Genomic DNA, 57,671 nt, shown 5'->3' with positions numbered 1-57,671 from the left:
TTTTAAAAGCCCTTTTCAGATTATTTTTCCGCTCCTGGTCATTTAATTCCTTCTGTGCTTTTGTGTCCCTGGTGCGAATCAGCAGTCTGCCATATACAGGCAGATTCATTCTCTTTGCAACTTTCCTGGCCACCAGTTCAGCCTGATTAAATCCCCGCTGTCTCCGACGCTTTCCGGAAAGAGGTATGGGAACCACTGCCTGAATTCCCCGCTCTTTTATCCAGCCGCCATACACTCTCACCAGTTCAGCACTGTAATATTCCGCATACTCCCGGCGGTTCTGATATTTAAACCGATACAGGGAATCTCTGACCACTCCTCTGTATACCCACAATGCTCTGCCCTGGACAAAAGCCCTTTTGTTCCGGCTGCAGTCATAACAGTATTCCTCCCGTTCATTTTCCAGCGGCTTTCCGCACTGGCTGCACACCGGTTCTTTCACATACTCCGGTTGCTTTCGGCAGCTTTTGCAGATTAATTCCTCCGGTACGGCGAAAGACGAAAACAAAATCCCGTCACAGATGGGGCATCTTGGCGGAAACAGCAGATGCAAAAATTTTTCTTTCTTCAATTTCAATATGGTTATTTTACGAAAAATGTCTCCCGGCAGATTTTATGGTATCACACTTTCCACAGGGATTCCACCGATATTTTCTTAAAAATTTCTAAAAGAACCGGAGAAATTCTTAGGATTTTCCTGTTGGTCCCCAGGAGAACAAAGAATCCTGCAAAGCAGGATTCTCCGCCTGCGGCGGGTCGCTTTAGCGACATATTTCTTTTCCGCCGCAGTGTGATAATTGTCTTTTATTCTACAGGAAAGACACTTTCGCCCTTTAGCGTGACAGAATATTTCCTGTAGAACAGAAAAAATCCGGCTTTGCCGGATTTTTTCTCAAAATAATTATCCTCTGAAAATGGTTCTCTTTCTTCAACAGAACCATTTCCAGACATTTTTTCCTCAGGACAGCATCATCCGGTCATTGGAAAATTCTCCGCCGCTGGCTTCTTCAAATTTAGCCAGCAAATCTGACACTTTCAGTCCTCTCTTTTCCTCTCCTGACACATCGTAAATAATTCTGCCTTCGTGCATCATAATCAGGCGGTTCCCCAGCCGGATGGCATCTTTCATATTATGGGTGATCATCAGTGTGGTCAGATGATCCCTGTCCACAATATCCTCCGTGAGATCCAGAACCTTTTTTGCGGTCTTGGGATCCAGCGCCGCTGTATGCTCGTCCAGCAGCAGCACTTTCGGTTTTTCCAGAGAAGCCATCAAAAGGGTCAGAGCCTGCCGCTGTCCTCCCGACAGTAATCCTACTTTGGAAGTCGTTCTGGTCTCAAGGCCCAGCTCCAGCGCTTTCAGTTTTTCCTGATAAACGTCTCTTTCCTTTCCGGTGATTCCCCATCCCAGAAACCGTTTCTTCCCTCTTCTTGCGGCAATGGCCAGATTTTCCTCTATATTCATATCTGCTGCCGTACCGGTCATGGGGTCCTGAAATACCCTTCCCAGATACTGAGCCCGTTTATGTTCCGGAAGTTTTGTTACGTTCACTTCATCAATGAGAATCTGTCCCTGGTCCACCGGATAGACTCCGGCAATCATATTCAGCATAGTGGATTTTCCTGCACCGTTTCCGCCGATTACCGTAACAAAGTCTCCCTCATTCAACACCAGTTCTATCCCGTTTAACGCCCGTTTTTCGTTGATGGTTCCGGGATTAAAGGTTTTATATACTTTTTCAATTTTAAGCATCTGCCCTGCCTCCTTTTCTGCCTGCGGAGGCAAAATATTTACTTTTCAGATAAGGAATTGCAAGGAACAGCGCCACAATCAGTGCGGAAAACAGTTTCAGGTCATTGGTGGACAGTCCAAGCTGCAGCACAACGGCAATTACAATAAAATAGATAATCGCTCCCATTACTGCTGCCAGCATACGCAGTGCAAAGTTATGGAAAATCCTGCCAAATACCACTTCACCGATAATCACCGCCGCAAGGCCGATTACAATGGCTCCTCTGCCCATGTTGACATCCGCGCTGCCCTGATACTGGGCATACAGTGCACCGGAAACCCCTACCAGCCCGTTGGAAATCACCAGTCCCAGCACTTTCTGATTGCTGGTATTAATTCCCTGTGCCCGCGCCATATTCTGGTTGCAGCCTGTGGCCCGGACAGCAGCTCCCAGTTCCGTACCGAAAAACCAGTACAGTACAAATGTGATGATCAGACAGCAGATTCCCGCTGTAATACATGCCTCCTGAATGTAGCGGAGGCTCACAATCAGCTCATACTGGTCTACGCTGACTGCCTGATTGGATTTCCCCAGTATCCGCATATTAACGGAATAAAGCCCCAGCTGGGTCAGAATGCCTGACAGAATAGGCGGAATACCACATACCGTGTGAAACAGACCTGTTACAAGGCCTGCCAGCATCCCGGCTCCAAAGGCCATCACCATGGCCAGATACGGATTCGTTCCGTTGATTATGCACATAACCGCCACTGCCCCGCCGGTGGCAAGGCTTCCATCTACTGTCAGATCCGCATAATCCAGCACTTTATAAGTAATATACACACCAATTGCCAAAATTCCCCAGATTAACCCCTGTGCCACAGAGCCGGGAAGTGCATTGATCAGTGATCCCATTTTTTATTCCTCTTTTCCGATTTCTTCCATATCAGACGGCATTTCCATCTGAAGGGCCTCCGCCACTTCTGCATTGTATTTTTTGGTTACTTCATCTGCATACTGAATCGGCATTTCTCCGGGATTTTTTCCTTCGGTGAGAATTTCATATGCCATCATCCCCGCATTATAACCAATGTTATAGTAGGAAATACTCAAAGTTGCCAGTCCGCCGCCTGCGCACATATTTTCCTCGCCGCAGATAATGGGAATTCCTGCCGGTCCGGTTACATTTTTCACGCCTTCCATATTATTTGCGATGGTGTTATCTGTGGGAATATAAAGCACATCGCAGCTTTCCACCGCACTGGTAACCACCTGCTGAATATCATTGGAATCCGCCACAGTAAATCTCTCATAAGCAATTCCCTTCTGATCCAAGGCTTTCTCTGCCTGTTCTGCCTGGAACACGGAATTAGCCTCTGAAGAACAGAATACAATTCCTGCTTTTTTTGCATCCGGAACCAGTGTTGCCAGCAGTTCAATCTGCTGATCTATGGGAGCCAGATCTGAGGTTCCCGTCACATTTCTTCCCGGCGCCTCATTGCTTTCCACTACGCCGGCTTCCACAAAGTCCGTAACAGAAGTGCCCACAATGGGAATATCTGCGGTGGCAGCTGCACATGCCTGGAGGGAAGTGGTGGCATTTGCCATAATCAGATCCACTTTGTCATTTACAAATTTCGTGGCAATGGTTGCACAGTTTGCCTGTTCTCCCTGGGCATTCTGATAATCAAATTCCACATTGCCTTCTCCGAATTTTTCTGTCAGGGCCGCTTTAAATCCTTCTGTTGCCGCATCCAGCGCCTGATGCTCTAACTGCTGGCAGATACCGATTCTGTAAACTTTATCGCCCTGGCTTTCAGACTCCTGCCCATCGTCCTCATTCTCTGTTGTATCTTCTGTCTCTTTCGTCTCTCCGGAATTCTGGCTTTCTTCTGATTTCTTTGCAGAATCTCCGCCTACCGTACCGCAGCCTGCCAGTATGGAAGCCGCCATGGTCATGGACAATACAAGTGTCATTATTTTTTTCTTCATGAATATTTCCTCCCTGTACTTTAGCGCTTAAACGCGTTGATACTCTATAATATAACATTGAATGACAAAAAAGGCAAGAGCCTTTCTGCTCTTACCTTTTCCCGGTTACGTTCTGACTGCCCGTTTCTTTCTTTTTGTCCTGTTGGATATCCAGTCTGTCTTTCAGACCGGTATACCGCTTCTGTTCACTGACATTTTCAATCATTTCCTGAAATGTCGCGTCATTTCCCACCAGAGTCACACATTTCCGCGCCCTGGTCACAGCTGTATACAGCAGGTTCCGGTTCATCAGCATTCTGGGGCCTGTCAGCAGCGGAATCACCACTGCCGGGTATTCGCTTCCCTGAGACTTGTGTATGGTGATGGCATAGGCAAGCTCCAGCTCGTCCAGCTGTTTAAAGGTATAATCCACCATTCTGCCCTCATCAAATTCCACCGTTACCAGTTCCTGATATGTATTGATATTCCGAATACGCCCGGTATCCCCGTTGAAAATCCCAGTCCCTTTGTCAATAGCCAGTCCGTATTTGCTGCGTATCTCCCATTCAAGCTGATAGTTATTTTTAATCTGCATGACTTTATCTCCTTCCCGGAAGATAATATCGCCATGCTCCTTTTCCTGTTTTCCCTGTTCCGGCGGATTCAGATACTGCTGCAGGATTCCGTTCAGCCGCTCTACGCCCAGCAGTCCTTTCCGCATGGGCGTCAGTACCTGAATATCAAAAGGCTCCGCATCCACAAATTTGGGCAGTTTCTGCTGTATCAGCTGTATCACCACACTGATAATTACATTGGCGTCATATCGTTTCAGAAAAAAGAAATCCATGCTCTGATTGTCCAGAATTACTTTCTCTCCACGATTGATTTTATGGGCATTGACAATAATGTCGCTTTGGGCTGCCTGACGGAAAATTTTATTCAGCCGCACCACATGAAACCGGCCGGAATCGATCATATCTTTCAGCACGCTGCCCGGCCCCACACTGGGAAGCTGATTCACGTCTCCTGCCAGAATCAGTCTGGTGCCTTCAGCCACAGCTTTCAGCAATGCATACATCAGAGAAATATCCACCATGGACATTTCATCAATGATAATCACATCTGTTTCCAGTGGATTCTGTTCGTTGCGTTCAAATCCTTCTTTTCCTTCCGCCCCGCCGTTTAACTCCAGCAGCCGGTGGATGGTGCGTGCCTCAAAGCCCGTGGTCTCACTCATCCGTTTTGCCGCCCGGCCTGTGGGCGCTGCCAGAAAAATATCCATGCCTTCCAGTTCAAAATAGCGGATTATTGTATTGATGGTAGTGGTCTTTCCTGTTCCGGGCCCTCCTGTCAGAATCATCAGCCCGTTGGTGACCGCCTCCTTTACAGCTTCTGCCTGAAGCTCATCCAATGTCATCCCTGTGTCCTGCTCAATGCTTTGAATCCGTTTCCAGATTTCCCCTTCCGGCACTTCAAAGGAAAAATCCAGCCGCTCCAGCATGGCCGCTGTATTGGCTTCCATATAATAATAGCTGGCTCCGTAAATATACCGGCTGTCCTCCTGTTCCCGGATCACCAGTTTTTTCTCTATGGCCAGATCCATATAATGCTTCTCAATATATTCCGGAGCAATTTCCAGAATTTCACCGGCCTTCTCAGTCAGCAGATTTTCCGGCAGACAGGTATGTCCCTCCAGGGAAGCCTGTACCAGTGCATAGAGAATGCCGCTGCGGATGCGGAAATCAGAATCGGTGTGGATTCCGACTCTGGATGCAATTTCATCCGCAATTCGAAAACCCACACCTTGAATATCATCTGCCAGGCGATATGGATTTTCTTTTAAAATCCCATAAAGTTCCTGGCCATATGTCTGAAAAATTTTTGCCCCAAGGGTCTGGGATATCCCATATTGCTGCAGGAAAATCATGGCCTGCCGCAATTCCCGCTTTCCCTCGGCCTGCTCTGCAATCTCCATTGCCTTACGCTGGCTGATTCCTTTCACTTCTGCCAGCCGTTCCGGTTCCTCCTCAATAATCCGTATGGTATCTTCCCGGAACTTTTTAACAATTCTGGCTGCAAGAGCCGCACCGATTCCTTTAATGGCCCCGGAAGCAAGATAACGCTCCACAGACACCATATCTTCCGGCGGTTTAACCTGAAAAGAGGAGGTTTTAAACTGTCTGCCGTAGGAAGGATGGGTGGTGTATTCTCCTGTCAGCTCCAGGCATTCGCCTTCACTGACTCCGTGAAAAATTCCCACACAGGTAATTTCTTCTTCCTCACAGACTAAATTTAATACGGTATATCCATTTTCTGTATTCTGAAAAACGATATGCTCCACATATCCCGACAAAATTTCCACAATTTTACTCCAGACCGTAATTGCGCTTCATCTGTTCATACAGCACCTGTGCAATTCCCAGCCCTTCTCCTTCGGTAGCCTGTTCTGCAAAACTCTGGGTCATCTGCTCTTTGTAATAGTCTTTCAGCTGCCTGGTAGAAGCGGAAACATCTTCCTCAGATTCTGGCACCATCCGCTGCATTGCCTTGAACATCTGCTCCACGAAATATGCTTCAAAATCTTTGCATACATCCATCAGTTCCTCTTCTGTGGCTGTAGATAAATCGGATTTCAGCGTTTCCTCCAGCTTGCTGGCTGAATCAGTGGATGTGTCCGTATTATAATTATTGTAATAAGAATTAATTGCGTTCAAATTAAGGCTCATATGTACCCTTCTTTCCTGAATCCCGATTACTGTTCAGAAACAGCCGCCTGCTGCCGGCACATTACAAACAGTAACATTAACGTTTCAACTGATTTGCCTGCCCCAGCATATCATCGGATGCCTGAATTGCTTTGGAATTCATTTCATAAGCTCTCTGGGCCACAATCAGATTTACCATTTCATCCGCCACCTGTACATTGGAGCCTTCCACATATTTCTGACGTATCTCACTTCTTATCAGATTCGCTGTATTTGCTTCATTCAGAGGCTGTCCGGAAGCATCTGACACTGCCAGAAGGCTGTTGGACAGTTTCTCCAGGCCGGCCGGATTGCTGAACTGGAATAATCCGATATTTCCTGCATTTACAAAATTCCCGTTACCGTCCATATAGCCGAAAGCGCCTTCTGTGGTTACCTGTATTTTACTGTTGCTCACATCTCCAGGCATGGTAATGGGGTTCCCGTCTGTTCCAAGTACCGGATAACCATCTGCTGTTACCAGTGTAAGATTTCCGTCATTTCCCACACTCAGCTTGAAATCTCCGTTCCTGGTATAATAGGTATTTCCATCTGCTCCGCGCACTGCAAAAAATCCGTCTCCTGCGATTGCCATAGCGGTAAAGCTCTCACTGGCCAGCATGGAACCCTGGGTAAAATTAGAAGTGATGGACGCAACCCGCGTTCCGAGACCTACCTGTGCAGGAATCGGTTTATTTTCTCCATTTGCAGTTGTTGTTCTGGTCTGCAGAGTTTGATATAACAATGATTTAAATTCTGTTTTCTCGGTCTTGTATCCGGTGGTATTTACATTTGACAGATTATGCGCAATGGTATCCACTGCTGTCTGCTGGGAAATCATGCCGGATGCTGCCGACCATAATGATCTCATCATAACTTATGCCGCTCCTTCCTATGCTTTGCCGATATTATTTACAGCTTTTTCCAGTGTATCGTCAATAGACTGAATAATTTTCTGATTGGTCTCATAGGCTCTGGAAATGGTAATCATTTCCACCATTTCAGATACCACATTTACATTGGACATTTCAAGAGTCCCCTGAATCACTCTGGCATCCGTGGCCTGAACCTGGCCGCCTTCCACCAGATCATACATATTCTCACCATATTTGGACAGATAATTGTAATCGGCAAAATCCACTACGCCTACCTGGCCCACCATGGCATTGTTCTGGTAAAGATTTCCGTTTTCATCTACTTTCAGTTCCACATTGGGATCTACCCGTATGTATCCGGCCTGCCCCGGATTGCCCGCCTGAGCTGCCGCCTGATTCAGTACAAAATCCCCGTCCTTTGTCATCAGGTATCCTTCCCTGTTGACGGTAAAAGCACCATCCCTGGTATATTTCACAGAAGTTTCTCCCGCTTTGTTGGTGAAGGAAATGGCAAAAAATCCGTCACCGTCAATGGCCAGATCATAAACGTTATCTGTCACCCGGAAAGAACCCTGACCGTAATCTGTATAGCATTCCCCAATCTTAACTCCCAGACTCACATCACCCAGTCGTTTTGACAGTCCCATAGCCGAACTGTCTTTAATCTTAATTGCCAGCATATCATCGAAGGACTGCGAAGTTGACCCTTCTTTTTTGAATCCGTTCGTTGCAGAATTTGCCAGATTGTTGGTAAGTACGTCCAGTCTGTTCTGCTGATTTATCATCCCTGTATACGCAGTATATAATCCTTTTACCATAGCTCCTGCTCCTTTGTATGATAACTACATTGTTGCCGTTACATTTTATTCTTCCGAATCATTCTGAAGAACAGAGCTGCAACTGTCACTCGTCTGTCTTACCGGATAAAAATTCCACATATTTGCCGGTTCCAATGGCCACGCAGGTCATGGGTTCTTCTGCTGTCATGGTATTGATTCCGGTTCTGTCCTCTATCAGTTCTTCCAGCCCGCGGAGCAGCGCGCCGCCGCCTGTTAAAATAATGCCACGGTCTGCCACGTCTGCCGCCAGCTCAGGAGGAGTTTTTTCCAGTACACTGTGTACTGCTTCCACAATCTGAAGAGTAGCTTCACGCAGCGCTTCTTCTGTCTCCTCTGAAGATACGGACACGGTTTTCGGAAGTCCCGTTACCAGATTACGTCCCCTGACATCCATGGTATCATTCTGAGCCAGCGGAAAACAGGTTCCAATCTTTATCTTAATATCTTCAGCAGTTCTCTCTCCTATCAGTAAGTTATGCTTCTTGCGCATATAACGTACGATTGCTTCGTCAAAATCATCCCCTGCAATTTTAATGGAGGTACTTACTACCGTTCCTCCCAGAGAAATCACTGCAATATCCGCAGTACCGCCGCCGATGTCCACAATCATGTTGCCGCAGGGTTTGGAAATATCCACTCCGGCGCCGATGGCTGCTGCGATGGGTTCCTCAATAATAGACACTTCTCTTGCACCTGCCTGGTAAGTGGCGTCTTCCACGGCCTTTTTTTCCACTTCGGTAACACCGCTCGGTACACATACGCTGATTCTGGGTTTACGGAAACTTTTCTTGCCCATGGCTTTCTGAATAAAGTACTTTAACATTTTTTCGGTCACTGTGTAGTCAGAAATAACCCCCTGGCGCAAAGGTCTTACTGCAACAATGTTTCCCGGCGTTCTTCCCAGCATCAGACGGGCCTCTTCCCCAATCGCTTTTATTTTGTTGGTATCTCTGTCAAATGCCACCACAGAGGGCTCTTTCAGCACAACGCCTTTTCCTTTTATATATACAAGGATACTTGCTGTTCCCAGGTCAATTCCAATATCAGTTGACATCATGTAGTTCCCCTTTCGTTTCTCTTATCTATCTGCTTCGGAAATGCCGCCGGCAATTCCGCTTCCTGCAGTCACGATGTTTTTCCGTTTAAACGCAATAAAACATAATAACTCTATTTTTCCATATATACATACATTATATACAATCATGGGAAATTTTCAAAGTGTTTTTTTCTAAATTATAAAAAAACGTCTATTATTAACCTTTTCCCTGGGATTCCTTATCAAAGTTTATGAATTTTTTATAATTTTTCTAAAGTTTTCCCGTTTTTTTCACATATCCTTCACATTCTCCGGTTATACTTGTACATGTACTAGCTAACAAGCTAATATAATTTTTCATAACTCATGCTTCCTGGATTCCTGCTTTATCCGGAATCCAGGAGGTACTCCCCGAAAGTTAAGGCTGTCCATCCGGACAGCCTTTTTTATCTTAACAGGAAAGACCTTGTCACGCTAATGCGTGAAAGCATCTTTCCTGTAAGATAAAAATAATATGCGCACTTTGTTCCATTATCAGCATTTTCTTCTTCATTCCGGAACACCTTCCTTACACTCCGACGCTGTGTTACTTATTCAGTTATGATTATGATAACAGTGTTCAGGCAAACGGAAATTTTACTACCTCTTAATTAATTGTTTCATTTTGGGAAGTATGAAACTCCCTGACAAATAGAAACTACACAGATATACAAACAGATTTCCAATATACGAGTAAAGAGTAAATCGCCCTTTCGTGATAACCTGTGCTGATAATGTCTTTGTATCAGACTGAAAGTAATCGGTCTGTGCCAGCACACAGCCTTTAACATTTGAAACAATCGACATTCCGTTATTTGTATGTCTGATTATATTACTTCCATTTTCAACCCCACGCACAATCGCTGTCTTTGCAGCTAATAATGTCATTTCTTTCCAGTCCGAAGCTGGAACAATCAGTATATCTACATTATTTCTACCTGCCTGCTGTATTTTAGACAAAAATGCCATATCAGAACATATAAACGGCGCAATTCTACCATATTCTGTATCAAAACTTTTTAGCATTCCATCTCCTTTTTGGCACAGTTCTCCGATTGAACGTCCATGCTTAAAATATTCTGATATTAGTTCTCCCTGTGGATTAAATGCTACCGTTTTATTTTCCTTTAAGTCCTCGTAAGGGGTTTTCACCAATAATGAAACAATCAAATAAATTTCTTCCTGTTTTGCCATATCCGACGCCCGTTGCAGAAGCATATCTTCATCTTGTTTTAAAACCGCTCCATTCAGTTCAGACCAAAAAACAATCTTTGCACCTGCCTGTGCTTCCAACTCTGTTTTCAGGAAAAGTTCATCATCTGCTGATGATAGTTTATTCCTTGTATTGGTAATGTTTTCATCCGTAAATGTATTGGTATAAAATGCAGAATATACATCTTTATCATTATTTAACAGCTCTGAAATCGGAACGGTTACTCCAGCGATCCTGACACTTTTATCTGAATTTCCTGCAAAATGAAACATAACAACTCCATAGACAAATACCAGGCCAATTACAGAACCATATACAATGATGTATTTTCTGATGTGTTCTTTTTTGCTTTTATTGTTCCAAATCCATATAACCATTGCCGCCGTCCAATACATTAAAAAGGTGATTCCGTAAATCCCTGTTACCGTTACTATTTGCAGCAGGTATAGATTTTGGTATTGTGTATAAGCATCAGACAACCCGCCCAAAACAGGATATATCAAATAGATGATATATTCTATTGATACCATTATACTTGCAAAAATAACAGTATCCTGAAATCTCATTTTTGATTTTGACCAATAGATATATGGTAAAATTTTCAGAATAGCTACCAAAAAAGCTACCACTATACATATTTTTATATCCATTCCGATGGCTTTTTCAAACTGGAAAACAAACCCGATGGCATATATTGAGCCAATTATAAGATATACTTTTCGGGTATGATTGAGAGAAAGCATATGTAAAAACAAAATTGGATAAATCCATGCAAAAATCGGGATACACCATTCTCCATTGGACATTACATAAATTAAAAAAGTTAAGATTATGAAAACTGCAAATCGGTTACTTTTCAAAAGATTTTTCATTGCCAGACTCCTTACTTACATTCTCTATAAACAGGAAGTTATAGTAAACCTCCATCATGCACAGCCTGCCGTCCGGCGGGCCGCATGGCCATCCATACTTTGAAAACTTTAGCTTTCAAGGAAATCTTATCCCTTTTGCTTCCCCTTTCTGGAAAATGATAATGCTTCCTTGAAAAAAGCAGGAGAACACCAATAAAAAGCGCCCACATAAAAACCATTATGATACAATAAATACTTCTTTTCTGCATTGTATAATTCTGTATGTCTACATGCAGAATTATAACTTCAATTGCAAATATTGACAGATATTCAAGCATAAATGCTCCAAATGAAAGCAAGCTCAGCCATAAATATTTTGTCCGTTTTAAAACAATTCCAATACAAGTACCTCTCGCATGGAACATATAATCTTTATATCCTTTTTCCATAGCTTCTGTGCCAGATATTCTCAACTTCTTACTATGACACCCCCATCTAAAACAATCAAATCATAGATATTCACAACAAAAAATAAAATCTTTTCCTCATTTTACCAACATTGTAATTCATAATTTTTCTTCCGAAATGAACATACATAAAGTCTTTCATTTTACACCAATGCTGTGTATAATGCTCAAAAAACTTATCGGGATTTGGGAAAACGCCCAAATCGGACACAATAGCAGCACTCTGAATATAAGTGTTGTTTTCATTCCAATCAACGGAAATCTTTTGAAAGTCTTTTGTCGCAATGGCAAATTTCATAAATTCGCCTTGAACATGAGAGTATTTTGCTTTAACGGCTTCAAGATATTGATTGTCTGTAATAACTCCTTCTAAAGCAAGCCATTGACCTTTATAATAAACTTCTGCCCAGGTATGTACAATTTTATCTGGTGCAAGTGCCGCAATGATACCTGTGGTTGCTCCATGCTGAAAATCTTTTGATACTTCAAAGCCATGAATACGGCACGGAATATTTACACCTCTTAACAATGCCATTAAAAGCGTTGCTTTTGTATTGCACTGTCCGTATCCGTCCATTAAAACCTGTTCGGCAGTTAATGTATCGTTACGGTTATAGCCCAAAGGTATTTCATTTTGCACAAATCCATAAATAGCTTTAATTTTTTCATATTCACTCAACTCTCCCCATCGCTTTTCGTTGATGAGTTTCTGTATGCCAACAGACTGATAATTCAGCATTTTGGTTTCTTCAAGAAATTGCATATCCATAATTAAACCTCCTGTCTGTCTGGTTTCATTATATCAGTTCACTTCTTCTGCAACTTTCAAAAAAACGCTATTCTTCACAGAAATACTCGCAGGCATTCCCATCATCTTTTTTGTAACCGCTGCAAAATGTGATGGTGTATCAAAACCAGACAGCATTGCCGCTTCCGTAATATTTTTACCATTCAATAATGCTAAAAAGGCTGTTTGCATTTGATGAAACTGAATATAGCTTTTTAAGGGCATTCCGACCTGTTCCTTAAATAAGTGCGACAGTCGACCTGGTGACAACGCCACTTTATCAGCAAAAAAAGCAATCGAATGTGTATCGCAATTGCACCGTCCTATTTCGTATAACAAATCCTTAACCCTGTCGTCATATATTTTAGCCTGCTCTTTTACCCCTAAGAACTTATATAGTTGTATCATAAACTCTCTGTATTCTCTCAGTCCATCGCTGTCAATAAGGCAAAATAATAAATTTTTGATGTATTCAATATCCTGATTATTAAAAATATGATACTTCATTCCTCCCATTCGTTCCTCCAATTGAATGGCTAAACCTGAAGCCGGCTCAATTATCATAGTAAAATACATGTTGTTGCCTGTTGAAAAACTATGTAATATGCCGCGGTTTATAACAATACATTTACATGAAATTTTATTATCTTCCACACCTATCTCCAAATCTTTTTCTATGCTTAAAAATAACTGCATTGTCCAATGCTTATGTGGGACAGATTCAATTTGGTCTGTTATGATTGAGATTTTATCTCTGTCCCAATATATTTTATTCATAGATGTTACCTCCCTCTATGCCTGGCTTTTTCTTTTCTTGTCGCATAACGTATTGCCGTTCTTTTTCGGCTTCTTTTTGTTCTCTGCTTTGAACTTTCCTTTCCATGTTTGCCTTATTCATGCTGAAACTTTAATACTCAATCAGGATTTCTTCTATCAACAGGCTTCCTGTGCTGTCATATATTCAAACATTTTTGACCTCCTATTGCGTACTGTATATAGTATAGCCGCCTGAACGAACTGTATCAAGCAGATAAATAGGAACATACATTATAACTATCCGAAAAGAAAAACGACAGAGCTTTTACCCTCTGCCGCCATGCTGCCTTGCCTGTGCGTATATAATTTCTTCGTTCACAATCTCCCTCGCACACGCCCTTATGTTATTCATTCTCCCTGTCCATTCTAAGGCGTTTTGCCTTTAGCTGTTCCGTTGCCCTGCGCCCGTTTCATGCCCTCAGTGAGCCTTTGAATCTGTGGAAACAAAACTGCTGATGCTCATTACAATAACAACTTTTTTCGCAAAACCATTCTGCTTTTACATATTTTTGTCACTTTGATGCGCCGAGTACGGTCGCTTTAGCGACATAATACAATTTGCGCGAGTACCCTCGCTTCGCCGGGGCCGGCCTTTCGTGTTACTTCAGATATTTTTTAATATATCTGCCGGTATAGGATGCTTCCACTTCCGCCACTTCTTCCGGCGTGCCCTTTGCAATAACCATGCCTCCGCCGTCTCCGCCTTCAGGCCCCATATCAATGATATAATCTGCTGTTTTGATTACATCCAGATTATGCTCTATTACCACCACTGTATTGCCACCTTCTGCCAGCCGCTGCAAAATTTCTGTCAGCTTATGCACATCTGCAAAATGAAGCCCTGTGGTAGGCTCATCCAGAATATAGATGGTTTTTCCGGTACTCCGCCGGCTCAGTTCCGTAGCCAGCTTAATCCGCTGCGCTTCTCCGCCGGACAGGGTCGTTGACGGCTGCCCCAGCTTAATGTAAGAAAGCCCCACATCATATAATGTCTCTATTTTCCGTTTAATAGAAGGTACATTTTCAAAGAAAACCAGTGCTTCCTCCACCGTCATGTTCAGTACATCGTAAATGCTTTTTCCTTTATACTTAACTTCCAGGGTTTCTCTGTTGTATCGTTTGCCGCCGCACACTTCACAGGGCACATAGACATCCGGCAGAAAATGCATTTCTATTTTCAGAATACCGTCGCCGGAACATGCCTCACAACGTCCGCCCTTCACATTAAAACTGAACCGGCCTTTGGCATATCCTTTGGCTTTTGCATCCGGCGTGGCTGCAAACAAATCACGAATCTGGTCAAAAACCCCTGTATAAGTTGCAGGATTGGAACGGGGCGTTCTGCCGATGGGAGACTGGTCAATATCTATCACCTTGTCCAGATGCTCCATCCCCTCGATGGATTTGTGTTTCCCCGGAATCACTCTGGCACGGTTCAAATCCCTTGCCAGGCGTTTGTAGAGAATTTCATTGGTCAGAGAGGATTTTCCGGAACCGGATACTCCCGTAACGCAGGTCATTACCCCCAGAGGAATCTCCACATTAATATTCTGCAGGTTATTTTCCCCGGCACCTTTGATTTTCAGAAAACCTGTGGGTTTTCTTCTGGTTTCCGGAACCGGTATTTTAATTCTGCCGCTCAGATAAGCTCCTGTGACAGATTCCTTATTCTTCATAATTTCCTGAGCTGTTCCCTGGGCCACCAGACGTCCGCCATGCTCTCCTGCTCCCGGCCCGATATCCACAATATGATCTGCTGCAAACATGGTGTCTTCATCATGCTCCACTACAATCAGTGTATTTCCCAGATTTTTCAGATTCCGAAGGGTATTCAGCAGCTTGTCATTATCCCGCTGGTGCAGGCCGATACTGGGCTCATCCAGAATATAGGCCACTCCTACCAGTCCTGAACCGATCTGAGTGGCCAGCCGGATACGCTGAGCCTCCCCGCCGGATAACGTTCCGGTAGCTCTGGATAACGTCAGATAATCCAGACCCACATCCACCAGAAATCCCACTCTGGCACGGATTTCTTTTAATACCTGTGCCCCAATCAGTTTCTGCTGCTCCGTCAGCTCCATATCTTTCAGAAATGCCTGCAGCTTTCTTATGGACATGGAAGTGATCTCGTAAATATTTTTTCCGGAAACAGTCACTGCAAGGGCTTCCTTCTTTAATCGCTGGCCGCCGCAGGTTTTACAGGGAGTCACCCGCATAAACTGCTCATATTCCTGCTTCATGGTGTCGGATCCCGTTTCCCGGTACCGGCGCTGCACATTCCGTACCAGTCCTTCAAAGGCCACGTCATAAACTCCCTCCCCACGCTGGCCTTTATAATGGACTTTCAGTTCTTTTCCTCCGGTCCCATTAATCAGAATGTTCTGAATCTTTTTTGGAAGCTCCTCATAAGGCGTATCCAGATCAAACTTATACTCTTCCGACAGTGCGGTGAGAACCGCATTGGTAAAGCTGCCTTTGTCGGTGCTGGACTGCCATCCCATAACCTGAATGGCTCCTGCTGCAAGGCTTAAGGATTTATCCGGAATCATTAAATCCACATCAAATTCCATTTTGTAACCCAGGCCGAAGCAGTCCGGACAGGCACCGAAGGGGTTATTAAATGAAAAACTCCTGGGCTCAATCTCTTCAATACTGACGCCGCAGTCCGGACAGGAAAAGCTCTGAGAAAAATTCACCGGTTCTCCGCCAATCACATCCACCGTCATCAGACCCTCTGCCAGTTCCAGTACGCTTTCCACCGAATCTGTCAGACGCTTCTCTATTCCCTGCTTCACCACCAGACGGTCCACCACAATCTCAATATTATGTTTGATGTTCTTATCCAGCGGAATTTCTTCTGTCAGGTCATAAATATTGCCGTCCACCTGTACTCTCACATAACCGCTTCGTTTTGCCTGTTCAAATAATTTCTGATGGGTTCCCTTCCGTCCCCGGACCACCGGAGCCAGAAGCTGTATTCTGCTTCCCTCTTCCATGGACAAAATCTGGTCTACCATCTGGTCTACCGACTGCTTTTTAATCTCTTTTCCGCAGACAGGACAATGGGGTATTCCAATTCTTGCATACAGCAGACGAAAATAATCATATATTTCCGTCACAGTTCCCACCGTAGATCTGGGATTCCGATTGGTGGATTTCTGATCAATGGAAATAGCCGGGGAAAGTCCCTCAATCCGTTCCACATCGGGTTTTTCCATCTGCCCCAGAAACTGTCTGGCATAGGAAGACAGAGACTCCATATATCGGCGCTGACCTTCAGCATAAATAGTGTCAAAGGCCAGAGAGGATTTCCCGGAACCGCTCAGCCCTGTCAGAACAATAAACTCATTTCTCGGAATGTCCACATCCAGATTTTTCAGGTTATGCTCATTTGCACCTCTGATTTTAATGTACTGCTTTTCTGCTTTTGCCATTTTGATAAACTCCTTTTTCTCCTGATTCCCGCATATAATGAGCCGAAAATGTATGACTACATATCCCTCAGATTCTTTTTCAGTTCTATCATCTTGTCACGCAGCTCTGCCGCCGCCTCGAAATTCAGCTCTGCCGCCGCTGCCTGCATCTTTTTCTGAATCTCTCCAACCAGCTTCTCCAGTTCCTTTTTGCTCATGGATTCCGGATCTTTCTGGAACTGGTACTCCTCTTTTGCCACTTTTTTGGATATGCTGATTAAATCCCGGACAGATTTGCGTATGGTTGCCGGGGTAATTCCATGCTCCTTATTGTATGCCTGCTGAATGTTTCTTCTCCGGTTTGTTTCATTTATGGCAACCCGCATGGAGTCGGTAATACTGTCTGCATACATGATCACATGGCCTTCTGAATTCCGGGCAGCGCGGCCAATGGTCTGTATCAGAGAAGTTTCTGATCTTAAAAATCCTTCCTTGTCTGCATCCAGAATCGCTACCAGCGTAATTTCCGGAATGTCCAGTCCTTCCCGCAGCAGGTTGATGCCCACCAGCACATCAAATACATCCAGGCGCAGGTCCCGGATAATCTCCGCCCGCTCCAGCGTGTCAATATCAGAGTGAAGATATTTTACCCGGATTCCCACTTCCCGCATATAGTCTGTTAAATCTTCCGCCATTTTCTTGGTAAGGGTGGTAATCAGGACTTTATTCTTTTTCCCGATTTCTCTGTTGACTTCTCCAATCAGATCATCAATCTGTCCTTCCACCGGGCGCACATCAATCTCAGGGTCCAGAAGCCCGGTAGGGCGGATAATCTGCTCTGCCCGGAGCAGCTCGTGTTCTTTTTCATACACATTTGGAGTGGCAGACACAAACAGCATCTGGTCAATTTTACTTTCAAATTCTTCAAAGTTCAATGGCCGGTTGTCCTTTGCAGAAGGCAGGCGGAACCCGTAATCCACCAGCGTGCTTTTTCTGGACTGGTCTCCGGCATACATGCCTCGCACCTGCGGAATGGTAATATGAGACTCATCCACAATAATCAGAAATTCTTCCGGAAAATAGTCCATCAGGGTCTGAGGGGGCACTCCCTCCGGCATTCCCGCCAGGTGTCTGGAATAATTTTCAATGCCGCTGCAAAAACCTGTTTCCCGCAGCATTTCAATATCAAAATTGGTACGTTCCGCGATCCGCTGAGCTTCCAGCAGCCTGTCCTCTCCTCTGAAATATTTTACCCTTTCTTCCAGTTCTTTTTCTACAGCAACAATGGCCCGGTTAATCTGTTCCTGGGGCACCACATAATGGGATGCCGGAAATATACTGATATGTTCCAGAATATTTTTAATTTCTCCTGTCAGCACATCAATTTCCGTAATCCGGTCAATTTCATCTCCAAAAAATTCCACACGAATGGCCGTTTCTCCACAGTTGGCAGGAAAAATTTCCACCACGTCGCCCCGTACCCGGAATGTTCCCCGGTGAAAATCCATATCATTTCGGGTGTACTGGGTATCAATCAGTTTCCGGATTACCTCGTCCCTGTCCTTATTCATGCCTGGACGCAGAGATACCATCATTTTCTCGAAATTCTCCGGTTCACCCAGACCGTAAATACAGGATACACTGGATATGATAATTACATCCCTTCGCTCAATCAGCGATGCTGTGGCTGAAAGTCTGAGCTTGTCTATTTCCTCATTGACAGAGGAATCCTTGGCAATATAGGTATCGGAAGACGGAACGTAGGCTTCCGGCTGGTAGTAGTCGTAGTAGGAGACAAAATACTCTACTGCGTTATTTGGGAAAAATTCTTTAAATTCTCCGTATAACTGTGCCGCCAATGTCTTGTTATGTGCTATGACAAGCGTTGGTTTATTTAATTGCTGGATGACGTTCGCCATCGTAAAAGTTTTGCCGGAACCCGTAACCCCTAGTAAAGTCTGGAATTGGTTGCCTTCCTTGAAGCCTTTGACCAGCTCTGCGATTGCCTGCGGCTGGTCGCCTGTAGGGGCGTATTGCGATACTAATTCAAAATGATCCATAATAATCTCCATATAGACTATTTCCATTTTGGAAATAATTCACTCCGTATAAGTTCTCCTACTTAATTGTGCAAGTGCCTTGCACAATTAAATATCAATATACTTTAAAATACCTCATTCGAACAAAAATTGCTACATGTAGCAACTTTTACTTCTCCCGCTGCTCTAATTGTATTTTTGCCCTCTCGATTGCCAAATGCAATTTCTCTTCCAATTCTTCTTTGGGTGGCATAGCTGTCAAATATTGAGATACTCTAATATCTCCCTTATCCAATTCGAGCAGTTCAATCACTTCATCTGACTTTTCAGCACATAATATCAAAGCAACAGGAGATTCTTCATTTTCCATCCTCTCATATTTATTAAGCCAACGTAAATAAAGCTCCACCTGTGCTTTATATTCTGGCTCAAACTCTCCAATTTTCAGTTCTACTACAACCAATCTCCTCAATTTCCTATGAAAAAACAGCAAATCTATTTTATAATCTTTTCCATCTATCGTAACCTTTTTCTGCCTCGCCATAAAAGCAAAATCAGTACCCATTTCCAATATAAATTTTTCTAATTCTGCTAAAATTGCATTTTCCAAATCTTTTTCACTATAAGTATCCTGCAATCCCAAAAAATCTAATATACACGGATCTCTATAAAACATATCCACCGTCATAACATCCTTCTCTTCCAAAAGTTGAATGTCGTTCCTAATCGTTTTTTCAGGACGTTTGGAGATAGCTGTTCTTTCATATAACATGGATTTCTTTCGTTCCCTTAATGTCCTTACACTCCACCCCTCATTTTTACACAGAACCGCATAAAAATCTCTTTTTAATTCGTCATTTACAGGCAGTAGCTCTTTAAAATGCGACCAGGTTAATTGTTGCGACAATGTAGCAACTTTTTCAAAATCAGGAAATTCCTCATAAAATTGTATCATCCGAAAAACAGAACTTTTCTCATAGGAACGTCCATATCGAAATTCTAATTCTTTACTCAGATTTTTTACAATGAATTTCCCATACTCCGCTTTCTGTCCATTTAAAATATTATCTTTAAGTTCCTGCCCTATATGCCAAAATAAATATACTGTTTCAAAATTAGCTGTTTCAAATACTTTACGTTTAGCCGTCTCAATCAGCTTAACAATATTGTCATATGTTTGTTTATAATTTTCTGGGAAAATCAATTCATCTTTCACATTAGCCTCCTCTTTGTCATAGCTATTTGGGAACATTACTTCTTCCTAAACCCTCCAATAAATTCGCTACATGCGTGTAGCCAATTCATTTTTTAGCTACTTTCCATATTCTTTGTTTACAATGGCTCATGCAATCTGCTCAACAATGTTTACACCGCTTACAATTATTGCTTTTACTCCTGTTCAATTTTTTGGGTTAAGAATATCTTTTTCTTGAAATACTCTTGAAGCTTTTGTATTTACCTCAAATCCTTAACAACTATATTTCCCAGTTTTCTATTATATGCTCTTCTGGAAGGAAATGCTGTAAATCCAGGACGGGAAATATTATTACGGCTCTCATCATAATAAACACTCAATATTCCTGTCAACATGAATTGAAATCCCAAATGAATTTCTTCCTCATTATGATTAAAATACAAATATTCGGCATTATGTCCTTTTTGATGTCTCTTTTTAAAAATACTCCACGTGTCTAACGAACCGATATATCCAATTAAATCATCAAGTTTAAATCATAAAAAGCTAAAGATTTTTCTATAAACGATGGTATCCCCTGATATCTACTATAATATAAAAATGAGTAGATGTTTAATCAAATTCTTCATGAATCACTTTTTACAGAACACTTTAAAAGCTTTTTTGATAGCTCATTGAAATTACTTTTCTCTCGTTTTTCAGTTACTCTTCTCAAATAATCTTGAACTTTATTATACGCTTCTGCGCAACAAGCACAGTATTCTTTCCCACAACCGTTAGTGAACATTTGATTTTTTACTGTACTTTTAGTATATGACCAAAAATTCACAATCTGCTTAGCTGGATTATCTTTAAAAGATATCACCGGTTTCATTAAAAGAGCATGAGCATTAAGAAATTTTTCTTTTATATCTGTTGTTTTTCCATTTTCAATTAAAAGTAAATATAATTTAGCTTGTTGCGTATCTAACTGGAACGGAACCACTCTCTCAGATTCTCTAAACCAACTATAAGCACTATTCAAATAAGTTTGTGCTAAATCATATCTTCCAACATATGTACATGCAATTGAATACTGAAGCCAATAAAACGAGTTTTCTTTATAGTAGTCCAATTCCTTCAAATCATTGTAATAGTTAAGTAAAAATTTTTCTCGTTGACTAGATTTCAATAAAAATGTTTTTACATGAGAATAAGAAATTATATTCTTAAGTATATTTTCATACTTTTCTGTTTCTGCATAATAATTTGCATAATGTGCAGTCTTAGAAAGCACTTTAATAATCGTTTCATTGCAGTCTAATTCTTGCAAAATCGCATTTGCTGTTATTGCTGATCTAAGTTTAAACTCTGCCGTACCAGAAGAAAATTCCAAAATCTCTTGAACATTAGGATTTTCAACAAAATGTGTATCCAATGCTACTTTAATATCTAATATTTTACCCATATCATTTGCACTAATATTCAAACTCATTGTTTTTATTAATAGTGCTAAAATCAAAATATCATAATAATTCCCTGGAAGTTGTTTTATTTCTTCAACAACTTGTTCTATTCTTTTTTTCATACTAGTAGAGTTTACCAAAAGTAACATAATTCCTTGTAATTCACGGTTCCCCTTTTTAGGTCCAACCAATAATTTACTTTTTTCTGAAGGTGATAAATTACTCTTTTCTCCCCATAATCCATTATTATTTATAATTGTTTGTATTTGATATACTTCTCTGTTTTCTAATTTATTTAAATTAAAGATGGCGCTCTGACCTTCTCCAATTTTAAGAATATCATTCACTTCACAAAGACGCGTATCATAAAGCACAGTCCTTGCAGACAATACAAACTGTATACCTGACATATTATATAATCCGAATTGTTTTATTACTGATAGGAAATTATAATAATTTTCTATAATAACTATTTTGGAGCCAGGTTCATTCACAATATTTCTAATGTCTTTAGCAGTAATCCCCTGGTAATCTTCCTTAAGTGTAAAAAATTTAAATCCTTTATTCTGCAACTGATGCTTTAATGATTCAATAAACAATGATTTACCATTCCCCAGATTCGCATGTAGATAAATCACCCTAACGCCTTCATTAATACACTTAATAACATCTAACAAATTTTGACGAAATATTAAATTACTGTATTTTCCATTTTTTCTGTACCATAAAGAATCTTTTATTTGACCACTCATAAATAAATCATACACTTCAAAAGATGTTGCATTTTTTCTCGGTCTTTTAGGCTCATAAATTTCAAAGGACTTATAACAATAATATGATTTATCATCAATTGTTACTCTATATTTCTTTTGATACTCACTCAATTCCTGAACAAACGCTTTCATACCAATTGCTTCAACACTTCCCATTCGTTCCAGTTTACGTTTCTTGTCAGACGAAATATTGAGGGATTCAATGAAAATCGTTTTTTCTATCACATTTTTATTAAAAATAAAACGTTTTATATCTAGGTCATAAGCCAACGAAAGACCTATAATAACAATGCAATCAGCCGTCTCTAAATCTTCTCCAAAAACAGATCCCCACTCACTTTCTTTTAATCCATCTGCTGCTAAATAACTTCGACCTGTCAGTCTAAATTCATCGTTAAGACTTTGTACTGTTAATCTCCCAATATAACCATTAATATAAACGCACAAATTATTTTCCAAATCATTATCTCTACGTGGAGTTTTCAGTGTAACTGGTTCTAACGCTAAAGAATGTCCATTTTTACTTGTAGCAATTAATGGAACTTCATCATAATTTGTTGTATAAACTCTTTGCCATTTAAATGAGTAGAGTTCTCGATGCTCTTTTTGAATAGATCCTACTCTTAACTGATTTCTTATTTCCTTTACCAAATCCTCTGCTGAAAAACGTTCCTGAAATGTTTCAGCAGCATCTTGCAAATCCCATGGATTCTCTGGATTATCAATATTCGATAATTTGTATAATTGTTTCGCCAAATTAACTCCAGAGGGGAAATCATCATTATTGGGAGTCTTTACATCTAAATGTGCTCCTGATCCTGTAATTAAAACAGCTGTTCCTTTAAGAATACTTTTAAAAACATCCTCTTTTTGCATATAATCTAATCCTCATTCATCTACTTGTAATTACACACACCACTACATATTATCTACTTCTTCAAGCCATTCCCTTAACTTGTCCTGAAGTAATTTTTTATCCGGCAAATACAACTTATATTCTGATGCATAAATATTGGCCTCAGGTGGTAAAGTTAATTTTACCATTGCCTCTTTATTTTCTTTGCAAAGCAATATTCCTATTGTTGGGTTTTCAAATTCAGTACGCACCTCTTGGTCATAATAATTGACATACATCTGCATCTGTCCCAAATCCTGATGTGTTAATGTATCTACTTTCAAATCTATTAACACATAGCACCGAAGCAAACGGTTATAGAGCACAAGATCTACATAGTAATTATCTTCATCAAAAGTAAATCTTTTCTGTCTCTTTTCAAACAAGAAACCTTTCCCCATTTCCATAAGAAATACTTGCAATTTATCAATAATTGCTGCTTCCAAATCACTTTCCATGTACTCTGATTTTTCTTCTAGCCCTAAAAATCCCAACACTGTCGGCTGTTTTAATAAATCTTCGGGGTTCTTTATCATATTGCCCTGACGCGACAACTGCAATACCGAATCCTTGTTCCTACTCAAAGCCAATCTTTCATAAAGGCTAGAACTATATTGCCTTTGCAAAGTTCTATAATCCTACCCCTCATTATAAGCTTCTACCTCATAAAAATCCCTTTCTGCTATATTCTCGATCCTCATCAAAATTAAATAATGCGTCCACGTCAGTTTGTATGGAATTTCTTCCTGTCCTAAAATCCGAAGCATTGATTCGGATTTTGAATTTTCTAATCTCCGAAGCACTGATTCGGAAATCCTGTCACCAAATTTCAAGTAAAACTTCCTCATATTTTCCAAGTTATCAACCGAAAAACCTCATCCATATTTTTCCGTCAATTTCGCAGATAACTTTTTCAAAATTGATTTTCCATACTTTGCACGTACATTTCCCTGTTGTTCATTTTCGACAATCTGCTTTCCAATCAACAGGTTAGTAAGTATCTGCAAAAAATTCACTTGTTTAAACGCGTTCAAACGTGCGCTATCAACAATCTTGCTTACTTGACCATACAAAGGTTCAATATCATATTCTTTCAATTCGAGCCCATCTTTTTTCTCATTTTCATCACTCCCTTTTTATGTCCATTAAACGGTAATACTTTTCATCTCTTTACGAATGAAAGTCACTAAACTCATTCACTCCATGTAGCTTTATCCCGTCCATTCAGTCCATATAGTCCACAAAATATGGGATAAATAGCACCAAATACCCCTAAATATCACTCGTGAAGCACCTCGCTCTTAATAGGACACAAAATATTCTACCGCATTCTCCGGGAATATCTCCTTGAATTCGCCGTATAACTGAGCAGCTAATGTCTTATTATGGGCAATTACGAGTGTCGGTTTCTGCAAGGCTTGTATCACATTTGCCATTGTAAATGTCTTGCCGGAACCCGTAACCCCTAGTAAAGTCTGGAATTGATTGCCCTCCCTGAAGCCTTTGACCAGCTCGGCGATGGCCTGCGGCTGGTCGCCTGTGGGCTTGTAGGGGGCTTGAAGTTTAAATTTTGACATATAAAAACCTCTCTTTCACAGAATTACTTCAACTACTATGAGCCATAAAATTCGTATAAATTATTGTTTTTCGGTTGGTTTATACGCGAACTTTTGCAATTACACGAATGAAAGTCACAAATTCATTTTTTACAATTCCGCAACACTAAATAACACAAGATTATCACGGTATGCAATAAAGGTCACAAATTTTATAAAAATTTTGTCTTTATAGTATATCACCATATATAAAAAAAGTACAGACAAAATTGAACATTTGTTCTGTACTTTTTGGTTTCTTTTATTTATTATGCCAAAACTGCCTCCAGACAATCCATATAATCATCTTCTGAAAAATCTGTGCCTTCTTCTGTTTCTTGCTCCGTATTGAAAGTCTTTGTGTATCAATGTTCCGGATGTGATAGGCTTTCTACTCTACCTGCTTTGACAGTGCCACATCAAACATTGGATTTATGGAAATGTTTTCTTATTCACGGCATATTGTATGAACGTATTCGTCACCATTTTCACCACCCTTGCAAATTGGATATCCTTTTCAACAATTCTATATCTCGTAAAATAAGCGTTGATTTTGTTGAAATCGTAAGTTGGCAGTCTGCATTAACAAGCTGTTCTAATATCTTTCTTGCGATGCCATATTTCTCTTCATAAGAATTATAACAGTCTGTCACAGACGACATAAAAACAGATTTTCCTTTTATCTTCTTTAAATTAATAGGTTTTTCACAGTGTTTTATGTCTATAAATTCCCCCCATCCTTCCTTATGTCCTGTAAATCTTTTCATAAATCTTACATAGCAGTATTTCCAATCATAAGTACAGCCGACATAGGGATTTATCACATAATCACTTGCTGGCAAATTTGATTTCGATAAATAATCCTTCGTATTTATTTTTTGTTCTATAATATCCATCTACTGAATCACGCCTCCATGAAAATAACATTCATAAATTTTCTCATCCAAATAAAAAATATCCTCATATCCTTGAAACCAAACAAATTCACCATCTACTCTACAATGATAATCACCATTTGTATACATTTGGGGTCCCCGATAAAGAAATTTTTCCGTAACCTGTAACAAAACTTCTTTCAAAAACCCATTGTTAAAATTATCCCCTATCACCCGACCAGTATAATTCATGCACCAAATAAGATTATCATAGTATAGAATATATTAATGAGAGTGCTTCTCTTACAATATATTGAGTGCGTGGCATATTTATTTTTTCATATACCTCATAATCATAAGTTCCATACTCATCAAAATCATGATCATAAGCCATCGTAATTGGTAAAATGTCCGCTCCACCATACCTCTCTAGCTCATACCAAAAATTTTGATCCGCATCATCTTGAAAAACATTTGTATCACCTATTCTATTACATGATTTATACATATATTCTCTAACACTATCCTTGCATGAAATATCAAGTTTAACAGATTTACTCACTTCTTCCGAAAATATAAACAGGCGTAAATTCAAAAACTGGTAACAAATCTTAATATATTCCTCTAACACATCTTCATCAATCACCGCATCTTTAGAAAGATTAAATGGCATTGCATAAGAATAGTATTCTCGATATTCACGAAGTTTTTCCAACTGAACAACAATATCCCCATCTAAAGGACATTTTTTTGTTTTGCAAAATTGTTCATCAAAAAATTTTTTTACATTTTCATGTGATAACTGTAAAACTTTTTCATCATCATATGCAGTACATATAATCAAATTAGCTTGCATAGCCTGAAATAATGCATAATATATTAAGTAATAGTATGCAACAACGCACTCATTCCTTTTAGCAACTTTTGCTTCCACTAACATCTGTGCAGATGAATACATTAATTTTTTCGATTTATAATATCTAATAATAAATCTACCTTTCTGTTCTTCATTTGCTGTTGCATAATATTGCTTGTATGTATCCCTAACCCATGCATAATAATCACTTGCTTCACATTTATTATTTACCAGTTTTTCTAAAAGATTAAAATTGCAACTATATCCTCTAAATCTATCTTCAAAATATGTACTCATAGTAAACATCTCCTCAACTTTACGCCTTTCCAATCAGACAATCATGAATTTTTATATATAACAAATTCCTCTATACAATTCGTATTCCATTCTATCCCTGCCAGTCCAATCCCTTTCACATCATCTCCATTGGTAAAGACAATCCTTTCCTTCGGAAAAACATGCCACATATGTTAGCATTGAATCACCTGGTTCTTCACTTATTTTGAATAATACTTAGAACCCCTTCAAGAGAACAATAATATACAATCTCTGCAATTTCATTTTTCATTGCTTTCCTCCTCCATTTCTAACAACATACGGTTAAAATCACTCTGGTACAATTGATCCTGCCTCACACGGTACTTTTCAAATTCACTCAACGCATGCTGCTCTGCTATTTTTGCTGAAATAATTCCACAAGATCTAAATAAGCATTAACAATCCTCACCATTGCAGATAATTCATCCTCTGCCAGATAGTTTTTCGCTACAACCACATCAAATCTCTGAATTTTCCCATTCGGTGAATCTTCCCATGCTTGAAGCCCCATATGCTCCTTCACACTGTCTGCTCTATGGTAAATTACTTCTGACGCAGTTTCCCCATGAATCGCCCAGTGAAGTTGGTTTTGGACTTTTGCAAAAAAACGTCTGGTTGTCTGTGCTTTCGGATCATAATCTATACTTGTGGCATATATACCCGTAACCTTCTGGTAAAATCTCCGTTCCGATAACCGAATTTCACGGATTCTCTGTAATTGCTCTTCAAAATAATCCTTTGTTAAAATTGTCCCAAAATTTTTAAGTCGTTCATCATCCATTGCAAATCCTTTAATGGTAAATTCCTCTATAATCCCATTTGCCCACTTACGAAATTGCACTGCCCGTTCTGAATCAACTTTATTTCCTACCGCAATTATAGCTTTTAAACTGTAGTGATTTGCATTATAGACTTTGCCATCTGATGCAGTTATTCGAAATTTTCGAATAACTGATGCCTCATCCAATTCACCATCTGCAAATACCTCTTTCAAATGGTAATTTATGGTATTTGTTTCCACATTATAAAGTAACTCCATTGTTTTCTGGGAAAGCCAGACATTTTCGTCAAAATATATTGCATTTACATCACTTTTACCAGTAGCTGTAATAAACGTCAAATACTCTGCTGCCAAAGAACACAAAATGGATATTTCTTTTTCATCACTTTACTCTCTCAAAATTTCTCTTCACTAAATGTCCATATAATATTATCCAGTCCAATCTACATATAGCTTATATGTCTCAGCCATCGCCATTATAATTTTTGTTATAGTATTATCCATATCTGATGCTGTGACTTCTATTCTCAGCTTAGGCATTTTAGGTATTATGGCAGAATAATCTAACGTACAGCAATTGTATAATTTTTCAACTATATCTTTTTCTATTCCGATTTTATTAATTAAGATCTTTTTCATTTTCCAAGAGTAAGCAACTGGCACGGCACATCTTTCTCCTTCTGCCATTTTATAAACATATCTCATTATGAATTTTCACTGCAAAAAGTCACAAATTTTATCCGCCTAATACTGCCTGGTCCGCAATCACCCATTTTGTCCACAAAATCCTTACTTTCCGGTACAAAACAACACCAAATATCATAAAAAACCAAATCTATATAGAAATCTGTAGTTTCTGTACACATCCTCATCTGCCTTCCCACAAACGAGACCCTTTTCACATTTCCAGTAGAAATTTTTGAAGATAATTTATAATAGCTGTTTCTAAATCGCTTTCTAATTGGTTGGTAATTTGAAGTAACACTCATAAATTCAAATACAAATGGATCTTTCACAAATTCCAGTACTTTATTCTCTTTATCAGGCAATTGTGCAGAGAACATTCTTTTGTAATATCCACTCTTGATATTACGCTCCAAAACTCTTACCGACCAGTTCTCAGTCAAAACTTCATTTAAGTAAAAGTTCCTTTCTTCTTCATCAGAAATACGCATTATACTTCTTAGATGAGACCATGGAATTTTTCCAGCTTTTGCAAATCCATATGACTCCTCCGAAAATGCCAGATAAAATTGGCTGCAATTTTTTAAATTTGCCACTGAAAATCCTGTCCCAAATTCGTCTGATAATTATTTCGATAGATTTTTTATCAGATAAGAACCATATTTCGCTTTCTTTCACCATATTGTTCCTGCCAACAATTCTCCGTCCCACATTCCAATATACCTGTATCATGATTCCATTAGCCCTATCGTAAGCCTGCTCCCTCGCGCGTTTCAATATAAGACGTACATCATCATATCATTGCTGCTCCAAACCTGCTATTAATTTATATTTTTCCTGTTTTATCATTTCATCTCTGTTTCTCATACTCTCTCCGTCAAATTGGCTACACATGTGTAGCCAATTCATTTTAATACACTTTCCTGCATTTTCAGTTTTCTATATTTCTAATCAAAATAAAATCATCTCTCACCTTACATCCCTTATTTGTTAAGCCCCAATATAATTTTCCAGTATCATTATTCCAACGAGAATATACTAATTTAAGCGCTCGGTATTGATTCAACAGTTTTTTCACAAATTGTTTGTCATCAAATCATCTTCCGCCCCCTGTCATATCTGTTTTTACCCGAAAACAGCACGGAATAACGCCAGCCGGTACCGATAGTATTATCCCCTTATCTGGTTTATCATTATAGTATATAAATCAAAAAAGTACAGACAAGATCAAACTTTTGTTCTGTACTTTTATGAAATCCGAGTTTCCTGTGTTTTCCCTTCATGCAGGAAAATTCACTGCCTTCCTTTATCACAAATTGGCAAAAGTTATCGTTTCTTCTTCCAGTTCCACCGCAACTTTATGATTTATGTCCATGCGGTTTGTGATTTCCGTCATATCTGTTACCAGATGCTGAGCGCTGCCTGCAACACCGGAAATACCGGAAACCCCATCGTCAATGGCTTTTGTAATGGTATCAATAGATACTACGATTTCTGCCATGGAAGACTTCAAATGGTCGGTATTGGTGTTAAATGCAGCCATAGTCTGGCGGATATATGCGGCGTCCTCCTGGTACTGCTGCCCGCAGGCAACAAAAGAAAGAAATTCTTTTAAAACAGATTCCTCGATGTAATTCACAAGACTCTGGGAATTTTCGGAGAGGTTGTATACCGCATTGGTCACAGTAGCATTCACTTTTTGGATTCGGTTTGCAGTCTCACTGCTGGAGGATGCAAGCTGACGGATTTCTTCTGCTACTACAGCAAAGCCCTTTCCCGCTTTTCCGGCTCTTGCCGCTTCCACGGAGGCATTCAGAGCAATCAGGTTCGTCTGAGCGGAAATTTCCAGGATAGCATGGGTAAGGCTGTTTACCTGATCCACGCTGCGGCTCCCTTCAATAGCTCTGTTCAGAACATCTAAAATTTCCTTCATTTTGGCACTTGTATTATTCAGGCTTTCCTGTGCAGATTGTCCCATATCTTCAGCCCGTACGTTCATTTCATTGCAGTAGGCGGTGATTTTTTCGCACTCCTCCGCCATGCTTTCCGCATCCTGCTGCACATTTCTGGCATTTTGATTGATGTGAGAAGTATTGTTAGCCACTTCCTGAATGGTTGCTGACAGCTCCTCAGCAAGGGCAGATAAATCTACCGCGCTTTCACTGGAAGTATGTGTCCGCGACAAAACCTCGTCCACCACGCCGCTGATACGCCCGGAGCAGCCTCGAAGTGTTTCCAGAATATTTTTAATGGGCCTGACCACAGATCTCAGGATAAGGGAAATTGTAAAAAATACAAGTATAACACAGGCAAGAGTGGAGGCGCTGTTCGTAATCATGGAACTGAGATAAACAGAAGAAAGCTGCTTTCTTGCCTGAGTTGTACGGCTGCTGATAGAACTGTCCAGAACAGCGATATTGTTTTCCACCGCCGCGCTGAAAGATGCCACATCACCGTTGGCGCAGGCATAAGCATCCTGTGTTTTGCCGGATGCGCTGGCACATACAAGAAAAACAAGAGCGTGCTTTAACGAATCATAATCAGAAAGCAGAGCATTATAAGTCTCTCTGTCGTCCTCAGTGATATAGCTTTCGTATTTCGTCAGCAAATCGTCCAGATTTTTTTCTTCTTCTTTTATATCATTTACCAGGGTAATCATCGTGCTGTAATCTGTGGCCACAATATGAGATAACGCCATTTTATGTATGTTCATCACAGACTGGCGGAGTTTCGCCAGCTGGTTTTTTCCTTCCATATAATTATCCGCAATATTGGCGGCATTATCATTGACCTTTTTAATATTGGAAACTGCAAGGAGATTTGATATCAGCACTACAATCCCAAGCAGAGCAATGGGTAATATTAAGCGATATTTAATGTTCCATTTTTTCTTCATAATCCCTGTATCCTCCAGACAAAACAGATATATTCTTTATGGTGCGGTGATCCCCTCCACCATTATATCAAGCTGTTCCTGCAATTCTTTTCCTTCCGGATTTCCGGCAGCCATGTTCGTGGCAAATACTGATACCGGATCCCAGAAGTTGCTGCCGATACGCTGCAGACAGGAAAATTCCGACTGTTCCAGCAAAGCCGTAATAGCGGGAGAATTCTGCACACTGGCAGAAGCCGCAGCCTTTGTGTTTGCGGGGCCCTGCCCACGCATTTCAAAGCGAAGCTGCTGGTTTTCTTCATTAGAAATCCATTCTGCCAGTCTGGATGCCCATGCATACTGCCTGGAATAGGCATTAACGCCAATTAATTTATAGCCGGAAAAAGAAGCCATTTGTATTTGCCGTCCTGCGCAGGTATAGGAAGGAAGTCTGGCGGCGCCGTAATCTGGCCCCAGGGCATCTTTCATGGCAACCTCATTCCATATGCCGCTGACTCCGGCAATGACAGAGCCATCCAAAATCCCTGCAAGAAAACCAGACTCTTCCGTACTCAGAAAAGCAGGGCTGTCGGCAATGGAAAGCATGGCGCTGGCAACATCTTCTCCCTTAATGTCTCCGTCTGTCCCGTTCCAGGTACAGTAATTCGTAATTCCGTCATCGTTTAATCCCACTTCCAGACCGGTGTTGCCAAAGAAAGCGTATACATACCAGGCAGAAGACCAGTCCATGGTAATTCTTTTTTGATTTTCTTCCGCAATCTGCAGTATACGGTCAAAGGTTTTTACATCTTCTTCCTTCAAATATTGCTTATTATAATAAAGGAAATAGCCGTTATCCGCCGTTAAAGGATAAGCATACAGCACGTCTTCCACAGAAGCGGCTTCTATGGCTCCGGACAGATTTTCTGAGTTAATCCGGTCCGCATTTTCTACCGGTTCCAGAGCCCCTGCCGCTACCAGGGCATTCAGCTGATCATCGGCAAAGGCGAAGACATCCGCCCCGGCTTCCAGATCTGCCAGTAAAGCGTCTTTGCAGCCGGCTTCGCTTTGGGCGGCAAATGTAATATTGAAATTTGCCTGTCCTTTGTATTCTTCCTGAAAACTTTCCGTAATTTGCTGCAGAAGCACCTGGTCTTCTTCGGCGCCCCAAACCACCAGTTCCACATCCTCGTTGCTTTGCAATGTTTTTGCCTCATCCATGTTTTCATCCCTGTTCTGCAGTCCAGTATCAGAATCGGCAACCCTGTCTTCTTTTGCTCCGGCACATCCGAACAACAGAGCAGCCAGTACAGCAGTTACAAAAAACATGCCTGTTCTTTTGCTCATAATGTATCATCCTCTCATTCTGTTATTTTTTATCAGCAATATTATAAGCGAAATGCTCATGAGACAGTCCTGGAATTTATTTCTCCCGTTATGCAGCATTTTTCTGCTGCATGTCTGAATTATGGTGCCGGATTATGTTCCGGCCCTGACGTTATTATATCAATTTACCAATTTTCATTCAATCTTTTTCCTGTTTTTCCGGTTCTGTTTTTTGTTTCTTTTACATTCGCCCTTTCGCCCGCCACAAAATAATCTGCCACACGTTCCATGGCAAATTCTTCAAAAATAAAAACATATCTGGATAAAAACAGAAATTACTCAAAAAAGAACCGGATACCCGGAATAGAAAAGAATCCAATCAAAAAAACAGAAAGCCGCAGCTTAATTCATATACAGCTTTTAAATATATTTAGTCATCCAGAGGTATATTCTCCGGACGAATATGGAGATAGGCACATATCCGCAGGAATTCATCTGCCTCCAGAATTTCACCCGTTCCCACATAAAATTTCTCTGCCGGAATTCCCAGCACATTTGCAACAATCTCTTCTGAAATGTGTTTTTCCCTCATCTGCTCTGCCAACCATCTCTTCGCCTGTTCCCCCATACTGCCCCTCCCTTTTTTTATCTATTATATTCTCTTTTAAAAAGAATTTCAATCATTCATTTACTTGGATTAAGAGAATTTTTTCTAATTTATTGACGCGGATTTTTGGGTAGTCTATGATTAGAAAAGAGGTGAGCGCATGAAAAATCCGAATATTTCCAAAGTTTTAAAGGCATATCGCAAACTAAACAATTTTTCCGTTAATGACCTGGTAATAAGGCTGGAAGATCATAATCTGCCTGTTGCCCCGAAAACGATTTATGGATGGGAAAGCGGCCAGACGCAGCCAGATGCGGATACGCTGCTGATCCTCTGTAAAATATATAATATTGATAACATTCTGGGTACTTTTGGCTATAATGATTCTATGGATAATATGTTCCTTTCCGAAGAAGAACGCACACTGATTCTGCGGTATCGAGACTGTCCGGAAATGCAAAATGCTGTAAAAAAGCTGTTGGAAATGCCTTAAAACAAAAATCAGCCTTTTCGTTATGAAGGCTGATTTTTGTTTTAAGGACAGATGTGTCCCTGCAGGTTCATGGCAGCTCTTCCTGTTTCTCAGGAATGAGCGCCGGAACGTGTTTTGGAGGTTTTCTGTCGTTTCAGTTCAAGATTCTGATAAAACTTTGCCTGCTCTACAATTAACTCCTGCCGCTCCTGCGGCAGAGAACGGTACAGATGTATCAAAGCTCCTTCTGCAGGACTTAAGGAAGAAGGAGAAGGCTTCTTTTCACTGCTGAGACCCAGAAGATAATCTGTGGATACATTAAAATACTGCGCAAAACGAACCAGTGTTGCAAAATCAGGTTCCCGATTATTATTGACATATCCATTTACAGTGGACGATGCGATATGAAGATCCAGAGACAGCTGCTTCTGTGTCAGATTTCTTTCTTCAAGCAGATTTTCCAGGCGGATATAGAAATCCATAAGGGCACCTCCATTTCAGATAATTGAAATACCTTTATCTTAATAGAATATGCCTCAGTAAAAAAAGAAATACGCAGATTGAAATTTCATCCATGCAGTTTGAGTATTTTTTATTTCTTCTGAGGGAAGCTCAAATCATGATTACAGTATATATGCGCCTGTTTAATCAGATAAATCTGTTCCTGTGGTCCAAGGGCCCGGTATGTATACAGTAAATCTTCCTCATTATCATCATAAAATTTTTCAGGATTATATGGCCGGCGAATGTCTGTAACACCCAGAAGGTAATCGGTGGACACCTGAAAATATTTGGCCAGTTTAATCAGAGTTGCAAAATCCGGCTCTCTGTTTCTTCTCAGGTATCCATTCAGGGTAGACGGTGCGATATGAAGTTCCGTAGATAATTTTTTCTGAGTAAGATTGTGCTCCTCTAACAAATTTTCCAGTCTGCTGGATAATTTCATAATTATACTCATTCCTCTTTTGTAAAATAACTCTATCACATAAAATCATAATACGATAGAAATATTTTACGAAAAAATATTTGGAAAATTACGGAATTATTCAAATCGCGAATTGTATTCACAAACGTGAATCCACTGCTACTGCCAGCCGCCATCCAGCGTAATCACCTGTCCCGTCAGATAGTCGGGGGCATTGACCAGAGACAGCGCCAGACTGGCAGCTTCCTGCGGAAGCCCGAACCGTCCCACAGGAATCTCCTCTGAAATCTGCCGTCTCTCATCCTCTGAAAAGCACCGATTCATCCTGGTGTCTATCACGCCGCATGCAATGGCATTCACTGTAATGCCGCTGGGCCCCAGTTCTTTTGCCAGCGCCCTGGTAAAACCATTGACGCCGCCCTTGGAAGCAGAATAGGCCACTTCACAGGAAGCTCCCACATTGCCCCATACAGAAGAAATATTCAGAATCCTGCCTGATTTTTCATGTACCATGGGGGGAATGGCATGTTTGCAGCAGCAAAACATGGAAGTAAGATTGACCTGGAGAACCCGGTTCCATTCCTCCAGACTCATATCCGTAAGAAGTCCCACATGGGAAATACCCGCATTATTAATTAAAATATCCGCCATACCGAACTTTTGCTGAATCTCTCCAAAAGCCTGTTCCACAAATTCCTCATCACTCACATCCCCCACCAGCGGCAGACAGGGCACCTGGAAAGCATCCGAAAGGCGCTCTGCAAATAAATGCAGTTCCTCACCGGAAGATTTACAGTTTATGGCAAGAGAATACCCTCTGCGGGCAAATTCTTCCGCGATGGCCCGGCCGATGCCGTGTGAGGCGCCGGTAATAAAAACAGTTTTCGATTTCATATCAAATTCCTTTCTTCAGTAACTGGTTCTGTATTTCCGACTGCCGGAAAAGGTATCTGTTCCAGATTAAGTATAACATCTTCTGAAATTTCCGACTATACACACAAAATAAATTTTCATACTATCCGACGGAAAATGTCAGGAATTCCCATAGATTTGTTGTATTCATATTTCAGGTATGGTATAATTATACCACCTAAAAATAAACGGAAAAGGGGTTGGACACCATGCGTATTACAATCAGCGGAAAAAATATCGACATAACAGACGGACTGCGGAAAGCGATAGAGGAAAAACTGGCAAAACTGGAGCGGTATTTTACACCGGAGACAGATATCATCGTAACTCTGAGTGTGGAAAAAGAGCGTCAGAAAATCGAAGTTACCATCCCGGTAAAAGGAAATATCATCCGCTCCGAACAGGTGAGCAATGATATGTATGTTTCCATAGATCTGGTAGAAGAAGTAATTGAGAGACAGCTGAAGAAATACAAGAACAAGATTATCGACCAGCAGCAGGCAGCCGGAAACTTCCAGCAGGAATTTATTGAAAAAGAAACCGATGACGACGAGGAGGTAAAGATTATCCGCACCAAACGTTTCGGCATGAAGCCCATGTATCCCGAAGACGCCTGCGTCCAGATGGAACTTCTGGGACACAACTTCTTTGTATTCCAGAATGCGGAGACAGAAGAGGTAAACGTAGTGTACAAGCGTAAGGGAAATACCTACGGCCTGATTGAGCCGGAATTTTAAGGAATCACATACACGGAATTTAAAAGAACAGTCGGAAAACAGTACGCCACAGATGCTTTTCCCCTGTTCTTTTTTTCTGCAGGAAATTCCTCCGGATCTGCCTCTTTTGCTTTCAGACAGACTCAGATGTCAAAAAGTGCGTAATATTCGAAAAAAGTGCCGAAATGGTCAGAAGTCCTTGCCACAGGGAATAAAATAGTATAAGATAGCCACAGAATATTGAATTCAGGGAGGTTTCAAATGAATATTGTAGTATTGGCAGGAGGACTGAGCACTGAGCGGGACGTATCCTTTGTGACGGGAAAAAATGTTTCGGATGCCCTGAGGCGGAAGAACCATAACGTTATTTTACTGGACGTCTTTATGGGGTATGGAGACGAACCGGAAGATTTAACGGGAATCTTTGACCGCTGCGAAGAAGCCAGTGCATCCGTAACGGGCATATCCGCAGAGACACCGGACCTGGAGGCGGTAAAGAAAAGCAGAAAAGATCAGAGCAGCTGTTTCTTCGGCCCGAATGTAATTGAACTGTGCCGCATGGCGGACATGGTATTTATGGCTCTCCACGGGGAAAACGGAGAAGACGGCAGAATTCAGGCAGCCTTTGATTTATATGGAATCAAATATACCGGAACCGGATACTTAAGCAGTGCTCTGGCCATGGATAAGGAACTGTCCAAGCGCATGTTCCTCACGAATCACATCCCCACGCCTGCAGGTATTTCCATGAGCAAAGACAACTGCCTGTCAGATTTCAGTAAGACCGGGCTGAAACTGCCCTGTGTGGTGAAACCCTGCTGCGGGGGATCCAGTATCGGGGTATCCATTGTACGCACGGAAGAAGATTATCAAAAAGCACTGGATGATGCATTCCGCTGGGAAGAAAAAATCATTATCGAAGATTATATAAAAGGACGGGAATTCTCCGTAGGAGTCATAGATTTTCAGGCATTACCGGTAATTGAAATCGCTCCGCTGGAGGGATTTTACGATTATAAAAACAAATACGCAGCCGGCAGCGCAGTAGAAACCTGCCCCGCAGAGCTGCCCTCCCATATTACAAAAGCCATGCAGGGTTACGCAGAACAGGTGGCCAGAGTTCTGAATCTGGAAACTTACGCCCGTATGGATTTCCTGCTGGATGAGCAGGAAAATATTTACTGTCTGGAAGCAAATACCCTTCCCGGCATGACATCTGTAAGCCTGCTTCCTCAGGAAGCCCTGGCAGTCGGCATGGATTTTGAATCCCTCTGCGAACGGATTATTCAGATTTCCATGAAAAAATATGAATAAACGGAGGAAGTTATGAAACATTTGACTTTGGAGCACATTGCAGAAGCATGCAACGGCATATATGTTGGTGAAGAATCAGAAAAAAATACCGTAATCCGGGGCGCGGTCACAGACAGCCGGCTGGTGGAAGAAGGATTCCTCTTTATCCCCATCAAAGGAGCGCGGGCAGACGGCCATGACTTTATCCCGGATGTACTGAAAAAAGGCGCCGCCGCAGTCCTCTCTGAAAAAAGACTCGAAAATTGTCAGAAACCCTACATATTAATAAAGTCCGGAGAACAGGCGCTGAAAGATATTGCAAAATTTCACCGCAGCCACCTTACCATTCCCATTATCGGTATCACCGGAAGCGTTGGAAAAACCAGCACCAAAGAAATGATTGCCTCTGTGCTTTCTGAAAAATACAGAGTGCTGAAAACAGCCGGAAATTACAACAATGAAATCGGTCTCCCTCTCACTCTGCTGCGTATTCAGGAAAACCATGAAGCTGCTGTTGTGGAAATGGGCATTTCCGATTTCGGAGAAATGCACCGGCTGGCGGAAATGGCCCGTCCGGATATCTGCGTCATCACCAATATCGGCATCTGCCACCTGGAAAACCTCAAAACCAGAGACGGCATTCTGAAAGCCAAAAGTGAAATATTCGATTTTCTGGAACCGGAAGGAAAAATCGTATTAAACGGAGAGGATGACAAACTGGCCACCCTGAAAGAAATCAAAGGCATCCGCCCTGTTTTCTATAGCTTTGGAGAAAATCAGACCATACAGCAGGATATTTATGCAGACAACATCAAAAACCTGGGCTTAAAGGGAGTGGAAACGGTAATTCACACTCCCTTTGGCAGCATAAACGTGCACATTCCCATTCCAGGACAACACAACATTTTCAACGCCCTGGCAGCCACAGCCGCAGGACTGGCTCTGCACATGCCCCTGGAAAAAATCAGGGCAGGAATTGAATCCGTGGAAACAATCGGCGGCCGCTCAAATCTCATTGAAACAGGGGGCCTGATTCTCATAGATGACTGTTATAACGCAAATCCCGTATCCATGCGGGCTTCTCTGGACGTACTCAGCAACGGGCTTGCCAGAACCGTAGCTGTACTGGGCGATATGGGAGAACTGGGGGAAAATGAAAAACAGCTTCATTACGAAATCGGCGCTTACGCCGCAGAAAAACAGATTGACACCATCTTCTGCTCAGGTCCTCTTTCCAGAGAAACTGCCAGAGGCGCCTGCGACACCAACGACTGGTGCGAAGTATTTCACTTTGATTCCCTGGAAGAAATGCAGTCTCAGCTTCTGGAATACCTGCAGGAAGGCGATACCGTTCTGGTAAAAGCCTCCCATTTTATGGATTATCCCAAAGTCGTGGAAGCCATCCGGGAACATTTTAAATAATGATTAATGCTGTAGGAAGCCCATAAAAACTTCCTACAGCATATCCTGATGTTTTTTCAGCATTTCTTCAATTTTAGAGCGTGTATAGGCTCCGGAAAACTTTCGCTGCTCTTTATCCAGTTCTTTTATCAGAACAGGTTCCCCGTATTCCACAATCACATGACATTTTCTGATAAAAGGCATATGGCTTTCAAAAATGTTATGGGTATTGGAAATGGCCACAGGAATCACAGGACATCCCGTTTTTTCAGCCATTTTCAGACTTCCCTCTTTAAAAGGCATCATGCCTTCTTCCGGATGGGGATTTCTTGTACCTTCCGGGAAAATACATATGGAAATTCCATGTTTAATATGGTCAATTCCGGTCAAAACCATTTTCAGCCCTTCCCGCATATCCTTCCGGTCCAGAAACAGACAGTACAGCATCTTCATCCAGGTGGAAAGCAGAGGATATCGCTGCATTTTATCCTTGGCAATATATCCCGTAAGCCCCGGACATCTGGAATAAGTAATCACAATGTCAAAGTAACTGAGATGATTCGGTACATAGAGCACCGGCTGGTCCTTCGGCACATGTTCTTCCCCGATCACAGTAATCTCCGTTCCCGCAATGAACAGCACCACTTTAAAAGCCCACTGGACAATCCTGAGACTGCTGATATCCGCAGCATAAGGATTGAATTTCCTCAGAATCTTTTCCCCAATCATAACCGGTATGGAAAGAATCAGGAAAGTGATCAAAAAAACAGCCACCAAAATTATTCGTATCATAGTATTCTACCTTTTCCTTATTGATGATTCACTTTTTATATTATACAGAGTGGAAACCGGAAATACAATCATAAATAACAGAATTTTTTCATAAAATTCAGGAAGAATGTAAAAAAACAGGGAACATCTTATGAAAAAAATGTATCGGAACATTTTCATCCGCAAATTTTTCCTCCTGCTGCTGTTACTGTGCCTGCCCCTCCTGCCGGGATGCGGAGTGGAAGAAACAGACACGGAAAAACTGAAAGATCTTTCCTACGAAATTCTGGAAGAAAAAGACATTCCGGCAGAATTTCTGGCGGTGATTGAAGAGAAAAAAGAAACGATTTTCAAACTGACCTACACAGATAAAGAATATCTGTACATTGCAGTGGGATATGGCGTACAGGAAACAGGCGGTTACAGCATTTCCATCAACGACTGTTACCTGACCAGAAATGCCATTTATTTTGACACCACATTAATCGGCCCCTCCAAAGGCGAAAAAATCAATCATGTAAAATCCTGGCCCTATATTGTAATACAGACAAAATATCTGGAAAAAAACGTGGTATTCGAATGATACCACGTTTTTTGTTTTACAGGTGAAATCCGCTGCTTTCCTGTCCTTTGGTACGCAGAAATGGGCAGGCAACACTCTGTTATATTGCAGGAAATTCCTGTAATATAAAAAAACAGTAGGAATTCAGACAGAAATGTGGTAAGATAACAACCGGAGCCTGTATTACAGCCTCAGCACTGTATAATTTTAAATTGGACAAACACAGGCAAATTTTCTGCGGAATAAAAATCTTTCTGCCGGAAAAGGGCGCATGAATTTCCAGGAAACGCCCATACTAAAAACAGTTATTTTCAGAAAGGTCATGCACAGTTCAGGTAATTCAGCATAAAATAAGATAAGCTGATACCCACAGCCCGCGGCTGAAAAAGCGGTGCTGACACGTGAACCCGGAAAAGGAAAGATTTACAAATCGACAAAGTGTGTTATAATAGTACATAAAGATTTTTTTGTCAAAAACAGACAAAGGCAAAAAGATGTTACTATGATAACTTCCTGTACGAAAAATATAGCATAGAGGTGCAATATGGAACAGTATGTGATTAAAGGAGGTAATCCGTTAGTCGGCGAAGTGGAAATCAGCGGAGCCAAAAACGCGGCCCTTGCAATTCTGGCAGCTGCCATCATGACGGATGAAACCGTAACGATAGATAATTTACCCGATGTAAGGGATATTAATGCTCTGCTTCAGGCAATGGGAGACATTGGAGCAAAAATAGACAGAACAGACGCACACACCGTTAAAATAAATGGTTCTTTTGTAAAAGATATTCCGGTAGACTATGATTCTATGAAAAAAATCAGAGCTTCCTACTATTTGCTGGGCGCCATGCTGGGCAAATACAAACGGGCGGAGGTTACTCTGCCGGGAGGATGCAATATCGGAAGCCGCCCCATGGATTTGCATATTAAGGGATTCCGCGCTCTGGGTGCCCATGTGGAAATCCGTAACGGCGCAGTTGCGGCAGAAGCAGATCATCTAATCGGAAGCCACATTTATTTAGACAAGGTATCCGTGGGCGCCACCATTAATATTATGATGGCAGCAGCCATGGCAGAAGGAAAAACCACCATTGAAAATGCGGCGAAAGAGCCTCATGTGGTGGATGTGGCCAATTTCCTGAACAGTATGGGGGCAAATATCCGCGGTGCGGGAACCGACGTTATCCGTATTGTGGGAGTGGAAAAACTCCATAAAACAGAATATTCTGTAATTCCGGACCAGATAGAAGCAGGCACCTTTATGTTTGCGGCAGCAGCTACCAAGGGGGATGTTACCGTCAAGAACGTAATTCCCAAGCATCTGGAAGCCACAACAGCAAAATTGCTGGAAGCAGGCTGTGAAGTGGAAGAATTTGACGACGCTGTCCGCGTGGTGGCCTCAAAACCGTTGCGTCATACTCAGGTTACCACATTGCCCTATCCGGGATTTCCCACAGATATGCAGCCTCAGATGTCTGTGGTACTGGGAATTGCCCAGGGAACCAGCACCGTAACCGAAAGTATCTTTGAAAACCGTTTCAAATACGTGGATGAACTGACCCGTATGGGGGCTGATATCAAGGTGGAAAGCAATATTGCTATTATTAATGGTGTAAAAGGTTACACCGGAGCCAGAGTCAGCGCACCGGATTTAAGAGCCGGAGCAGCCCTTGTTATCGCAGGCCTTTCCGCCGAAGGCGTTACTATCATAGACGATATCCACTATATCCAGCGAGGTTACGAATCTTTTGAGACCAAACTGGAAGGCCTTGGAGCCCAGATTGAAAAAGTAAGCACAGAAAAAGAGATTCAGAAGTTTCAGTTTAAGGTAAGCTGAGGCTCATGCTGTATACGATTCTCCGGGGACTTCCACAGTACCTGTGAAGGGACTTTAATCACGGTCAGAAACGGAACCGTCACCCAGGAACGTCTGGAAGCATCTTTAAACAGAATTTTAAAAATAAAGCTGAGCGGCCTGTAAACCAGAAGCTGCTCAGCTTTTTATGCTGTCATTTCTTTCCTCTCAGAATTCAGATATCACAATCAACTCCATTTCCGCCCCCCCTGGTACCCGAACTCCATACAGAGAATGAATTTATACAAATTTTATAAATTTTTATAAATTTTCCATATGATTTTCTACAAAAACTGGTATAATATAAGCTGTCGGAGGTTACAGCGATTATTATGAAATTAAGAACCAGATTAATCATTTCATTCTGTATTATTATATTTGTGCCGGTACTTCTGGCAATAGCCACCATATGGGGCTTCGGACAGTACCAGATGAAAGCGGTACGTCAGATTTATAACATAGACGGAAACGCCTATGACTATTTTGTAAATTCTTTTAAAGTGCTCAGCCGCTTTACCAAATCAGCCTATGAAGACCTGCAGGACGTATCGGAAAGCCTGCCGGAAAAACTTGAAGACCTCTCCTACCTGGAAGAAGTCAACCGTCAGCTTTCAGAAAAATATTCCTATCTGCTTGTGCGAAAAGGGCAGGAACTGATATACAACGGAAATACCGGTTCTGAACCTGTTCCGGAAAAGGACCTGCCGGAATATGACAGTGACGCCATCCAGAGTGCGGCCTCCGGTTTCTATATAGAAGGGGAGGAACAGGCCCTGATCAAGCAGATTGATTTTAACTTTCAGGATGGAGAAAACGGAAGCATTTTTATCATCACATCCATGGAACGGATTTTGCCGGACATCAAAGGCGTCCTGCTGGATCTGATGATCTCGGTATTCCTGATTCTGATTTTTACTGCAGGAATGCTTACGGTCTGGATTTATCAGGGAATTATCAACCCCATCCGGAAACTGGAAATAGCCGCCCAGAATATCAAGGCAGGCAACCTGGATTTCACCATCGAAGCAGAAGGAAAAGATGAAATTGGAGAACTCTGCCGGAATTTTGAAGAAATGCGGTTCCGTCTGAAGGAATCTGCAGAGGAGAAGGTGGCGGGAGAAAAAGAAAACAAAGTCTTAATCAGCAACATTTCCCACGATTTAAAAACCCCCATTACCGCCATTAAGGGATATGTGGAGGGCATTATGGACGGAGTGGCAGACACACCGGAAAAACATGACAGATACATCCGTACCATTTACAACAAGGCAAATGAAATGGATATGCTGATTAACGAGCTGACCCTGTATTCCAGAATTGATACCAACCGAATACCCTACAATTTCAACCGAATCAACGTGGCAGATTATTTTGAAGACTGTGTGGAGGAAGTAGGCCTGGATTTGGAGGCCAAAAATATCAAACTCACCTATATCAATTATGCAGACAGGGACGTACTGATTATTGCAGACCCGGAACAGCTCCGGCGTGTGATTAACAATATTATTGGAAATTCTGTCAAATATCTGGACAAGTCTCAGGGCTTTATCAATATGCGCATTCGTGATGTGGGAGATTTCATTCAGGTGGAAATTGAAGATAACGGAAAGGGAATCGCCGCCAGAGACCTGCCCTATATTTTCGACCGTTTTTACCGTACAGATGCATCCAGGAATTCAGCCACCGGAGGCAGCGGCATCGGCCTGTCTATTGTGAAGAAAATTATCGAAGACCATGGCGGAAAAATCTGGGCCAACAGCAAAGAAGAGACCGGAACCATTATGTATTTTGTAATCCGGAAATACCAGGAGGTAATAAGTTGAGCAAAGTATTGATTATTGAGGATGAAGTGGCAATCGCCGATTTGGAAAAAGATTATCTGGAGCTGAGCGGCTTCCATGTGGAAATTGAAAACAATGGAAATCAGGGGCTTGCACGGGCATTAAGCGAGGAATTTGACATGTTTATTCTGGACCTGATGCTGCCTGGCGTCGACGGATTCGAAATCTGCAAAAGAATCCGTGAAAATAAAAACACCCCTATTTTGATGGTATCTGCCAAAAAAGATGATATAGATAAAATCCGGGGACTGGGACTGGGGGCAGACGACTATATTACCAAGCCCTTTTCTCCCAGCGAGCTGGTAGCCAGGGTAAAGGCCCATCTCTCCCGTTATGAACGTCTGATCAACAGCAGCGTCCAGGAAAATGACGTTATCGAAATCAGAGGCCTGAAAATTGACAGGACAGCGCGCCGCGTATGGGTCAATGACGAAGAAAAACAGTTTACCACCAAAGAATTTGACCTGCTGACATTCCTTGCCCAGAATCCCAACCATGTATTTTCCAAGGAAGAACTGTTCAGCCAGATCTGGGATCTGGAGTCGGTGGGAGATATTGCAACCGTCACCGTACACATTAAGAAAATCCGGGAAAAAATTGAGTTCAGCACCACCAAACCCCAGTACATCGAGACGATCTGGGGCGTAGGCTACCGGTTTAAGGTATAATCCATGTTGAAAATAATTTACGAAGATCAGGCAATCATTGTCTGTCATAAAATGCCGGGCATTCCTGTGCAGACTGCAAAAACAGGGCAGCCGGACATGGTAAGCATGCTGCGGAACTACTTTGCAGATAAAAAAGAATCCTCAGACGTTTTCATTATCCGGCGTCTGGACCAGCCTGTGGAAGGAATTATGGTATTTGCAAAAGACCAGCAGACAGCAGCCATATTAAGCCGGCAGGTACAGGAAAAAACCGTGGAAAAAGAATACCTCGCCTTGGCAGAAGGCATTTTTCCGGAACCCTCCGGTATCCTGGAAGACTTTCTTCTGAGGGACGGCAAAACCAACACTTCTCAGGTTGTCCCCAAAGGGACAAAAGGAGCCAAATCAGCAAAGCTCTTTTATGAGGTTAAAAAAACAATTTCCGAGACAGACTTATCAGACGGACCTGTCAGCCTGGTAAGTATTCGTCTGGACACAGGGCGCCATCATCAGATTCGGGTACAGATGGCTCATGCCGGCCATCCCCTTCTGGGCGATAAAAAATACAATAAGAACTGTCCGCCTGGATATCTTCCGATAGGGCTGTGTTCTGTCCGAACCTCTTTTCATCATCCCACCACAGGAGAGTCTGTGGAATTCACCGTTCAGCCCACGGGAAAACTGTTTGCCTCTCTGATCTGACAAATGCCTGTTATGGAACATTCAACCAGACCTGTTTTTCCCGCATAAAAGACAGAAAACACCGCATACTGATTTCATGAAAACAGAAGCAAAAGAAAGTATGCGGAGCATAGGAAAAGTTCTGGGAATTACTCTGGCAGTTTACGCCGGCCTCCGCTGGCTGTTTCCGCTGGTAATTCCCTTTTTTGCTGCATTTTTGCTGGCAAAGCTCCTGAATCCGCTGGTAGAAAAACTGGAGAATAAACTAAAACTGAAAAGAAGTATCTGGGCCTCCCTGCTGGTGGGAATCCTGCTGTTGCTGCTGGGCCTTGCAGTCTTTTTTTTCCTGAAAACACTGGTAGAACAGATAAAGAATGTAACGGAACATCTTCCTGTTTACAGGCAGCAGGCCGGCACGTTCTGGGAAGAATGCTGCTGCCGGATTGAAAGCATCACCGGCATCAAAGCAGAACTGATTCAGAGCAGAGTGGAACAACAGATACCCCTGCTTATGAATCACGCCAGGACAAACATGCTCCCCACCGTAATGAACGGAACTATTCTGTATGCCAAAAACACCTTTGTATTCCTGGGCGTCTGCTTTGTGGTGATCATCAGCACCATTTTGATTCTGAAGGACTACAAAAACATGCGTAAGACACTGGAACACCACCCGGTAGGAAATATGGCCCTGAAAGTCTGCCGCAGAACTTACGAGGCAGGCGGCGCCTATATCAGGTCTCAGATAATCATCATGATTATCATCACTGTAATCTGTGTGGCAGGACTGTACTTTTCCGGCAATGAATATGCACTGCTGGCCGGCTGCGGCATTGGTATCTGCGACGCCATGCCTTTTCTGGGAACCGGAACCATTTTTGTACCCTGGGCGATCATTGAGCTGCTGCAGGGGAAATACATGCTGGCAGCCATTTATACTGTAATCTACACCATATGCACTCTGATGCGGGAAATTCTGGAACCAAAACTTCTGGGAAACAGGTTGGGAATGCATCCGCTGGCTGTGGTAATCACCATGTATGTGGGACTGGAAATTTACGGCCTGTGGGGATTTGCTCTCGGCCCCCTCTCCTACATTTTGATAAAGGAAATATACCTGATTACTTGACAATCCCCACAATTTGTCTTAGAATAACCATTACCAGTAAAAACAGAAAACTGGCGAAGAAAAGGATCAGTACGGACAGGAAGATGTACAGAGAAGAAATCAACGGTGAAAGATTTCCCATACCATTGCCCGGAACCCGCCTTTGAGCCGCGTATGAAAATACGACGTACTGCCGCGTTAAGGCAATTGAGAGAACAGCAGATTTGCTGTTAATAAGGGTGGTACCGCCGGATTTCCGGTCCCTGACGGGATTGGATATCCGGCTTTTCTTGTACCTGAAATCCTTTCTGCACAGCGAATCTGTCTCCCTGTGTCAAAAAATAACTGTTTATATCCCATAAAGAAAAGGAGAATAAATCATGGCAAAGGACAAAAAATTAGTGGAAGCCATCACGTCCATGGATGTGGATTTTGCACAGTGGTATACGGATGTGGTAAAAAAAGCAGAATTAATTGAATATTCCAGTGTAAAAGGGTGCATGGTAATCAAACCGGCAGGTTATGCCATCTGGGAAAACATCCAGAAAGAACTGGATCGAAGATTTAAGGAAACAGGCGTGGAAAACGTATATATGCCCATGTTTATTCCGGAAAGCCTGCTGCAGAAAGAAAAGGATCATGTGGAAGGGTTTGCCCCGGAAGTAGCCTGGGTAACCCATGGAGGCCTGAATCCATTGCAGGAAAGAATGTGCGTCAGACCCACCTCAGAAACTTTATTCTGCGATTTCTACGCAAATGATATCCAGTCATACCGTGATCTGCCCAAATGCTACAACCAGTGGTGCTCTGTTGTCCGCTGGGAAAAAGAAACCAGACCCTTCCTGCGCTCCAGAGAATTTTTATGGCAGGAAGGACACACCGCTCACGCAACTGCAGAAGAAGCCGAAGAACGGACCCTTCAAATGCTGCATCTCTATGCAGATTTCTGTGAAGAAGTGCTGGCAATGCCGGTCATCCGCGGACGCAAAACAGAGAAAGAAAAATTTGCCGGCGCAGAAGCAACCTACACCATCGAGGCGCTTATGCACGACGGCAAAGCGCTCCAGTCCGGCACCAGCCACAACTTCGGAGACGGATTTGCCAGGGCCTTTCATATTCAGTACACAGACAAAGACAACAAACTCCAGTACGTCCATCAGACCTCCTGGGGAATGACCACCCGGCTGATCGGAGCAATTATCATGGTACACGGCGACGACTCCGGCCTTGTGCTCCCACCGGAAATTGCACCGGTTCAGGTTATGGTAATTCCCATCCAGCAGCATAAAGAAGGAGTTCTGGACAAAGCTGCTGAATTAAAAGACATGCTGAAACAGTCAGGCATCCGCGTAAAAATGGACGACAGTGACAAGAGCCCCGGCTGGAAATTCTCTGAACAGGAAATGCGCGGTATTCCCATCCGTATTGAACTTGGTCCCAAAGACATGGAAGCCGGAAAATGTGTGCTGGTACGCCGGGACACCAGAGAAAAAATCGAATGTGCCCTGGAAAATGCGGCAGAAACTGCAGCGGAACTGCTGAAAACCATTCAGAAAGATATGTTTGAACGGACAAAAAAACACCAGCAGTCTCATGTTACAGATGTAACCTCCTACGATGAGTTTAAAGACGCTGTGGAACATAAACCAGGATTTATACGGGCCATGTGGTGCGGTGACGTGGAATGCGAAAATAAAATAAAAGAAGACACAACAGCCACTTCCCGCTGTATGCCTCTGGAAGAACAGAAAGCTGTCTCAGACGTATGCGTTTGCTGCGGAAAGCCTGCACATAAACTGATTTACTGGGGAAAAGCCTATTAAGAATGACAGAACAAAGAATCCTGCTTTGCAGGATTCTCCGCCTGAGCGGCTCTTTCCTTTTGCATAAGTGAACCTGTACAACAACTAAAAGGCTGCACCGATATCAACTTCATCTGGTGCAGCCTTCTATGCTATGTTGTCCATGGGACTCTACCTCATTCTTTCTGAAATCCTGATTCCTTTCCTGGAAATTTTGCTACCTCTGAGTCAAATGGTATGTATCCATATATGAACGAATCGCACTGGAATATCATACGCTGTTTCTTCTTTGATTGCTAACTCAGGGCTTCTCTTGAAATTCCTCCTGATTTCTTCTTTTTCTTAAAATCTTTCTGCTTCGGACTTCTGAATCTGTAAATCTTCAGTTAAATCCAGTACAAAACATTTCGTATCCGCTTCTGTCTTATTTTGTTTCCCCATTCCGAAAATATAAGATCGGATGTTATCGCTTCTGCTCATATCCGGTTCACGTCTGAACCGTCTGGAATCATCCAAATTAAATATCAACAGTCCGGATAATAACCTTACTATAATTTCCCATTCCGAAAACTCAACTTCTGATTTCAGCTTCTAAAAATAATTCTGTTCCGGAAAACCAACTTCCGTCTCTCCATTTCCAAAATTCCTTATCGGAAAGATTTCCATTCTGTCTGTCCTGTACCTCCTCTGCTTATAAACTGAGAAGATTTCATTTTCTTATTCTGGTGGTCCGTACCTCTCTTTCCTGAATTATGAGATATTACATTCTGTTTTCGGTGGTCTGTACCTCCTTCTCTGAATTTTGTTTGCTGTCGTTGTTTTGTTTTGTGAGTTTATTATATCTAATAAATTTTAAAATGTCAACAATTATTTTTAAAATTTTATATTAAAGCTGCTTATAAATGAAATAATAGAAATAAGTTGTAGAATATTCTGAAAATTTAAGTTTCATTCCAGAATGGCCGTCTTAATACAAAAATAACCGCAGGCAAACCGGATTCAGAATTTCCGGCATCAAAAACCCGCCTCCCCTCTGCCTGAAAGCAGAATGGAACGCGGGAATGTATCTCATCTGTTATTCATCTGTTCTGATACGAAACATCTACTTCTGAGCTGCTTCATAAGCAGCCCGGCAGGCTTTGGCAAGCTGGTCGCCGCAGGAAGTGGGTCTTCCGTTACAGGAAATACCGCCTATTTTTTCCTCCACCTGTTCGATGGTCATACCCTCCACCAGTTTGGGAATCGCCTGCAGATTTCCATGACAGCCACCGGTAAACTTCACATATTTCACAACATTTCCATCCAGCTCAACTTCAATCTGAGTGGAACAGGTTCCTCTGGTCTTATACATATAGCTCATTTTATCCATCTCCTTTTCCATAAAGATTCCTCCGTCCTCTTCCCGCATGGAATCCATACGGCTTTCCGGGGAACGCACGACGGTACAGCACATCCGATATCCGTCAGATACCGCTGTATACCGGAAAATATTACTGAAAAGTATAACACAAAATCTCCGAAAGGAAAAGGGAATTTCATAAAAAATTCATAATTCGTTCATGGGATAAAGTATTGTGAATAAAATCATTAAGTGGTACAATATAAGAAGTTGTCCTTATAAACGGAATAGAATCGGCGGTATTTACCGCCGAAGTGAAAACAGGAGCAAATATTATGGGTATTATGAATAAAGTTTTCGGGACCCACAGTGAACGGGAATTAAAAAGAATCAATCCCATTGTGGAAAAAATTGAATCTTACCGTCCTTCCATGATGGAGTTGCCCGATGAACAGCTGAAAGGCAAAACAAAGGAATTAAAAAAGAGGCTGGAAGAGGGAGAGACACTGGACCAGCTGATGCCGGAAGCATATGCAGTGGTACGGGAAGCGGCAAGGCGTACCCTTGGTATGGAACATTACCGGGTACAGTTAATCGGCGGTATTATCCTCCATCAGGGACGTATTGCAGAAATGAAAACCGGTGAAGGAAAAACACTGGTATCCACTCTGCCTGCCTATCTGAATGCCCTGGAGGGAAAAGGAGTTCATGTTGTTACCGTCAACGATTATCTGGCTCACCGTGATGCGGAATGGATGGGAAAGGTACACGAATTTCTGGGACTGACCGTAGGCGTGGTACTGAACTCCATGGATAACGATGAGCGCCGGAAAGCCTATGGCTGCGACATTACCTATGTGACCAACAATGAGCTGGGATTCGATTATCTTCGCGACAATATGGTTATTTACAAAGAACAGCTGGTACAGCGGGATCTCTGTTATGCCATCATCGACGAGGTTGACTCGGTACTGATTGACGAAGCCCGAACGCCCCTGATTATCTCCGGCCAGAGCGGAAAATCCACCAGTCTTTACGAAGCCTGTGATGTTCTTGCAAGACAGCTTACCCGCGGCGAGGATATGCCCGAATTTTCCAAAATGGACGCCATTATGGGTGTGGAACAGGAAGAAACGGGAGACTTTATTGTAAACGAAAAAGACAAAGTTGTAAATCTCACAGCAGAAGGTGTGAAAAAGGTAGAACAGTTCTTCCGGATTGAAAACCTGGCAGATGCGGAAAATCTGGAAATCCAGCACAATGTGATTTTAGCTCTGCGGGCCCACAATCTCATGTTCCGGGATCAGGATTATGTGGTGCAGGATGAAAAAGTTCTGATTGTAGATGAATTTACCGGACGTATTATGCCCGGCCGGCGTTATTCCGACGGCCTCCATCAGGCCATTGAGGCAAAAGAGCATGTAAAGGTAAAACGGGAAAGCAAAACCCTGGCCAACATCACTTTCCAGAATTTCTTTAATAAATATACGAAAAAAGCCGGAATGACCGGTACTGCCCTGACCGAGGAAAAGGAATTCCGTGATATTTACGGTATGGACGTTATTGAAATTCCCACAAACATGCCGGTTGTCCGGGAAGATTTGCAGGACGCAGTATATAAGACCAAAAAAGAAAAATTCCATGCAGTAGTAGAGGAAATAGAAAGGGCCCATGCCAAAGGCCAGCCGGTACTGGTAGGTACCATCACCATTGAGACTTCTGAATTAATCAGCGGTATGCTGAAACGCCGGGGCATCCAGCACAAAGTCCTGAACGCCAAATTCCACGAGCTGGAAGCTGAAATCGTGGCAGAAGCCGGTCAGCACGGAGCTGTAACCATTGCCACCAACATGGCCGGCCGTGGTACGGACATCAAACTGGACGAAGACGCCAAAGCTGCCGGAGGGCTGAAAATCATCGGTACGGAACGGCACGAATCCAGACGTATTGACAATCAGCTCCGGGGACGTTCCGGCCGGCAGGGAGATCCGGGTGAATCCCAGTTCTTCATTTCTCTGGAAGACGATCTGATGCGGCTTTTTGGCTCCGAAAAGCTGATGGGTATGTTCAATGCACTGGGCGTACCGGAAAATGAACAGATTCAGCACAAAATGCTGACAAACGCCATTGAAAAAGCCCAGATGAAAATCGAGAGCAACAACTTTGGAATCCGTAAAAATCTTCTGGAATACGATCAGGTTATGAACGAACAGCGGGAAATCATCTACGCAGAACGCCGCCGGGTACTGGACGGGGAAAGCATGCGGGATGTAATCTACAAAATGATCACTGACCGGGTGGAGAATACGGTAGACACCTGTATTTCCGCAGATCAGGGAAGTGAGGAATGGGACCTGAACGAACTGAATCAGCTTCTGATTCCCATTATTCCTCTGAAACCGGTAACTCCGGAAGATGTTAAAAATATTCAGGCCAATGAACTGAAGCACAGTCTGAAAGAACAGGCAGTAAAAGCATATGAAATGAAAGAAGCAGAATTTCCGGAGCCGGAAGCTGTCCGTGAACTGGAGCGGGTGGTGCTTCTGAAAGTCATCGACCGCAAATGGATGGACCACATCGACGATATGGACCAGCTCCGCCAGGGTATCGGCCTGCAGGCATATGGTCAGCGTGATCCGCTGGTGGAATACAAGATGAGCGGTTACGACATGTTCGACGGAATGATTGCAAATATCCAGGAAGACACGGTGCGCCTGCTGTTCCATGTGAGAATTGAACAGAAAGTAGAACGGGAACAGGTGGCAAAAGTAACGGGAACCAATCGGGATGAATCCATGCAGAAAGGTCCCAGAAAACGTGACTCCGCAAAGGTATATCCCAACGATCCCTGTCCCTGCGGAAGCGGAAAAAAATATAAGCAATGCTGTGGAAGGAAATAAATCTGCTACTTATTTCCCATACCGCAGGAGGCTGGCTGCCCATGATTTTTCACCAGGGGCAGCCAGCCTTTTCTTGACTTTGCCAGGTCTTTCAAGGTACAATAGGATTACAAACGCAGTTATATAAAAGGTGATTTATAAAATGAAAAAGAAAGTAAAAAAAGACAGGTCCGGCAAAGAGTTTGCCCTGATTGTATCCTTTGCAACCGTTTTCTGTATTCTTGGATTATTTGTATTTTCTGTTGCCAGAAGAACCGCCCAGGAAATGTCCGAAGCAGCTATTGACAACCTCAGTGAAAATCTGGATTTAATTCAGGGGACAATTGAGGCAATTTTTAACAAAGAAGCAGAATTCCAGAAACTGATTGCCAGAGAAATCGAGATGATGGAAAATCCGGAAGAATTTATCCGTACTTACAATCGGAACAAGACCATGGTAAAGCTGTCTCTGGTACCCGTTGGTGAATCCGAAGGAATTTCAAATACAGGAGAACCTTTTTATCCGGAAGAACTGGACTTCTCTTCCGGAAAAAAAGTAGAAGGCCTGCCCATTTCCGCTTCTTATATAAACCATATGGGAGCATGGTCCTATACTCTGAAATGCCCCATCATAAAGAACAGACAGACAGCAGCAACACTCTACATTGAATATATTTACGAATCTCTGGACACAGCACTGCCCAACAGATTTTATAACAGTATGGCTTCTCTCTATATTATGGACGCCAAAAGTGAGCGGCTTGTACTGAAGCCCAAAGGAATGGGAGAACGGGAAGCCGGCCATGTGAATCTGGAAGATTTTTACCGTGCCAACCAGATTATGGAAGACGATGTGCAAAATGAAATCACAAACAGTATAAAAACCGGTAAAGATGTCATGTTCTATCATGATGTTCAGGACAAAAAATCTCTGATCTACATGTGGTCGGTAAATGACGGAACCATTTATCTGATTGGATATGTACCAATAGAGGCCATACAGCGGGAAGGCAGCGCAGTAAATCAGAATATTCTTACGGTAGTGGCAGTTATGCTGGTTGCCTTTCTGTTCTGCTGTGCAATATATTTTTTCGCCGAAAGGAATCAGAAAAAAGCCCGGAGAGAACGGGAAAAGGAACGGGAACTGCACAACCGGCAGCTGGCAGAAGCTCTGCAGGCGGCACAGGTGGCCAGCAAATCCAAAACCATGTTTCTCTCCAATATGTCTCATGATATTCGAACACCCATGAACGCCATTCTGGGATTTACCACTTTGCTGGCAAAAGATGCGGATAATCCCAAAAAGATCCGGGAATATACCAGAAAAATCACTGCCTCTGGCCAGCATCTGCTTAGTCTCATCAATGATGTGCTGGATGTTTCCAAAATTGAAAGCGGAAAAGTGGTTCTGAATATTGGCGAATTCACTCTGAGCAGCATAGTATCTTCTGTAGACGCCATTATCCGTCCGGCAGCCAAAGCAAAAAAACAGACCTTTGAGGTAACGGTGACCGGGATTAAAAATGAATGTCTTGCAGGAGATGAAACAAGAATCAACCAGATTCTGATTAATCTGCTCTCAAACGCAGTAAAATATACCCAGGAGGGCGGAACCATCTGTTTTCGAATTATGGGACTGGAGCAGCGTTCCAGCCAGTATGAGCATATCCGTATTGAAGTAGAGGACAATGGATACGGTATGACGCCGGAGTATCTGGAAACTGTTTTTGACGCCTTCACCAGAGCGGAAAACAGTACCACTAACAAGGTGCAGGGAACCGGACTCGGCATGGCCATTACCAAAAATATTGTGGAACTGATGGGCGGAACCATCCATGTAACCAGTGAGATAAACCGGGGAAGTCTTTTTACCGTAGAACTGGAACTGCGTATCCCGGAAGAACGTACAGACGAAAAATTCTGGAAAACTCATAATATTTCCAGAATTCTGGTGGTGGATGATGAGGAAGATATCTGTGCAAATGTACAGATGTTAATGGAAGACAGCGGTGTGCTGGTAGACTCTGCCCTGAATGGAGAAGACGGAACCAGACTGGCCTGTGAGGCAAGTCAGAAAGACGAACCTTACCATGTCATTTTACTGGACTGGAAAATGCCTGGTATGGATGGAGTGGAAACTGCCAGAAGAATCCGTGCCTCTGTGGATAAACATATCCCCATTCTGTTTCTTACCGCATACGACTGGGATGATCTGAAAGAAGAAGCTGCCCAGGCAGGAATTGACGGATTCCTCGCCAAACCCTTTTTTGTATCTGCACTGAAAGAAAAAATTCTGGAGGTCCGCACAGAACTGGAACATCGTGAAGCAGATACAGCCCCCCTGGAACAGTACAGCCTGGAAGGCTGTCATTTCCTTGTGGCAGAAGATAATGAAATCAACGCGGAAATCCTTGCACAGCTTCTGGAACTGGAAGGCGCTGCCTGCGAAATTGCCGAGGACGGTCAGATCACACTGGAACGCTTCATAAATGCACCGCCAGGAACTTTTGACGCTGTTCTGATGGATGTTCAGATGCCCCGGATGAACGGATATGAAGCTACCAGAGCCATCCGGAAGCTGAATCGTGAGGACGCCGGAACAATACCGATTATTGCAATGACTGCAAATGCTTTTGCTGAGGATGTGAAAGACGCTTTAGAAGCAGGCATGAATGCCCATATTGCAAAACCAGTGGACATGAACCTGTTAAAGAAAACAATAAATCAATATCTTCAAAGAAAGGAACCGGAAAATGAAGAACATTTTTTATAAAGCAGGAACCCTTTTGCTGGCCGGACTGATAACTGTCACGTCATCATCCTGCGGACAGAATCATTCTTCCGATAAAAATCTGGCGAAAGATAATGAAGACCGTATTCGTTCAGTCATGCTGTTTGCCCCCATGGAAAAATCTGACCCGGAAAATGAAAATGTTTCCAGAACTGCATTTGACATAACCGTGGGCATGGCAGAAGAAAAGCTGGGTGTAACGGTGGAATACCGGACTTATACAGCAGAAAATTATCAGGAAAAATCTTATGATGAAGTATCCCTGGACCGGGCCCGGAACAATATGGATGATTTTTACCTGTTAAATCCGGATACAATCCGAACCCTTGGGGAAGAAAAAAAACTTGCTGATTTATCAGATCTCGACTGTGCCAGGAACCTGCGTGACGTGGTAAAAACAGCCAATACCATTAATGGAAAATTAGTGGCTGTTCCCCAGGAAGTAGTGGTAAACGGCCTGTTTATAAACAAAGACATGTTCGATAAATATAACCTGGAACTGCCCAACACGCCGGAAGAATTTCTGGAATGCTGCAGAGTATTGAAAGAAAACGGAATTGAGACCCCCGTGGGGGCCAACCGCTGGTGGCTGGAAAATTTTGTGTTCGCACAGGCTTATGCAGATTTATACAACGGAGATACCACAGACCAGGAAATCGCTGCATTAAACAGCGGAGAAGCAAAATACAGCGATTACATGCGCCCTGGCTTTGAATTTCTGCAGGAACTGATTGACAAAGGCTATGTAGACGCCAAAACAGCTTATACCTATGAAGCAATCGAAGGAGAAGGGCCTGATTTTCTGGCTCAGAAAACTCCCATTGTTATGGCCTACTGGGGTGCCGCAAATGCAGACACCGCCTATGGAAAACCGGATTTTAATCTGCAGGTTATCGGGTTCCCCAGCAAGCTGGGACAGATGCCTGTGGTATCAGTGACAGGCTTTGGCGTCTGTGCAGAAGCAGAACATCTGAAAGATACCATGGATGTTCTGGACGTAATTCTTTCCGACGAAGCTCTTCAGAAGTACACAGAGACCAACAACGTCATTTCTCCCTCCAAAAATGTACAGGTGGAATGTATTGACGCTTTAAAACCTCTGAACGACCGTTTCAATGAAAATATTTATGTACTGGGTTCCAATGCCAGTATGAAGGTGGAACAGTGGGGAAATACCTGTAATATCGTGCGGAATCTGTTAAACGGAGCAACCGTGGACGAATGCATGGCAGAATTCGACAAACTGCAGGAAGAATCCCTGAAAAAATAAAAGCTGATTTTGTGCAGCATATTTTGCGGCATATGACATGTCAGATCTTATCATCAGCCAGCCCCTGCTGTACAGCGGGGCTGGCTGATTTACAGGACTGCAGATATCAGAAATGAATAAACCGCCAGACTGTCTTTTTCCTGTCTGCGAATCCAAATTGGTAATTTCCAAAGATCTGTTTCATAAATTTTTACTATTTCTTCTCCTGCTGATTTTCTGTTAATACCACAGGCCGGCTGCCATACATCTGGTACAGCTGTTCACCGCTCATCAGACCGCCAATTGTAGGGTTTTCTATGTGCTCTCCTGTCCTGAGTCCATAGGCTGTGCTGAACAATATTATCAATTTGTTATCATTATTGTGCTATCAAAAAACGATCACGCTCATAATCTTCAATATCCATAACTACGAAACGTCCTCTGCCATTCTTAGTCAGATATACCGGTTCTCCTTTCTGACAATTTTTCAGGACTTCATTATAATTTCTCAAATCAGATACTGGTAAAATATTTGCCATATCCTTTCCGCTCCTTCTTTTGATTTTAAATTGTTTCTGCTGCTTCTATTATACACAAAAACTGTAAAATTCAACGTGGATTTTTACAGCTTTTTATCTGTTTCTATATATTTTATTCAGTGAAGTTATTTCAAATATTCCTCAAAAATTGCTTCAGGTTCTTTATTTCCTTTCAGAAATCCATACTCTTCTTTGCTTTTAATTTCAACAGCCAATGCACAAACAATAATACCAAAAAAATATGGTTTTCTATGGGCCTTCGGCTTACAGGAACATACATTTTGCAATTTTCACTCCACTTCTAGCGCAATGCCGTTTTAAGTTTTTGGCACTTTCATTCTGTATCTTCGAAATCCTGTCAACATTCCAGTTCAAAAAATCATTTTCAATTCACCGCCTCGATGGCAGACTCCGCCAAAATCAAAGTCACGATCCCTGTGCCATGGCCTTCCCTCCCCTCGGATTTTGGCTGCTTTCGTCCACCTTTCTGCTCATAACATCTGTCCTTCTTTCATTGGTTCCTTCTCTTAAGTCGGGCAGTATTCTCTGCCCTGATACTTATTGTAATTCTAAAACGCTCTCCTGGAACAGCCTTTTCTGCCTTTTGTGGATATACTTTTCTTCTGCCCGTCTTTCAGGCGTTTTCCATTCTGATACAGGCAGACTGGAACAGGATATTGCAACAGTGAACAGTTATTCCCGTCAGTTTCGCTGTATAAAATTCTGTATTTTTTCATGTATTGGTTTACCCTCACTTCACTTTTGCATAAGAATATTGCTCAGAGGCGATTTGTAAAGTGCTTCTGTTCGGGTAAATGTAAGATTGGTGGGTTAAACACCGAT

The 57,671-nt window shown here is 42.3% G+C and carries 45 protein-coding genes, 5 pseudogenes and 1 other annotated feature (1 of these 51 only partly in view); of the genes and pseudogenes, 14 read left to right on the top strand and 36 right to left on the bottom strand.

From position 1 onward, the window contains the following. The 30 genes and pseudogenes from C805_RS09075 to C805_RS08945 form a co-directional block, all read right to left on the bottom strand. On the bottom strand, positions 1-553 hold the 5' portion of the coding sequence (locus tag C805_RS09075) for a ComF family protein (protein WP_242832657.1). Its footprint begins 152 nt before the window's first position; only the first 553 of its 705 coding nucleotides appear in the window; it begins with the start codon at positions 551-553; the stop codon falls past the left edge of the window. 405 nt (positions 554-958) lie between these two features. Beyond that, entirely contained in the window at positions 959-1,753 is a 795-nt protein-coding gene (locus C805_RS09070; RefSeq protein ID WP_016213522.1) for an ABC transporter ATP-binding protein, read from the bottom strand. After that, positions 1,746-2,648, bottom strand: coding sequence for an ABC transporter permease (locus C805_RS09065; protein ID WP_016213521.1), 903 nt, complete (start codon positions 2,646-2,648; stop codon positions 1,746-1,748). The genes C805_RS09070 and C805_RS09065 overlap by 8 nt, the downstream gene beginning before the upstream one ends. Before the next feature lie 3 nt (positions 2,649-2,651). Next, the gene (locus C805_RS09060) at positions 2,652-3,725 is read right to left on the bottom strand and encodes an ABC transporter substrate-binding protein (protein WP_016213520.1); all 1,074 of its coding nucleotides are present in this window, start codon (positions 3,723-3,725) and stop codon (positions 2,652-2,654) included. A 91-nt stretch (positions 3,726-3,816) separates the two neighbouring features. Next, on the bottom strand, positions 3,817-6,066 hold the full coding sequence (locus tag C805_RS09055) for an SF1B family DNA helicase RecD2 (RefSeq protein ID WP_016213519.1): 2,250 nt from the start codon (positions 6,064-6,066) through the stop codon (positions 3,817-3,819). Positions 6,067-6,070: 4 nt separating this feature from the next. Then, positions 6,071-6,430, bottom strand: a complete 360-nt coding sequence (locus C805_RS09050; RefSeq protein ID WP_016213518.1) for a rod-binding protein — start codon at positions 6,428-6,430, stop codon at positions 6,071-6,073. Between the two features lie 76 nt (positions 6,431-6,506). Further along, a complete protein-coding gene (locus C805_RS09045) occupies positions 6,507-7,322 on the bottom strand; it encodes a flagellar hook-basal body protein (protein ID WP_016213517.1) in 816 nt (271 codons plus the stop codon). Positions 7,323-7,340: 18 nt separating this feature from the next. After that, complete coding sequence (locus tag C805_RS09040) at positions 7,341-8,141, bottom strand: flagellar hook-basal body protein (protein WP_016213516.1); 801 nt, start codon at positions 8,139-8,141, stop codon at positions 7,341-7,343. Positions 8,142-8,226: 85 nt separating this feature from the next. After that, positions 8,227-9,219, bottom strand: coding sequence for a rod shape-determining protein (locus C805_RS09035; protein ID WP_016213515.1), 993 nt, complete (start codon positions 9,217-9,219; stop codon positions 8,227-8,229). A gap of 618 nt (positions 9,220-9,837) precedes the next feature. Next, complete coding sequence (locus C805_RS09030; RefSeq protein ID WP_016213514.1) at positions 9,838-11,322, bottom strand: nitrilase-related carbon-nitrogen hydrolase; 1,485 nt, start codon at positions 11,320-11,322, stop codon at positions 9,838-9,840. 38 nt (positions 11,323-11,360) lie between these two features. Next, positions 11,361-11,750, bottom strand: a complete 390-nt coding sequence (locus C805_RS09025; RefSeq protein WP_022750900.1) for a hypothetical protein — start codon at positions 11,748-11,750, stop codon at positions 11,361-11,363. 70 nt (positions 11,751-11,820) lie between these two features. Next, positions 11,821-12,537 carry a transglutaminase-like domain-containing protein gene (locus tag C805_RS09020; protein WP_016213512.1) on the bottom strand — a complete coding sequence of 239 codons (717 nt, stop codon included), beginning with the start codon at positions 12,535-12,537 and terminating at the stop codon, positions 11,821-11,823. Positions 12,538-12,570: 33 nt separating this feature from the next. Continuing rightward, positions 12,571-13,332 (bottom strand): helix-turn-helix domain-containing protein, encoded by a 762-nt coding sequence (locus tag C805_RS09015; protein WP_016213511.1) that lies wholly within the window; start codon positions 13,330-13,332, stop codon positions 12,571-12,573. Between the two features lie 304 nt (positions 13,333-13,636). Beyond that, a pseudogene (locus tag C805_RS26250) lies at positions 13,637-13,809 on the bottom strand (TnpV protein); the annotation flags it as partial. 161 nt (positions 13,810-13,970) lie between these two features. After that, entirely contained in the window at positions 13,971-16,805 is a 2,835-nt protein-coding gene (gene uvrA, locus C805_RS09010; RefSeq protein ID WP_016213510.1) for an excinuclease ABC subunit UvrA, read from the bottom strand. A gap of 56 nt (positions 16,806-16,861) precedes the next feature. Then, on the bottom strand, positions 16,862-18,844 hold the full coding sequence (gene uvrB, locus C805_RS09005; protein ID WP_031200823.1) for an excinuclease ABC subunit UvrB: 1,983 nt from the start codon (positions 18,842-18,844) through the stop codon (positions 16,862-16,864). A 148-nt stretch (positions 18,845-18,992) separates the two neighbouring features. Continuing rightward, the gene (locus tag C805_RS09000) at positions 18,993-20,039 is read right to left on the bottom strand and encodes a PDDEXK nuclease domain-containing protein (protein ID WP_051135826.1); all 1,047 of its coding nucleotides are present in this window, start codon (positions 20,037-20,039) and stop codon (positions 18,993-18,995) included. Between the two features lie 604 nt (positions 20,040-20,643). Then, positions 20,644-23,112 carry a hypothetical protein gene (locus C805_RS08995; protein ID WP_016213507.1) on the bottom strand — a complete coding sequence of 823 codons (2,469 nt, stop codon included), beginning with the start codon at positions 23,110-23,112 and terminating at the stop codon, positions 20,644-20,646. A gap of 42 nt (positions 23,113-23,154) precedes the next feature. Then, positions 23,155-23,715, bottom strand: a complete 561-nt coding sequence (locus C805_RS27480; RefSeq protein ID WP_371197585.1) for a PDDEXK nuclease domain-containing protein — start codon at positions 23,713-23,715, stop codon at positions 23,155-23,157. A 54-nt stretch (positions 23,716-23,769) separates the two neighbouring features. Then, a pseudogene (locus C805_RS27475) lies at positions 23,770-24,204 on the bottom strand (DUF1016 N-terminal domain-containing protein). A gap of 231 nt (positions 24,205-24,435) precedes the next feature. Continuing rightward, positions 24,436-24,708 (bottom strand): annotated as a pseudogene (locus tag C805_RS08985) (DEAD/DEAH box helicase family protein); the annotation flags it as partial. 506 nt (positions 24,709-25,214) lie between these two features. Beyond that, entirely contained in the window at positions 25,215-25,622 is a 408-nt protein-coding gene (locus C805_RS08980) for a radical SAM family protein (RefSeq protein ID WP_016213503.1), read from the bottom strand. Beyond that, positions 25,623-25,853, bottom strand: a complete 231-nt coding sequence (locus tag C805_RS26935) for a DUF5680 domain-containing protein (protein WP_016213502.1) — start codon at positions 25,851-25,853, stop codon at positions 25,623-25,625. Positions 25,854-25,869: 16 nt separating this feature from the next. Further along, the gene (locus C805_RS08970) at positions 25,870-26,754 is read right to left on the bottom strand and encodes a hypothetical protein (RefSeq protein WP_016213501.1); all 885 of its coding nucleotides are present in this window, start codon (positions 26,752-26,754) and stop codon (positions 25,870-25,872) included. A 260-nt stretch (positions 26,755-27,014) separates the two neighbouring features. Then, positions 27,015-27,928, bottom strand: a pseudogene (rhuM, locus tag C805_RS08965) (RhuM family protein). A gap of 57 nt (positions 27,929-27,985) precedes the next feature. After that, on the bottom strand, positions 27,986-28,243 hold the full coding sequence (locus C805_RS0104290) for a hypothetical protein (protein ID WP_155957606.1): 258 nt from the start codon (positions 28,241-28,243) through the stop codon (positions 27,986-27,988). Between the two features lie 17 nt (positions 28,244-28,260). Continuing rightward, positions 28,261-28,836 (bottom strand): PDDEXK nuclease domain-containing protein, encoded by a 576-nt coding sequence (locus tag C805_RS25035; protein ID WP_016213498.1) that lies wholly within the window; start codon positions 28,834-28,836, stop codon positions 28,261-28,263. A gap of 713 nt (positions 28,837-29,549) precedes the next feature. Then, positions 29,550-31,136, bottom strand: a complete 1,587-nt coding sequence (locus tag C805_RS08955) for a HAMP domain-containing methyl-accepting chemotaxis protein (protein ID WP_016213497.1) — start codon at positions 31,134-31,136, stop codon at positions 29,550-29,552. Positions 31,137-31,172: 36 nt separating this feature from the next. Next, positions 31,173-32,459, bottom strand: a complete 1,287-nt coding sequence (locus tag C805_RS08950) for an extracellular solute-binding protein (RefSeq protein ID WP_016213496.1) — start codon at positions 32,457-32,459, stop codon at positions 31,173-31,175. A 409-nt stretch (positions 32,460-32,868) separates the two neighbouring features. Then, entirely contained in the window at positions 32,869-33,066 is a 198-nt protein-coding gene (locus tag C805_RS08945) for a hypothetical protein (RefSeq protein ID WP_016213495.1), read from the bottom strand. 139 nt (positions 33,067-33,205) lie between these two features. Here C805_RS08945 and C805_RS08940 point away from each other — a divergent pair, with 139 nt between their 5' ends. Continuing rightward, positions 33,206-33,538 (top strand): helix-turn-helix domain-containing protein, encoded by a 333-nt coding sequence (locus tag C805_RS08940; RefSeq protein WP_016213494.1) that lies wholly within the window; start codon positions 33,206-33,208, stop codon positions 33,536-33,538. Positions 33,539-33,627: 89 nt separating this feature from the next. Here the strand turns inward: C805_RS08940 and C805_RS25025 are convergent, their stop codons facing one another. The 3 genes from C805_RS25025 to ymfI form a co-directional block, all read right to left on the bottom strand. Then, positions 33,628-33,999, bottom strand: a complete 372-nt coding sequence (locus tag C805_RS25025; RefSeq protein WP_016213493.1) for a helix-turn-helix domain-containing protein — start codon at positions 33,997-33,999, stop codon at positions 33,628-33,630. A gap of 110 nt (positions 34,000-34,109) precedes the next feature. Then, on the bottom strand, positions 34,110-34,463 hold the full coding sequence (locus C805_RS25020; protein WP_016213492.1) for a helix-turn-helix domain-containing protein: 354 nt from the start codon (positions 34,461-34,463) through the stop codon (positions 34,110-34,112). 138 nt (positions 34,464-34,601) lie between these two features. Beyond that, positions 34,602-35,336 carry an elongation factor P 5-aminopentanone reductase gene (ymfI, locus tag C805_RS08930; protein WP_016213491.1) on the bottom strand — a complete coding sequence of 245 codons (735 nt, stop codon included), beginning with the start codon at positions 35,334-35,336 and terminating at the stop codon, positions 34,602-34,604. 227 nt (positions 35,337-35,563) lie between these two features. On the opposite strand from ymfI, the gene hpf reads away from it, so the two are divergent. From hpf to murF, 3 genes are all read left to right on the top strand, one after another. Then, positions 35,564-36,091 (top strand): ribosome hibernation-promoting factor, HPF/YfiA family, encoded by a 528-nt coding sequence (hpf, locus tag C805_RS08925; RefSeq protein WP_016213490.1) that lies wholly within the window; start codon positions 35,564-35,566, stop codon positions 36,089-36,091. 240 nt (positions 36,092-36,331) lie between these two features. Beyond that, on the top strand, positions 36,332-37,384 hold the full coding sequence (locus C805_RS08920) for a D-alanine--D-alanine ligase family protein (RefSeq protein WP_016213489.1): 1,053 nt from the start codon (positions 36,332-36,334) through the stop codon (positions 37,382-37,384). 12 nt (positions 37,385-37,396) lie between these two features. Continuing rightward, on the top strand, positions 37,397-38,785 hold the full coding sequence (murF, locus tag C805_RS08915; RefSeq protein WP_016213488.1) for a UDP-N-acetylmuramoyl-tripeptide--D-alanyl-D-alanine ligase: 1,389 nt from the start codon (positions 37,397-37,399) through the stop codon (positions 38,783-38,785). Between the two features lie 33 nt (positions 38,786-38,818). Here murF and C805_RS08910 read toward each other — a convergent pair whose 3' ends face one another. Continuing rightward, complete coding sequence (locus tag C805_RS08910) at positions 38,819-39,556, bottom strand: lysophospholipid acyltransferase family protein (RefSeq protein ID WP_016213487.1); 738 nt, start codon at positions 39,554-39,556, stop codon at positions 38,819-38,821. Between the two features lie 130 nt (positions 39,557-39,686). Here C805_RS08910 and C805_RS08905 point away from each other — a divergent pair, with 130 nt between their 5' ends. The 7 genes from C805_RS08905 to proS all read left to right on the top strand — a co-directional run bounded on the left by C805_RS08905 (position 39,687) and on the right by proS (position 48,052). Continuing rightward, positions 39,687-40,118, top strand: a complete 432-nt coding sequence (locus C805_RS08905) for a protease complex subunit PrcB family protein (RefSeq protein WP_016213486.1) — start codon at positions 39,687-39,689, stop codon at positions 40,116-40,118. Between the two features lie 523 nt (positions 40,119-40,641). Then, positions 40,642-41,934, top strand: coding sequence for a UDP-N-acetylglucosamine 1-carboxyvinyltransferase (locus tag C805_RS08900; protein ID WP_016213485.1), 1,293 nt, complete (start codon positions 40,642-40,644; stop codon positions 41,932-41,934). Between the two features lie 350 nt (positions 41,935-42,284). Beyond that, positions 42,285-43,775, top strand: coding sequence for a sensor histidine kinase (locus C805_RS08895; RefSeq protein ID WP_016213484.1), 1,491 nt, complete (start codon positions 42,285-42,287; stop codon positions 43,773-43,775). Further along, complete coding sequence (locus C805_RS08890) at positions 43,772-44,461, top strand: response regulator transcription factor (RefSeq protein ID WP_016213483.1); 690 nt, start codon at positions 43,772-43,774, stop codon at positions 44,459-44,461. The genes C805_RS08895 and C805_RS08890 overlap by 4 nt, the downstream gene beginning before the upstream one ends. Before the next feature lie 3 nt (positions 44,462-44,464). Then, a complete protein-coding gene (locus C805_RS08885) occupies positions 44,465-45,142 on the top strand; it encodes an RluA family pseudouridine synthase (protein WP_016213482.1) in 678 nt (225 codons plus the stop codon). Between the two features lie 76 nt (positions 45,143-45,218). Beyond that, positions 45,219-46,250 (top strand): sporulation integral membrane protein YtvI, encoded by a 1,032-nt coding sequence (gene ytvI, locus C805_RS08880; protein WP_016213481.1) that lies wholly within the window; start codon positions 45,219-45,221, stop codon positions 46,248-46,250. A 47-nt stretch (positions 46,251-46,297) separates the two neighbouring features. Then, positions 46,298-46,497 (top strand) — a binding site (T-box leader). 112 nt (positions 46,498-46,609) lie between these two features. Further along, positions 46,610-48,052 (top strand): proline--tRNA ligase, encoded by a 1,443-nt coding sequence (gene proS / locus C805_RS08875; RefSeq protein ID WP_016213480.1) that lies wholly within the window; start codon positions 46,610-46,612, stop codon positions 48,050-48,052. Between the two features lie 1,081 nt (positions 48,053-49,133). On the opposite strand, the gene C805_RS08870 is transcribed toward proS, so the two are convergent. After that, positions 49,134-49,412: a TIGR03905 family TSCPD domain-containing protein gene (locus C805_RS08870; RefSeq protein WP_016213479.1), complete on the bottom strand. Its 279-nt coding sequence runs from the start codon at positions 49,410-49,412 to the stop codon at positions 49,134-49,136. Positions 49,413-49,705: 293 nt separating this feature from the next. On the opposite strand from C805_RS08870, the gene secA reads away from it, so the two are divergent. From secA to C805_RS08855, 3 genes are all read left to right on the top strand, one after another. Further along, positions 49,706-52,270, top strand: a complete 2,565-nt coding sequence (gene secA, locus C805_RS08865; protein ID WP_016213478.1) for a preprotein translocase subunit SecA — start codon at positions 49,706-49,708, stop codon at positions 52,268-52,270. A gap of 142 nt (positions 52,271-52,412) precedes the next feature. Further along, on the top strand, positions 52,413-55,022 hold the full coding sequence (locus tag C805_RS08860; protein WP_016213477.1) for an ATP-binding response regulator: 2,610 nt from the start codon (positions 52,413-52,415) through the stop codon (positions 55,020-55,022). Further along, positions 55,003-56,310, top strand: coding sequence for an ABC transporter substrate-binding protein (locus tag C805_RS08855; RefSeq protein WP_016213476.1), 1,308 nt, complete (start codon positions 55,003-55,005; stop codon positions 56,308-56,310). Before C805_RS08860 ends, C805_RS08855 begins: the two co-directional genes overlap by 20 nt. A 374-nt stretch (positions 56,311-56,684) precedes the next feature. On the opposite strand, the pseudogene C805_RS08850 reads toward C805_RS08855, so the two are convergent. Then, positions 56,685-56,828, bottom strand: a pseudogene (locus C805_RS08850) (type II toxin-antitoxin system prevent-host-death family antitoxin); the annotation flags it as partial. Positions 56,829-57,671: the final 843 nt, after the last annotated feature.

Source organism: Eubacterium sp. 14-2 (assembly GCF_000403845.2).
Taxonomy (GTDB): domain Bacteria; phylum Bacillota; class Clostridia; order Lachnospirales; family Lachnospiraceae; genus Petralouisia.
Note: the sequence above shows the minus strand (reverse complement) of the source record. Positions and strands in the feature narration are given on the sequence as shown.

Coding starts and splice junctions, on each gene's coding strand:
- C805_RS09040 (WP_016213516.1), bottom strand. CDS start 8,141: ATGGTAAAAGGATTATATACTGCGTATACAGGGATGATAAATCAGCAG.
- murF (WP_016213488.1), top strand. CDS start 37,397: ATGAAACATTTGACTTTGGAGCACATTGCAGAAGCATGCAACGGCATA.
- C805_RS09035 (WP_016213515.1), bottom strand. CDS start 9,219: ATGATGTCAACTGATATTGGAATTGACCTGGGAACAGCAAGTATCCTT.
- C805_RS08995 (WP_016213507.1), bottom strand. CDS start 23,112: ATGCAAAAAGAGGATGTTTTTAAAAGTATTCTTAAAGGAACAGCTGTT.
- C805_RS09015 (WP_016213511.1), bottom strand. CDS start 13,332: ATGAATAAAATATATTGGGACAGAGATAAAATCTCAATCATAACAGAC.
- hpf (WP_016213490.1), top strand. CDS start 35,564: ATGCGTATTACAATCAGCGGAAAAAATATCGACATAACAGACGGACTG.
- C805_RS09065 (WP_016213521.1), bottom strand. CDS start 2,648: ATGGGATCACTGATCAATGCACTTCCCGGCTCTGTGGCACAGGGGTTA.
- C805_RS08945 (WP_016213495.1), bottom strand. CDS start 33,066: ATGGGGGAACAGGCGAAGAGATGGTTGGCAGAGCAGATGAGGGAAAAA.
- C805_RS08900 (WP_016213485.1), top strand. CDS start 40,642: ATGGAACAGTATGTGATTAAAGGAGGTAATCCGTTAGTCGGCGAAGTG.
- secA (WP_016213478.1), top strand. CDS start 49,706: ATGGGTATTATGAATAAAGTTTTCGGGACCCACAGTGAACGGGAATTA.
- C805_RS09060 (WP_016213520.1), bottom strand. CDS start 3,725: ATGAAGAAAAAAATAATGACACTTGTATTGTCCATGACCATGGCGGCT.
- proS (WP_016213480.1), top strand. CDS start 46,610: ATGGCAAAGGACAAAAAATTAGTGGAAGCCATCACGTCCATGGATGTG.
- C805_RS26935 (WP_016213502.1), bottom strand. CDS start 25,853: ATGAATTATACTGGTCGGGTGATAGGGGATAATTTTAACAATGGGTTT.
- C805_RS09030 (WP_016213514.1), bottom strand. CDS start 11,322: ATGAAAAATCTTTTGAAAAGTAACCGATTTGCAGTTTTCATAATCTTA.
- C805_RS08855 (WP_016213476.1), top strand. CDS start 55,003: ATGAAGAACATTTTTTATAAAGCAGGAACCCTTTTGCTGGCCGGACTG.
- C805_RS09050 (WP_016213518.1), bottom strand. CDS start 6,430: ATGAGCCTTAATTTGAACGCAATTAATTCTTATTACAATAATTATAAT.
- C805_RS08910 (WP_016213487.1), bottom strand. CDS start 39,556: ATGATACGAATAATTTTGGTGGCTGTTTTTTTGATCACTTTCCTGATT.
- C805_RS09070 (WP_016213522.1), bottom strand. CDS start 1,753: ATGCTTAAAATTGAAAAAGTATATAAAACCTTTAATCCCGGAACCATC.
- C805_RS08895 (WP_016213484.1), top strand. CDS start 42,285: ATGAAATTAAGAACCAGATTAATCATTTCATTCTGTATTATTATATTT.
- C805_RS08955 (WP_016213497.1), bottom strand. CDS start 31,136: ATGAAGAAAAAATGGAACATTAAATATCGCTTAATATTACCCATTGCT.
- C805_RS08970 (WP_016213501.1), bottom strand. CDS start 26,754: ATGAGTACATATTTTGAAGATAGATTTAGAGGATATAGTTGCAATTTT.
- C805_RS08870 (WP_016213479.1), bottom strand. CDS start 49,412: ATGGAAAAGGAGATGGATAAAATGAGCTATATGTATAAGACCAGAGGA.
- C805_RS08905 (WP_016213486.1), top strand. CDS start 39,687: ATGAAAAAAATGTATCGGAACATTTTCATCCGCAAATTTTTCCTCCTG.
- C805_RS25025 (WP_016213493.1), bottom strand. CDS start 33,999: ATGGATTTCTATATCCGCCTGGAAAATCTGCTTGAAGAAAGAAATCTG.
- C805_RS08980 (WP_016213503.1), bottom strand. CDS start 25,622: ATGGATATTATAGAACAAAAAATAAATACGAAGGATTATTTATCGAAA.
- C805_RS09025 (WP_022750900.1), bottom strand. CDS start 11,750: ATGGAAAAAGGATATAAAGATTATATGTTCCATGCGAGAGGTACTTGT.
- C805_RS08920 (WP_016213489.1), top strand. CDS start 36,332: ATGAATATTGTAGTATTGGCAGGAGGACTGAGCACTGAGCGGGACGTA.
- uvrA (WP_016213510.1), bottom strand. CDS start 16,805: ATGGCAAAAGCAGAAAAGCAGTACATTAAAATCAGAGGTGCAAATGAG.
- C805_RS08860 (WP_016213477.1), top strand. CDS start 52,413: ATGAAAAAGAAAGTAAAAAAAGACAGGTCCGGCAAAGAGTTTGCCCTG.
- uvrB (WP_031200823.1), bottom strand. CDS start 18,844: ATGGATCATTTTGAATTAGTATCGCAATACGCCCCTACAGGCGACCAG.
- C805_RS09045 (WP_016213517.1), bottom strand. CDS start 7,322: ATGATGAGATCATTATGGTCGGCAGCATCCGGCATGATTTCCCAGCAG.
- C805_RS25020 (WP_016213492.1), bottom strand. CDS start 34,463: ATGAAATTATCCAGCAGACTGGAAAATTTGTTAGAGGAGCACAATCTT.
- C805_RS09020 (WP_016213512.1), bottom strand. CDS start 12,537: ATGGATATGCAATTTCTTGAAGAAACCAAAATGCTGAATTATCAGTCT.
- ymfI (WP_016213491.1), bottom strand. CDS start 35,336: ATGAAATCGAAAACTGTTTTTATTACCGGCGCCTCACACGGCATCGGC.
- C805_RS08940 (WP_016213494.1), top strand. CDS start 33,206: ATGAAAAATCCGAATATTTCCAAAGTTTTAAAGGCATATCGCAAACTA.
- ytvI (WP_016213481.1), top strand. CDS start 45,219: ATGAAAACAGAAGCAAAAGAAAGTATGCGGAGCATAGGAAAAGTTCTG.
- C805_RS0104290 (WP_155957606.1), bottom strand. CDS start 28,243: ATGGCAGAAGGAGAAAGATGTGCCGTGCCAGTTGCTTACTCTTGGAAA.
- C805_RS08885 (WP_016213482.1), top strand. CDS start 44,465: ATGTTGAAAATAATTTACGAAGATCAGGCAATCATTGTCTGTCATAAA.
- C805_RS08950 (WP_016213496.1), bottom strand. CDS start 32,459: ATGAGCAAAAGAACAGGCATGTTTTTTGTAACTGCTGTACTGGCTGCT.